This window comes from Alteromonas sp. DY56-G5 (genome assembly GCF_041414725.1).
GTDB classification, from domain to species: domain Bacteria; phylum Pseudomonadota; class Gammaproteobacteria; order Enterobacterales; family Alteromonadaceae; genus Alteromonas; species Alteromonas macleodii.
Genome location: NZ_JANHZQ010000029.1, coordinates 1 through 57,671 on the forward strand (window position 1 = coordinate 1; position 57,671 = coordinate 57,671).

At 44.8% G+C, this 57,671-nt stretch carries 51 protein-coding genes and 1 other RNA gene (1 of these 52 running past the window's edge); 25 read left to right on the forward strand and 27 right to left on the reverse strand.

Going from position 1 to position 57,671, the window contains the following annotated elements:
- Nucleotides 1-101 precede the first annotated feature (101 nt).
- The 6 genes from NO989_RS14225 to NO989_RS14250 form a co-directional block, all read right to left on the reverse strand.
- Nucleotides 102-1,580: a TolC family protein gene (locus NO989_RS14225; protein WP_156085977.1), complete on the reverse strand. Its 1,479-nt coding sequence runs from the start codon at nucleotides 1,578-1,580 to the stop codon at nucleotides 102-104.
- Entirely contained in the window at nucleotides 1,570-4,755 is a 3,186-nt protein-coding gene (locus tag NO989_RS14230) for an efflux RND transporter permease subunit (RefSeq protein ID WP_371342769.1), read from the reverse strand. The genes NO989_RS14225 and NO989_RS14230 overlap by 11 nt, the downstream gene beginning before the upstream one ends.
- Nucleotides 4,756-4,764: 9 nt before the next feature.
- Nucleotides 4,765-5,850 (reverse strand): efflux RND transporter periplasmic adaptor subunit, encoded by a 1,086-nt coding sequence (locus tag NO989_RS14235; RefSeq protein WP_014948392.1) that lies wholly within the window; start codon nucleotides 5,848-5,850, stop codon nucleotides 4,765-4,767.
- 195 nt (nucleotides 5,851-6,045) lie between these two features.
- The gene (locus NO989_RS14240; RefSeq protein WP_371342770.1) at nucleotides 6,046-6,342 is read right to left on the reverse strand and encodes a hypothetical protein; all 297 of its coding nucleotides are present in this window, start codon (nucleotides 6,340-6,342) and stop codon (nucleotides 6,046-6,048) included.
- Nucleotides 6,343-6,573: 231 nt separating this feature from the next.
- Nucleotides 6,574-7,998: a sensor histidine kinase gene (locus NO989_RS14245; protein WP_371342771.1), complete on the reverse strand. Its 1,425-nt coding sequence runs from the start codon at nucleotides 7,996-7,998 to the stop codon at nucleotides 6,574-6,576.
- Entirely contained in the window at nucleotides 7,982-8,671 is a 690-nt protein-coding gene (locus NO989_RS14250; protein WP_371342772.1) for a response regulator transcription factor, read from the reverse strand. The genes NO989_RS14245 and NO989_RS14250 overlap by 17 nt, the downstream gene beginning before the upstream one ends.
- 293 nt (nucleotides 8,672-8,964) lie before the next feature.
- Here NO989_RS14250 and NO989_RS14255 point away from each other — a divergent pair, with 293 nt between their 5' ends.
- Complete coding sequence (locus NO989_RS14255; RefSeq protein ID WP_371342773.1) at nucleotides 8,965-10,572, forward strand: phosphoethanolamine transferase; 1,608 nt, start codon at nucleotides 8,965-8,967, stop codon at nucleotides 10,570-10,572.
- Nucleotides 10,560-10,979 carry a diacylglycerol kinase gene (locus NO989_RS14260; protein ID WP_371342774.1) on the forward strand — a complete coding sequence of 140 codons (420 nt, stop codon included), beginning with the start codon at nucleotides 10,560-10,562 and terminating at the stop codon, nucleotides 10,977-10,979. The genes NO989_RS14255 and NO989_RS14260 overlap by 13 nt, the downstream gene beginning before the upstream one ends.
- 156 nt (nucleotides 10,980-11,135) lie before the next feature.
- On the opposite strand, the gene NO989_RS14265 is transcribed toward NO989_RS14260, so the two are convergent.
- From NO989_RS14265 to tkt, 4 genes are all read right to left on the reverse strand, one after another.
- Nucleotides 11,136-12,035: a fructose bisphosphate aldolase gene (locus NO989_RS14265; RefSeq protein WP_371342775.1), complete on the reverse strand. Its 900-nt coding sequence runs from the start codon at nucleotides 12,033-12,035 to the stop codon at nucleotides 11,136-11,138.
- 301 nt (nucleotides 12,036-12,336) lie between these two features.
- Complete coding sequence (locus NO989_RS14270; RefSeq protein ID WP_014975742.1) at nucleotides 12,337-13,512, reverse strand: phosphoglycerate kinase; 1,176 nt, start codon at nucleotides 13,510-13,512, stop codon at nucleotides 12,337-12,339.
- A 117-nt stretch (nucleotides 13,513-13,629) separates the two neighbouring features.
- Nucleotides 13,630-14,640, reverse strand: a complete 1,011-nt coding sequence (epd, locus tag NO989_RS14275) for an erythrose-4-phosphate dehydrogenase (RefSeq protein WP_014948384.1) — start codon at nucleotides 14,638-14,640, stop codon at nucleotides 13,630-13,632.
- Nucleotides 14,641-14,658: 18 nt separating this feature from the next.
- Nucleotides 14,659-16,650 carry a transketolase gene (gene tkt / locus NO989_RS14280; protein ID WP_014948383.1) on the reverse strand — a complete coding sequence of 664 codons (1,992 nt, stop codon included), beginning with the start codon at nucleotides 16,648-16,650 and terminating at the stop codon, nucleotides 14,659-14,661.
- Between the two features lie 427 nt (nucleotides 16,651-17,077).
- Between tkt and metK the strand changes: the two genes are divergently transcribed.
- Together metK and NO989_RS14290 are read left to right on the forward strand one after the other, a co-directional pair.
- Entirely contained in the window at nucleotides 17,078-18,223 is a 1,146-nt protein-coding gene (gene metK / locus NO989_RS14285) for a methionine adenosyltransferase (RefSeq protein WP_014948382.1), read from the forward strand.
- Between the two features lie 239 nt (nucleotides 18,224-18,462).
- Nucleotides 18,463-18,933 (forward strand): hypothetical protein, encoded by a 471-nt coding sequence (locus NO989_RS14290; protein WP_014948381.1) that lies wholly within the window; start codon nucleotides 18,463-18,465, stop codon nucleotides 18,931-18,933.
- 88 nt (nucleotides 18,934-19,021) lie between these two features.
- Here the strand turns inward: NO989_RS14290 and NO989_RS14295 are convergent, their stop codons facing one another.
- Nucleotides 19,022-19,519 (reverse strand): exonuclease domain-containing protein, encoded by a 498-nt coding sequence (locus NO989_RS14295; RefSeq protein WP_014948380.1) that lies wholly within the window; start codon nucleotides 19,517-19,519, stop codon nucleotides 19,022-19,024.
- Nucleotides 19,520-19,855: 336 nt separating this feature from the next.
- On the opposite strand from NO989_RS14295, the gene NO989_RS14300 reads away from it, so the two are divergent.
- The 3 genes from NO989_RS14300 to NO989_RS14310 are packed head-to-tail and all read left to right on the forward strand — an operon-like array spanning nucleotide 19,856 to nucleotide 24,698.
- On the forward strand, nucleotides 19,856-21,034 hold the full coding sequence (locus tag NO989_RS14300) for an ABC transporter substrate-binding protein (protein ID WP_014948379.1): 1,179 nt from the start codon (nucleotides 19,856-19,858) through the stop codon (nucleotides 21,032-21,034).
- The gene (locus tag NO989_RS14305) at nucleotides 21,031-23,910 is read left to right on the forward strand and encodes an ATP-binding protein (protein WP_170826495.1); all 2,880 of its coding nucleotides are present in this window, start codon (nucleotides 21,031-21,033) and stop codon (nucleotides 23,908-23,910) included. Before NO989_RS14300 ends, NO989_RS14305 begins: the two co-directional genes overlap by 4 nt.
- 23 nt (nucleotides 23,911-23,933) lie before the next feature.
- Nucleotides 23,934-24,698 carry a substrate-binding periplasmic protein gene (locus tag NO989_RS14310; RefSeq protein WP_371342776.1) on the forward strand — a complete coding sequence of 255 codons (765 nt, stop codon included), beginning with the start codon at nucleotides 23,934-23,936 and terminating at the stop codon, nucleotides 24,696-24,698.
- 19 nt (nucleotides 24,699-24,717) lie between these two features.
- Here NO989_RS14310 and NO989_RS14315 read toward each other — a convergent pair whose 3' ends face one another.
- On the reverse strand, nucleotides 24,718-25,662 hold the full coding sequence (locus NO989_RS14315; RefSeq protein ID WP_371342777.1) for a DMT family transporter: 945 nt from the start codon (nucleotides 25,660-25,662) through the stop codon (nucleotides 24,718-24,720).
- Nucleotides 25,663-26,062: 400 nt separating this feature from the next.
- On the opposite strand from NO989_RS14315, the gene NO989_RS14320 reads away from it, so the two are divergent.
- Nucleotides 26,063-28,459 (forward strand): TonB-dependent receptor, encoded by a 2,397-nt coding sequence (locus NO989_RS14320; RefSeq protein ID WP_371342778.1) that lies wholly within the window; start codon nucleotides 26,063-26,065, stop codon nucleotides 28,457-28,459.
- A 68-nt stretch (nucleotides 28,460-28,527) separates the two neighbouring features.
- On the opposite strand, the gene rnpB is transcribed toward NO989_RS14320, so the two are convergent.
- The 4 genes from rnpB to NO989_RS14340 all read right to left on the reverse strand — a co-directional run bounded on the left by rnpB (nucleotide 28,528) and on the right by NO989_RS14340 (nucleotide 33,507).
- Nucleotides 28,528-28,878: RNase P RNA component class A (rnpB, locus tag NO989_RS14325), an RNA gene on the reverse strand.
- A 37-nt stretch (nucleotides 28,879-28,915) separates the two neighbouring features.
- Entirely contained in the window at nucleotides 28,916-30,379 is a 1,464-nt protein-coding gene (locus NO989_RS14330) for a potassium/proton antiporter (protein WP_371342779.1), read from the reverse strand.
- A 161-nt stretch (nucleotides 30,380-30,540) separates the two neighbouring features.
- Nucleotides 30,541-33,108: a protein translocase subunit SecD gene (secD, locus tag NO989_RS14335; protein ID WP_371342780.1), complete on the reverse strand. Its 2,568-nt coding sequence runs from the start codon at nucleotides 33,106-33,108 to the stop codon at nucleotides 30,541-30,543.
- 84 nt (nucleotides 33,109-33,192) lie between these two features.
- Nucleotides 33,193-33,507: a hypothetical protein gene (locus NO989_RS14340; protein ID WP_371342781.1), complete on the reverse strand. Its 315-nt coding sequence runs from the start codon at nucleotides 33,505-33,507 to the stop codon at nucleotides 33,193-33,195.
- Between the two features lie 252 nt (nucleotides 33,508-33,759).
- On the opposite strand from NO989_RS14340, the gene NO989_RS14345 reads away from it, so the two are divergent.
- Nucleotides 33,760-34,035: an alpha-E domain-containing protein gene (locus tag NO989_RS14345; protein WP_371342782.1), complete on the forward strand. Its 276-nt coding sequence runs from the start codon at nucleotides 33,760-33,762 to the stop codon at nucleotides 34,033-34,035.
- Nucleotides 34,036-34,077: 42 nt separating this feature from the next.
- On the opposite strand, the gene NO989_RS14350 is transcribed toward NO989_RS14345, so the two are convergent.
- Nucleotides 34,078-34,734 (reverse strand): NAD(P)H-dependent oxidoreductase, encoded by a 657-nt coding sequence (locus NO989_RS14350; RefSeq protein ID WP_371342783.1) that lies wholly within the window; start codon nucleotides 34,732-34,734, stop codon nucleotides 34,078-34,080.
- 274 nt (nucleotides 34,735-35,008) lie between these two features.
- Between NO989_RS14350 and NO989_RS14355 the strand changes: the two genes are divergently transcribed.
- Both NO989_RS14355 and NO989_RS14360 read left to right on the forward strand, forming a co-directional pair.
- Nucleotides 35,009-35,956, forward strand: coding sequence for a DUF3034 family protein (locus NO989_RS14355; protein ID WP_269350210.1), 948 nt, complete (start codon nucleotides 35,009-35,011; stop codon nucleotides 35,954-35,956).
- Between the two features lie 12 nt (nucleotides 35,957-35,968).
- Nucleotides 35,969-36,400 (forward strand): group 1 truncated hemoglobin, encoded by a 432-nt coding sequence (locus NO989_RS14360; protein ID WP_269350208.1) that lies wholly within the window; start codon nucleotides 35,969-35,971, stop codon nucleotides 36,398-36,400.
- Between the two features lie 148 nt (nucleotides 36,401-36,548).
- On the opposite strand, the gene NO989_RS14365 is transcribed toward NO989_RS14360, so the two are convergent.
- The 3 genes from NO989_RS14365 to zapE form a co-directional block, all read right to left on the reverse strand.
- Nucleotides 36,549-37,490: a hypothetical protein gene (locus NO989_RS14365; RefSeq protein WP_014978402.1), complete on the reverse strand. Its 942-nt coding sequence runs from the start codon at nucleotides 37,488-37,490 to the stop codon at nucleotides 36,549-36,551.
- A 1,020-nt stretch (nucleotides 37,491-38,510) separates the two neighbouring features.
- Nucleotides 38,511-39,233 carry a YebC/PmpR family DNA-binding transcriptional regulator gene (locus tag NO989_RS14370; protein WP_014948360.1) on the reverse strand — a complete coding sequence of 241 codons (723 nt, stop codon included), beginning with the start codon at nucleotides 39,231-39,233 and terminating at the stop codon, nucleotides 38,511-38,513.
- Between the two features lie 330 nt (nucleotides 39,234-39,563).
- Nucleotides 39,564-40,661: a cell division protein ZapE gene (zapE, locus tag NO989_RS14375; protein ID WP_334036631.1), complete on the reverse strand. Its 1,098-nt coding sequence runs from the start codon at nucleotides 40,659-40,661 to the stop codon at nucleotides 39,564-39,566.
- A gap of 255 nt (nucleotides 40,662-40,916) precedes the next feature.
- Between zapE and NO989_RS14380 the strand changes: the two genes are divergently transcribed.
- From NO989_RS14380 to NO989_RS14390, 3 genes are all read left to right on the forward strand, one after another.
- Complete coding sequence (locus NO989_RS14380; protein ID WP_014948358.1) at nucleotides 40,917-41,351, forward strand: ZapG family protein; 435 nt, start codon at nucleotides 40,917-40,919, stop codon at nucleotides 41,349-41,351.
- 88 nt (nucleotides 41,352-41,439) lie between these two features.
- Complete coding sequence (locus tag NO989_RS14385) at nucleotides 41,440-42,801, forward strand: DegQ family serine endoprotease (RefSeq protein WP_014948357.1); 1,362 nt, start codon at nucleotides 41,440-41,442, stop codon at nucleotides 42,799-42,801.
- 419 nt (nucleotides 42,802-43,220) lie between these two features.
- Nucleotides 43,221-44,291, forward strand: coding sequence for a trypsin-like peptidase domain-containing protein (locus NO989_RS14390; RefSeq protein WP_014948356.1), 1,071 nt, complete (start codon nucleotides 43,221-43,223; stop codon nucleotides 44,289-44,291).
- A 145-nt stretch (nucleotides 44,292-44,436) separates the two neighbouring features.
- Here the strand turns inward: NO989_RS14390 and murA are convergent, their stop codons facing one another.
- The 7 genes from murA to mlaF form a co-directional block, all read right to left on the reverse strand.
- Nucleotides 44,437-45,699, reverse strand: a complete 1,263-nt coding sequence (gene murA / locus NO989_RS14395) for a UDP-N-acetylglucosamine 1-carboxyvinyltransferase (RefSeq protein WP_014948355.1) — start codon at nucleotides 45,697-45,699, stop codon at nucleotides 44,437-44,439.
- Nucleotides 45,700-45,711: 12 nt separating this feature from the next.
- Nucleotides 45,712-45,969 (reverse strand): BolA family protein, encoded by a 258-nt coding sequence (locus NO989_RS14400; protein WP_012517351.1) that lies wholly within the window; start codon nucleotides 45,967-45,969, stop codon nucleotides 45,712-45,714.
- A gap of 29 nt (nucleotides 45,970-45,998) precedes the next feature.
- Nucleotides 45,999-46,307 carry an STAS domain-containing protein gene (locus NO989_RS14405; RefSeq protein ID WP_321825170.1) on the reverse strand — a complete coding sequence of 103 codons (309 nt, stop codon included), beginning with the start codon at nucleotides 46,305-46,307 and terminating at the stop codon, nucleotides 45,999-46,001.
- A complete protein-coding gene (locus NO989_RS14410) occupies nucleotides 46,304-46,969 on the reverse strand; it encodes a phospholipid-binding protein MlaC (protein WP_014948352.1) in 666 nt (221 codons plus the stop codon). The genes NO989_RS14405 and NO989_RS14410 overlap by 4 nt, the downstream gene beginning before the upstream one ends.
- Nucleotides 46,970-47,087: 118 nt before the next feature.
- Complete coding sequence (mlaD, locus tag NO989_RS14415; protein ID WP_014948351.1) at nucleotides 47,088-47,561, reverse strand: outer membrane lipid asymmetry maintenance protein MlaD; 474 nt, start codon at nucleotides 47,559-47,561, stop codon at nucleotides 47,088-47,090.
- A gap of 9 nt (nucleotides 47,562-47,570) precedes the next feature.
- Complete coding sequence (gene mlaE, locus NO989_RS14420) at nucleotides 47,571-48,347, reverse strand: lipid asymmetry maintenance ABC transporter permease subunit MlaE (protein WP_014948350.1); 777 nt, start codon at nucleotides 48,345-48,347, stop codon at nucleotides 47,571-47,573.
- Entirely contained in the window at nucleotides 48,344-49,144 is an 801-nt protein-coding gene (mlaF, locus tag NO989_RS14425; protein WP_014948349.1) for a phospholipid ABC transporter ATP-binding protein MlaF, read from the reverse strand. The genes mlaE and mlaF overlap by 4 nt, the downstream gene beginning before the upstream one ends.
- Nucleotides 49,145-49,992: 848 nt before the next feature.
- Between mlaF and NO989_RS14430 the strand changes: the two genes are divergently transcribed.
- The 11 genes from NO989_RS14430 to NO989_RS14480 form a co-directional block, all read left to right on the forward strand.
- Complete coding sequence (locus NO989_RS14430; protein ID WP_014948348.1) at nucleotides 49,993-50,949, forward strand: calcium/sodium antiporter; 957 nt, start codon at nucleotides 49,993-49,995, stop codon at nucleotides 50,947-50,949.
- A 2-nt stretch (nucleotides 50,950-50,951) separates the two neighbouring features.
- Entirely contained in the window at nucleotides 50,952-51,932 is a 981-nt protein-coding gene (locus NO989_RS14435; protein ID WP_061094262.1) for a KpsF/GutQ family sugar-phosphate isomerase, read from the forward strand.
- Nucleotides 51,933-52,481, forward strand: a complete 549-nt coding sequence (gene kdsC, locus NO989_RS14440) for a 3-deoxy-manno-octulosonate-8-phosphatase KdsC (RefSeq protein ID WP_014948346.1) — start codon at nucleotides 51,933-51,935, stop codon at nucleotides 52,479-52,481. It abuts the gene before it with no gap.
- Complete coding sequence (gene lptC, locus NO989_RS14445; RefSeq protein WP_014948345.1) at nucleotides 52,478-53,056, forward strand: LPS export ABC transporter periplasmic protein LptC; 579 nt, start codon at nucleotides 52,478-52,480, stop codon at nucleotides 53,054-53,056. Before kdsC ends, lptC begins: the two co-directional genes overlap by 4 nt.
- Nucleotides 53,025-53,579, forward strand: a complete 555-nt coding sequence (lptA, locus tag NO989_RS14450; protein WP_014948344.1) for a lipopolysaccharide transport periplasmic protein LptA — start codon at nucleotides 53,025-53,027, stop codon at nucleotides 53,577-53,579. The genes lptC and lptA overlap by 32 nt, the downstream gene beginning before the upstream one ends.
- A 2-nt stretch (nucleotides 53,580-53,581) precedes the next feature.
- Nucleotides 53,582-54,307 (forward strand): LPS export ABC transporter ATP-binding protein, encoded by a 726-nt coding sequence (gene lptB / locus NO989_RS14455; RefSeq protein WP_014948343.1) that lies wholly within the window; start codon nucleotides 53,582-53,584, stop codon nucleotides 54,305-54,307.
- A 73-nt stretch (nucleotides 54,308-54,380) separates the two neighbouring features.
- The gene (locus tag NO989_RS14460; RefSeq protein WP_014948342.1) at nucleotides 54,381-55,862 is read left to right on the forward strand and encodes an RNA polymerase factor sigma-54; all 1,482 of its coding nucleotides are present in this window, start codon (nucleotides 54,381-54,383) and stop codon (nucleotides 55,860-55,862) included.
- 30 nt (nucleotides 55,863-55,892) lie between these two features.
- Nucleotides 55,893-56,180, forward strand: coding sequence for a ribosome hibernation promoting factor (hpf, locus tag NO989_RS14465; RefSeq protein WP_012517338.1), 288 nt, complete (start codon nucleotides 55,893-55,895; stop codon nucleotides 56,178-56,180).
- Between the two features lie 13 nt (nucleotides 56,181-56,193).
- A complete protein-coding gene (ptsN, locus tag NO989_RS14470) occupies nucleotides 56,194-56,637 on the forward strand; it encodes a PTS IIA-like nitrogen regulatory protein PtsN (protein WP_014975727.1) in 444 nt (147 codons plus the stop codon).
- Nucleotides 56,638-56,721: 84 nt separating this feature from the next.
- A complete protein-coding gene (gene rapZ / locus NO989_RS14475) occupies nucleotides 56,722-57,567 on the forward strand; it encodes an RNase adapter RapZ (protein ID WP_014948340.1) in 846 nt (281 codons plus the stop codon).
- Nucleotides 57,567-57,671: the 5' end (the start) of an HPr family phosphocarrier protein gene (locus NO989_RS14480; protein WP_014948339.1), read on the forward strand. It continues 168 nt past the right edge of the window; only the first 105 of its 273 coding nucleotides appear in the window; the start codon lies at nucleotides 57,567-57,569; the stop codon falls past the right edge of the window. The genes rapZ and NO989_RS14480 overlap by 1 nt, the downstream gene beginning before the upstream one ends.

Below are 57,671 nucleotides of genomic sequence, written 5' to 3' on the forward strand. Positions count from 1 at the left end.
TGAACACTCCGAATTTCACTATGCCTATTAGATCAAAGCCCCAGACTTTCGTCTAGGGCTTTTTCAACAGTCTGAGGAGAGCGAGCGCTCTCCTTTTGATTTTAAGATTGCCATCCGCCTCCGAGTGCCTGATACAAATCGACCAGTGCGGCCATTTGCTGCTGACGGGTTTCTATAAACTCGCTACGCGCTTCCAGTGCTTCTCGCTGTGCAAGCAGCACCTCTAAATATTCACCATGAGCTGACGAGAAAAGCCTATTGGCAATATCAATCGACTGTTCCAGTGAAGCAATTTGATGTCGCCTTGCTTCAGCACTTTTCTCCAAATTATCGAGCTTCGATAAACTGTTAGTTACTTCAGCTACCGCCGTTAAAACGGTCAGTTCATATTCGTAAGCCGCTTCAATTTGTTCGGCGCTGGCATTTTGGTAAACCGCTTCAATCGCCCTGCGGTTTATTAATGGCGCAAAAACATCACCAGATAATGAATATGCCAATGACTCAGGCACATTAAACAAGTAGCGACTATCAAACGCCGATAAACCTAACCCTGCTTTTAGCTCAAAAGAAGGGTAGAAGTTGGCTTTAGCCACATCGATATTTAACTCTGCTGCCTGGAGCGTGAGTGCAGCTTGTTTTATATCCGGGCGATTGTCTAATAGCGCAGAGGGTACACCCACCTGCGGGCTTATTATCTCGGCGCTGAGTAACACGTTACTGTCCCTTTGAATGGGCTGTGGAGTGCGTCCTAATAACAGATTGAGCGTGTTCTCTTTCTCTAGGATTTCCTGCTCAATCAAGTAACGCTCGCTCTCGTTTTTCTTCACTTCCGCGTTAAAGCGCGCAACGGGTAGCGATGACGCCCGCCCGTATTCTTTCAACGCATTAATAGTGTGAATAACATTACGCTGTAGCGAAATGGTTGAGTCAAGATTCTCTAGCTTGTTATCTAGCGCCAGCAGTTCATAGTAAGTACGCGCAACTTCAGATACTAACTGGGTAACGAAAAAGTTCTTACTTTCAACCGACGCCAAGTATTCAAGCGAGGCCACTTTAGACGCATCTCTCAGCTTATGCCAAACGTCAATTTCCCACGACGCATTAAGGCCTAGCTTTAAGTTTGCCAGCGGGTCGGGAAATTCTTTATCCTCCTTGATATTTAACTGTTCTTCTACTGCGCCTTCCCGGGTATATTCGCCTACCTTTTCGGTTTCAGCGGCTACCCCCGCAGAGAGTCGAGGCAAATATTCCCCTTCTCGTGCATACACTTCATTCGACGCCATATTAATGCGTTGAATTAATATAGACACCTCTTGGTTGTTCTTAACCGCCGTTTCCACCAGCGCAGAAAGCGTAGGGTCGTTAAACCACTCTCTCCATTGAATATTTGCTTGTGTACTCTGGTTAATCCCTTGACCAGCCTGAGTATCCACTTGCGAAACTTTCGCGTTAAACTGCTCTGGCAAATCTAGATTAGGGTTTCGCGTTTCAATGGTAGGGATGGCACATGCCTCTACTAACAACGCACTACTAAGCGCTAACCACAGCGGCTTATAAGTAAATCGCTTTTTATTTATCATCGCTTAGCACCTCATCGTTATAGTGGTAAGTTTCAGTAAGAGGGACATGATCTTCGTTTTTGATTAATGACTTACCTTCTTCAAGTTTGGCGAACAAGTAGTAAAGCCCAGGAATAACCAGCACACCAAAAACAGTGCCGAACAAAGTACCGCCTAAGGCAGAAGCACCAATAGTTCTATTTCCCACTGCGCCTGCCCCCGTTGCAATAACAAGCGGAATTAGCCCTGCTACAAACGAGAACGATGTCATTAGGATTGGACGGAAGCGCTGTTTGGCCGCTTCAACAGCTGCGTCAGCAATCGATAAGCCCTGCTGATTTTTTTGCACTGCGTATTCCACAATAAGCACGGCATTTTTGCCGAGTAACCCAACCAGCATAACTAAGCCAAGCTGCGCATAAACGTCGTTGGCCAGCCCCATTCCTTTTAGAAACAGGAATGAGCCGAGAATACCGGTAGGTAGTGAAAGAATGACTGCAAAAGGTAGAAGCAGACTTTCGTATTGTGATGCCAGCACGATATATACAAACAACAATACTACGGCAAAGATAACGATGGCTTCATTGCCTCGTTTAGCCTCGTCAAATGACAAGCCTTCCCAACCTATGTCATATCCTTTTGGCAGGGTTGCAGCCGCTACTTCCTCAACTGCTTTTATCGCTTGCGCCGAGGTATACCCTGCTGCAGGCTCTGCACGAATTGCTGCCGAGGTATAAAGGTTGTAGCGTGTAATTTCATTAGGGCCTTGGGTTTTAATCAGCTTCATAAAGGCCGAGTAAGGCACCATTTCACCCTCTTCGTTTTTCACGTAGTAATCCAATAAGTCACTGGGATAACGACGATATTCTGGCGCACTTTGTGTGTACACTTTGAAGAAGTTATTAAAACGCGTGAAACCTTGCTCGTAAGTACTACCGATAAGAATATTCAGATTCTCCATGGCAGCGCCAATAGATACCCCTTTCTGCATTGCAGCTTGGTTATCTATCTCAATTTTATATTGAGGATAATCGGCAGCGTAAAACGTGAATAAACCTTTTAGCTCATCACGTTTACCGAGTTCTTCCATGAAGGCTTTGTTGATTTGGTCGAACTCTTGATAGTCGGTAGTGTTGGTCTTATCGAGTAAACGAAATGATAACCCCGAAGACGCGCCATAACCCGGCACAACAGGCGGTTCGAAATACTCAATCACTGCTCCTAAGTGGTGTGTCTTGGCTTCCAGTTCTTCAATGATGTCACGTACCGACTGTTCGCGATTAGCCCAATCTTCAAGATTAATCAAGCAGGTACCAGCATTTGAACCTCGTCCTTCCGTGAGAATTTCATAGCCAGCAAGCGAGGATACCGAGGAGACGCCTTCAACGTCCAGCGCCAAGCTTTGCAGCTCTCGCGCTACTGTATTCGTCGCTTCAAGGGTACTGCCTGGCGGTGTTTGAATGATGGCATAGATTTGCCCTTGGTCTTCACCGGGAATAAAGCCTGTAGGTAATGCCTGATTAACGCCAAAGGTACTTACCACAAAGCCCGCAAGCAGCACTACAGTAACACTGCGGCGTGTAACGATAGCTTTAATAATGCCTGTATAACGACCGGTTAACTTATTGAAATAATGGTTAAATCCATCAATAAACTTGCTTAATGGCGTTGCCTTTCTTGTGTGTGAATGAGGGTTTTTAAGCAACATCGCACACAGCACTGGCGTTAATGAAAGCGCCACAATACACGAGATGATAATTGACGATGACATGGTAATAGAGAACTGGCGATAGAAGACACCTACCGGGCCCGTCATAAAAATAAGGGGCACAAAAACCGCCGTCATCACCAGTGTAATTGCGATAATAGCTCCCCCCATTTCACCCAGTACTTGTTGGGTCGCCATATAAGGGGTTAGGCTGCTGCTTTCTTCCATCTTCGCGTGAACGGCCTCCACGATAACAATAGCGTTATCTACCACAATCCCTATCGCTAATACGAGAGCGAACAGAGTAATAAGATTTATGTTCACCCCTGTGGCCTGCATGCAGAAAAACGTTCCAACCAGTGAAACCGGCACAGCAAGAAGCGGGATAAGTGTGGAACGCCAGTCACCCAGAAAGATGAACACCACCAAGGAAACCAAAATAAAGGCTTCAAACAGGGTATGCAGCACTTGTTCAATAGAGGCATCTAGAAACTTAGAAACATCGTAGTTGATTTCGTACTTCATGCCTTCTGGAAACGTTTTTTCTAGTTCAGCCATAGTGGCTTTCACCTGAGAAATAACCTCGTTGGCACTGCTTCCATAGTTCTGCTTTAGCACTATCGCAGCGGAAGGATACCCGTCTTTGTTTGAGTAAATATCGAAGAATTCACTACTTAACTCAACATCGGCAATATCACCTAATTTGAGCAAGCGACCGTCGGAATCGGCGCGAATAATGATATTTTTATATTCTTCAGGCTCGTCGTAACGTCCTTCGTAAATAAGCACGTATTCTTTGGACTGAGCAGTAATGCCTGAGCTTCTGCCAAGTCGTCCAGGGCGTCCAATCAAGCTTTGCTCGTCTATCGATTCCATGATCTCATCTACAGAAACATTGTAAGCACGCATGCGATCAGGCTTTAACCAAATTCGCATGGCGTACTGGCGACTTCCCAATATTTTTGCACTGGCAATACCGTTTACCCGCTGTATCTCGGGGATAAGGTTGATATTGGAATAGTTGTACAGAAACTTTTCATCAGCCGTTTCGTCCGTGCTATAAACGTTTATGTACATCAACATGCTAGGCTGAACCCGCTCTAGTACCACCCCTTCTAACTGCACGAGCTGGGGCAGCCGGTTCATGATCTGGTCAAGCCGCGTTTTCACATTAATGAGCGCCTGATTCGGATCTACATCTAAATCGAAGATAACTTGAATGGTGGCTTCACCCGCGCTGGTCGCATCAGACACGATGTACTTCATGCCCGGCACACCGTTGATTGAACGCTCAATGGTAACCAGCGATGACTTCACCAATACATCAGCGCTCGAACCGGGATATGCCAGAGAAATAAGCACTCGCGGCGGAGCAATATCTGGAAACTGTGACGTGGGTAGGCTAAACACCGACAACACGCCCAAAAATATAATCATCAGCGATAACATGATGGCCATCACTGGACGTTTAATAAAAACTCCAAACATAGCGCCCCCTTATTCTGCGTGCAATGACAGTTCAGCTAATGTGTCGCTGGCTGAAATAAGTTCAGGCTCTATCTCATCGCCGTTCGAAACTCTTCGCAGTCCTTCAATCAAAATAGTGTCGTCCGGCGCTAGTCCGTCTGAAACCAGATAGATGTTAGGGAGTTCTGCAGCGATGTTAATGTGGCGGGTTGCTAACTTGTTCTCGCTATCCAGCACATATACAAAGCTTTGATCGAGAATTTCGAATGTGGCTTTCTGAGGAATAACTAAAGCATCCGGATAGGCAATATCCACCATGACATTACCGGTTTGCCCATGTCTTAGCAGTTGGTCTGGGTTAGGGAAAGACGCACGCATTTCAATGGTACCGGTATGATTATCAAAATCAGCTTCAATGGCATCTATCACGCCTTGATGCGCGTAAATACTGCCATCGGCAAGCTTTAATCGCACTGACGTTTGATCATTTGATGCGCTGTTCTGCGCGTACTTTAAATACTCTGATTCAGGCACATTGAAATACACCCACATTGTGCTGATATCAGACAATGTGGTGAGCAGTTCGCCCTCATCAAGCAAACTTCCCGTTCGAGCTTCCAGTCGGTCCATTTTGCCTGTGAACGGCGCTTTGATATCTGTGAATGCTAAGTGAGTCTTTGCCAGTTCAACTTCAGCCTGAGCTTTTTGAAGCTGTGCTTCTATGACGGCAAGTTCGTTAGGAGAAACAATGTTTTGTTCAACAAGCGACTTTGTATTTTTGTACTCCATCTCGACCGCTTTAGCCTCGGCTTCAGCGCGGTGTAGTTCAGCTTCATATACGTTCGGCATTATTTTGAACATGGGCTGACCACGTTCTACCGTTTGTCCCTCATCAACAAAGGTCGATTGAAGATAGCCTTTTTCCATAGCTCTAACTTCAATATGTTGAATGGCACGTATCTGACTGACGTACTCTTTTACCAGCGTTGTGTCTTGTACGATAGGATGAGTAACGTTGAATTGAAGTTTTTCGTGATGCGCAGCATGTTCTTCATGTCCACAACCACCTAAAAGTGCGGAAACAATGCTTACTGCAAGAAGTGCTTTTTTGCTCATAATGTAAATTCGTAATAAAAAGGCTAATCGTGACATGCCTTATAAAAAGACAGCATGCCACTAGCGCGCTTTCAGCAAATAGGTTCACCGCTGATAATTAAGCACGCAAAAACATCCAGCAAAGCGCTGGCGCGTTGTTAGGAATATCGAATTAACGTGTTTTTTAGGTAGCCAATAACCGCTAAACCTAAAAAACTAAGCAATAGGCGGCGCTCGGGTTAACGGCGTTGCGTAGTTAAGGGATGTTTTGAAATGCCAGCGCGGACGTGGCTTTGCGGTTTCAGTGAAGGAGTCCGCAAGGTAATCCAGCACAACATCTTGTGGTGGAGCGGGCTCTTCCGGCGCACTTTCCTCTGTATCAAACTCGAAGGAATATTCGGAAATAGAAGCATCGAAATGATGCTTGAACGTGATTGGCTTGTAATCCTGTTTGAGTCCAGATAAGCAAGTAAACAACAACGCTATTAATGCGTATATAGTGTACTGCTTCATGTACTGCTGATTATGCACTGGTTAATATTCCAGAAATTCAAATATATAAGGAAAATTGCGGCGTTATGCTACACAGCCAACCACGCTTTGACAAGAACCAGTATTGCCACTAAACGCAGGCAATAACCGGTTGCACGTATTTGTTACAAACAAACTCAGAATTCCTGAGTGTGGCAGTGTACGTCATATCTTTTTACTGCAAACAAAAATGCATTTTAACAGCACGTATTTTTAAGAGGCCTTTTTGAAAGTCACAGAAAAAGAGATGTGGTTGTGATCCAACTTATAAACCGACACGTCTGCCCCAATCGCACCGCACAATGCACTCACTATTGATAGCCCTAGGCCAAAGTTGTCCTCTGATGTACGTGATGCATCCTTTTGCCACAGGGGTTCAAACATATGTCTTAAGTCACTTTCATCAATTTCAGTATGCGTTGTATTTGTCACTTCTATTTGGGCCTGCCCTGATTGCGTTTTGCCTATATACACGCTGATCGACTCACAATGCTTTCCATGCTCAATAGCGTTGTCTAACAAGTTGCTAAATATAGACTCCACCGCAATTCGGTTAGAGTGAACAACCACGTCGCTCCTTTCTTTCGCAACCACATTAATATTATCTACCGCTTTGCTTGCGACAACTTGAGCAACGAGCTCTTTAATATTAATAAGGTCGTTCAATTGAGTCTGCTTAGCACTGTGCTTTTGGATTAACATCAAACCGGAAATGATGTTTTTCATTCGCATCCCAATGCGAAGAATCTGCGGTTTAAAATCTTTTTCGAGTCGCTCCTCGCCTGGAAACTTCATGGCAACTTCCACCAGGTTGATAAGTTCAGAAACCGGCGTTTTAAGTTCGTGAGCAATGTCAGAGGTAAGTCTTTTCTCTCTAAGGTATAGGGCGTAGTTATCGTTTATAAAATGGTTCAAGCTGCTGACGATTGGCTCTAGTTCTGAAACGTTTGTAGAGAATGCTTCGTGCTTGTTTGTGGCAGTAAACCTTAGAGTTCTTATATTGTTGTTTAATGCATCAAGTGGTGCCAACGCGTAAGACACCGTGTTGCGCACGACGAATCTTACCATTAACGGAATTACAATAAGCGCCACTAAAAATGCGATATCGATAAACCAAAGCGTAAAATTCAACAGTTCAGTGGAAGTTGCGTATGCGATAACCATGGGGTCGCGCTGCTCTTCGCCTTTGACGCTATAGAATGCTTCGCGGTCTTCAGAGTCAATTTGAGGCACGTATTTGGTGTGAATAATACGCCCGGAACGACCATCTGGCAGCGTAATGTCGTTAATCACCGCCTCGTTTAAACTTAAGTTTTCAAACGGCAGCTCGTCGACAGTGTACAGTGCAAGGGATTCCGACTTTTCGAAAACCTGCCCTTTGTACCACAATTGAAAGTATTCTGGAGAAGAAGCACCCTCGAACTCAGGGAAATACTCGCCAGCAAACTCAAACTCAACGCCGTCTAAATCTTCATTGACTAAGCTTTGAAGCATGCCAACTTTGGCTTTTAAACCTTGGTTAAATTCTCTTTGAACCCAGGTATCAACTCCGATATCTGCGGCGAGTAATACGACAATCACCAGCAAAGAAATAGTGATAGAAAGGCGTCGCGTTAAGGTTTTACGTATTGACTTCATCGCCTTCCACCACGACGTAGCCAAATCCTCGCTTACTTTTGATGGGGAGTGTAGCGCCACACGCCTTTACTTTTTTTCGCGCTGAAGAGAGGTGCGCTTCAATTGCATTTTTTGAGATATGGTCATAACTACCGGAAATAAATTCACTTAATTTTTCTGATGTGACGACCTTGCCTTTGTTTAGGAACATGCACTCTACTATGCGATATTCATTCGGCGTTAAACTAATCGCCTGCTCTCCAAATAAAAAAGACTTGGCCTGAATATCCAATATCAATCCATTAATAGTAATTTGATCGTTAATACAGTTTGTTACGCCCCGTCTCATCAAACTGAGAAGTCGCGCTGACAACTCTTCAAATGAAAAAGGCTTAGATAGATAATCATCAGCGCCTGCTAACAAGCCTTCAACTTTCTCTTCAGGTTCGGCACGTGCAGACAAAATGAGCACCTTGGTCTCTATCCGTCTTTTTCTTAGCGTTTTCAAGATAGCCATCCCGTCAAGTTCTGGCAGCATGCGGTCTAATACAATAATGTCGTAGCTACCAAGAAGCGCCATACTCAAACCATCGGGCCCTGTGGCAGCTAAATCAACTGAATGGCCAAGTTTTTCTAGACCTAAGCTCAGGCTATTTCTCAAAGACAATGAATCTTCTATAAGGAGTATTCTCATGTTTCATTGGTCGATTTTTATTCCTCGCTAAGGTTATGATCTCAATCTTAAGATAAACTGAAGGCGAGAATAATATTAAATTAATTAACGATAGAAAGTGACGGCCTAGGAAGCTTTTTGTGCAACTGCACGCCGTTTCTCTATATATAACAAATGGTTGCAATGGGAAGCCACCTAGAATTGCTGGTTCTAGATAAAAATTTTCATTAACACTAATCCCAAAGTTTTGCTTAAGCTTTATTTAAGTTTTGAAAGTTATCTTGTGCTGCAAGTAGTACACAAGAGAACTGACTTTGAAATTTCCACGTTCGTTAAATTTAAACCCTTCATTAGCCAATTTTGTTTTTATAGCATCAGTCTTAATAACGCTGGTTTTCAACTTCCCTTTTATTTCAAATGTCTATCACGCTGTGTCGCCAACTACAGTAGGCCAGTGGATATTTTTTCTGTCCGTTCCATTGTTGCTTACCTTTTTCAATATCATCGCCCTTAGCCTATTAGGCGCCATTCTTTTGCCAAGATTGACCGTGGCAGTGACGCTGTTAGTCAGTTCACTTCTTTTATACGGTACGGTCGCTTACGGCGTGATATTTGATAAGAGTATGATTCAAAATGTGATGGAGACCAATTCTGGTGAAGCATTTGCCTATCTAAACTCAACGCTTTTACTCTTTTTCTTCTTGTTAGGATTGGTGCCCGTTGTTGCCGTCTTTAATCAGGAAATTAATGGAAAATTAGTTGCTAGAGTTAAGCACTTACTTAAGCTCAACGTATTAGCAGTGGTTGGAATAATCGTTATCGCTGCTGGCCTTTATAAAGACTATGCTGCGGTGGGTAGAAATAACAAAGATTTGGCCAAGTATATTATCCCTTATGCATTTTACGATTCTGGCTACAAATATCTCAGAGACACCTACTTTTATCCGCCACTTCCTTACAAGGTACTGGACAAGACACCTTCTATAATAAATAGAAAAAACGCTTTGCCTTCTACGACTGTACTGGTTGTTGGAGAAACAGCAAGGGCAGACAAGTTTGCCAGTAATGGCTATAGCAGAAACACCACGCCCTTTATGAACGACATAGGCGCGGTAAGTTTCAACGACGTGACCTCATGCGGGACCGCTACTGCGGTGTCAGTACCCTGTATGTTTTCTCGACTTTCAAGGCAAAGCTATGATGTTCGCATTGCGGAAAGTCAGGATAATGTGCTTGATATCATACATCGGGCTGGCGCTGATGTGACATGGATAGACAATAATAGTAGCTGCAAGGGGGTGTGCAAAAGAGTTGAAACTATTGCATTTGACCCATCCAAAGACCCTAGTTTATGTGACGGTGATTTTTGCTACGATGTTTTACTCAACGAGCTTTTGAAGGACGTTTTGTCATCACCTGCGACAACTAACAGGGTTATTGTTCTTCATATGATAGGCTCTCACGGCCCTACCTACTATCGAAGATACCCCGCTGAATTTGCCAAATTCTCTCCCGACTGTCCTAGAAGTGATATTCAAAACTGTAATTCGCAGGCGCTTATCAACACGTATGACAATACCATTGCGTACACTGACTATGTACTTGGAGAGATTGTTAATACATTAAAAAATGTGCCAAACGCTTCCATGCTATACCTGTCTGATCACGGTGAATCTTTGGGTGAAAAAGGACTCTATCTACATGGATTCCCTTATCAAATTGCACCGCAAGAACAGACTCACATTCCTATGCTTTTTTGGGCGTCGAAGTTTGAAGATTCAGGCTACCGAAATTGTATTAAAAACCTGGCCAACCACCCTTACTCTCAAGACAACTTGTTTGACACGTTACTTGGTTTATCAAGTGTAAAGAGTATTACTTACCAACCTACTATGGATATCTTTAAACAATGCGAAGCCTAAATGAATCAAACCGTGTGGTAAGTACTACCGCGCACTTCGACCCAAGTAACAAGCCAAAAGGACTGCTTCGAGTATTTAAGGCTCTAAAGAATTCACTTCGAGCATTTAGCTGGCTTACTAAGAACGAAGCTGCATTTAAACAAGAACTCAGTCTAGCCGCTGTGGCATTCGTGGTTCTTGTTTTTTGGTCAATTCCTTTTCTTGAACGTGCAATTTTAATGTCTTCCATTTTTTTCATTTTATTTGCGGAAATCATCAATACGGCAATTGAAGTCACCGTCGACAGAATAGGTACAGAGTTTCATGCTCTATCAGGGTTAGCAAAAGACTTGGCATCAGCAGGCGTTTTTCTATCCATCGTTATTGCCTGTGTGTTGTGGGCGGGCGTATTTTATAGCCACATATAAAAGTATTAGTGAAGACCTTAATTCCCCAGAGGCATCCCATTAGCAAGGTTATAAAGATGAGCTTATTAAAATGAAGGTGTCACAATACTTCAAAAGAACTCGTAACGAAAAAGAGCGCCATTAGGCGCTCTTTAGAAGTGCTGACAAGAGGGAAGATTACGCCTTAGAGGCCTGGTAAATATCTTCAATCGCTTTATCTAGCGTTTCCTCGAATTCTTCTTGAGACTGCTTTGCAGAAACGCCTTCAGTCAATGCTCGAGAGAAACTTGCAATCATACCTTGGTTTTCTGCCAGTTTCGCATTTGCTTCTTCACGGCTATAGCCGCCAGAAAGCGCTACAACTTTAAGCACGCGAGGGTGATCAACAAGCTCTTTGTAGAAATTAGCTTCTGTTGGAAGCGTTAGCTTAAGCATAACTTCCTGGCCTTCGTTTAAAAGGTTTAGCTGCGTTAGGATCTCTAATTTAAGAAGTGCTTCAGCTTCCGCTTTTTGTGGGCTGTGGATGTCTACTTCTGGCTCGATAATCGGAACAAGGCCTGCGGCTAAGATTTGCTTACCCACTTCAAATTGCTGAGCAACAACATCTTTAATACCTTGGTGATTCGCAAGCTTAACAACACTACGCATCTTAGTGCCAAACACGTCTTGCGCTACCGCTTTAGCTAGCAGTGCATCAAGACCAGGCATTGGCTTCATTACTTGAACGCCATTGCTTTCTTCAGCTAGTCCTTTATCTACCTTTAAGAAAGGAATAACACGCTTTTTCTGCCACAGGTAGTGTGCAGAAGACATGCCTTCAATTTCTCTATCAAGGGTGTTTTCAAACAAGATTGCGCCAAGAACGCGCTCGCCGCTAAAAGGGGTGCTGGTGATAATGCGTGTACGCATTTCGTGAACAAGATTAAACATCTCTTCGTCTGAGCTATACTCTGACTCTTCGATGCCGTATAAGCGCAACGCTTTAGGGGTACTACCGCCGCTTTGATCTAACGCTGCAATAAAACCGGTTTGCGTCTTCAGTTTATCCAACATTGCCTGCTGAGCTTGTGATGCCATTGCAACACTCCTTTTGTATATTACTGCCTTAATAGACAGGTGTAGGGTTTATTGTTATACCAATTCTATTAAAGATCTGTTTGTCTCAGACGCAGCATGCCAGCACCTTAAGTAAACACATCTGTAATAAAGTTGGTATTTATGCCTGCGTACTTCACTGTTTCGCAGGTGTAATCGTTTCCGATTAAAAGGTCACGCTCAAAAATGCTGTTACTGAGCGTGACACTTATGGGGTAGCCTTTGTACTAGGCCTTAGCTATCTAGAGCTTTAAAACGCTGCGTTTATATTCAGCGCTTAGGCTTATTTATTTTTTTCTTCTAGTACTGCTACCGCTGGTAATGTTTTACCTTCCAAGAATTCAAGGAACGCGCCACCACCTGTTGAGATATATGAAACCTTATCGGCAATTCCGTATTTATCAACCGCTGCTAGTGTATCACCACCACCTGCGATTGAGAATGCGTCGCTTGCTGCAATCGCTTCTGAAAGCGCTTTCGTACCTGCACTGAACTGCTCAAATTCAAATACGCCTACAGGGCCATTCCAAACAATGGTTCCCGCGTTCTTGATAATGTCCTCTAACGCCTTTGAAGAGTCTGGACCAATATCAAAAATCATATCGTCGTCGGCAACGTCACTGACTACTTTTAGCGTCGCTTCGGTATTCTCATCAAACGCTTTGCCCACGACAACATCTGTAGGCACTGGAATATTACCGCCATTCGCCTGCGCTTCATTCATAAGCTGCGTGGCTTGCTCGGTAAGGTCCATCTCTACTAGTGACTTACCCACATTATGGCCTTGAGCCGCGATAAACGTATTAGCGATACCACCGCCAACAATCAGCTGGTCAACTTTTTCAGCCAATGTTTTTAACACGGTCAACTTGGTAGATACTTTAGAGCCACCCACAATAGCAACCATTGGACGCTTAGGGTTGTCTAGCGCTTTACCCAGCGCATCTAATTCAGCAGCAAGTAATGGGCCAGCGCAGGCTTTTGGTGCGAATTTAGCAACGCCGTGTGTAGACGCTTGTGCTCGGTGAGCTGTACCGAACGCATCCATTACGAAGATATCGCAAAGTGCTGCGTACTGTTTTGCTAACGTTTCGTCGTCTTTCTTTTCGCCGTTGTTAAAACGTACGTTTTCAAGAATAACCAATTCACCGTCTGCAAGCTCAACGCCGTCTAGGTAGTCCTTAACTAGCTTTACAGGAACGTCTAGGGCGTCATTAAGATAATCAACAACAGGTTGAAGAGAGAATTCGTCTGCAGGCTCGCCTTCAGTAGGACGACCAAGGTGAGACATCACCATAACTGCTGCACCAGCATCTAGGGCTGCTTTAATCGTAGGGATTGATGCTTTGATACGCGCATCAGAAGTTACTTTGCCGTCTTTTACCGGCACGTTTAAATCTTGTCTAATTAATACGCGCTGACCTTTTAGGGCCATATCGCTCATGCTTGGAATTGCCATCGTCTTTCCTATGTTAATTCAAATTTAGTAGAGCGTGTTTAAACAAATGAAACACACTCAAATTAACTGTGAAAGCTGCGCGGGCTGGTGCTACCAACCCTTGGCAGCATCAATGCTTTATTTTGCGTCGAACATCACTTTTGCGGTATCGAGCATACGGTTTGCAAAACCCCATTCGTTGTCACACCACACCAGTGTTTTAACCAGTTGTTTGTGACTGACTCTTGTTTGTGTGCCATCTACAATACACGAGTGAGGGTCGTGATTGAAATCTACCGACACCAAAGGCTCTTCGGTGTAGTCCAAAATACCCTGTAAACGCCCCGCTTTTGCATTGCGAAGGGCTTGGTTCACTTGCTCAATCGTTACCTTAGATTGAAGCGTTACACTTAAATCCATGGCAGTAACATTGATAGTTGGCACTCGAACCGCAATGGCTTCGAATTTTCCCGCAAACTTAGGCAGAATGCGCTCTATACCGGCAGCAAGTCGGGTATCAACGGGAATAATCGACTGACTTGCAGCACGGGTTCTGCGCAAATCTTCGTGATAGGCGTCGATAACTTGCTGGTCGTGCATAGACGCGTGAATGGTTGTGATCGTACCACTTTCAACACCGAACGCAGCGTCTAGCGCTTGGATAACAGGAACAATGCAGTTTGTGGTGCAAGAGCCATTGGAGACTAATTTTTGTTCACTGGTCAACGTGTCTTCATTGGTTCCGAAAATGACCGTATTGTCTAAATCTGGTGACCCGGGTGACGAGAAAAGCACTTTGCCAGCGCCGGCATCTAAATGTGCTTGCCCCGATGCTCTGTCATCAAACTTGCCCGTACACTCAAGCACAATATCAACGCCCAAGTCTTTCCAGGGTAGGTCTTTAATATCGCTTATCGCGAGCAGTGTAATATCGTCGCCTGCGACATTTAGCGTGTTATTTTCTAAGGCCACATCAAAACGGAACCGCCCGTGGGCGGTATCGTATTTAAGTAAATGTGCTATGCCTTCGGGTTTAGCAATGTCGTTAATGGCCACCACGTTAAATTCGTTGTTGCGCCCACTTTCATACAGCGCGCGCAACACGTTACGACCAATACGACCAAACCCATTTATGGCAATATTTACCATAGGCTTATCTATTACCTCTTACAGAGACAGTGCAGCCTCTACTACAGCGTCAGTGGTAATGTTGAAGTGATTAAACAGGTCGCCAGCAGGTGCAGATTCACCAAAGGTGTCCATGCCTACGATAGCGCCATTAAAGCCAACGTACTTGTACCAGCTGTCTTTAGACAAGGCTTCAACCGCTACGCGTTTAACTACGCTAGAAGGCAGTACGCTTTCACGGTAATCAGCAGACTGACGGTCGAATACGTCAGTTGATGGCATAGACACTACGCGAACGGCTTTGCCTTGCTCGGTTAGTTTCGCTGCGGCTTCAACGGCTAGCTGAACCTCAGAACCGGTACCGATAAGAATAAGCTCTGGCGTACCTTCACAGTCTTTAAGTACGTAACCGCCTTTGGCAATGTTAGCCACTTGGTCAGCCGTTCGCTCTTGCTGCGCTAAGCCTTGACGTGTGAAGATCAGCGTTGTTGGGCCGTCAGTGCGCTCAATAGCAGACTTCCACGACACAGCAGACTCAACCTGATCACAAGGACGCCAGTTATCAAGGTTAGGCGTTGCTCGTAGCGCTACCACCTGCTCTACTGGCTGGTGAGTTGGGCCGTCTTCACCTAGACCAATTGAATCGTGGGTGTAAACGAAAATTGCAGGCTGCTTCATTAGCGCTGCCATACGTACCGCGTTGCGTGCATATTCCATAAACATTAGGAAGGTTGCACCGTATGCCTTAAAGCCACCGTGAAGGGCAATACCATTCATCATGGCAGACATACCAAATTCACGTACACCGTAATAAATGTAGTTACCTGACGCATCGTTCGCTTCAACGCCTTTGCTGCCTTCCCAAATAGTAAGGTTAGAACCTGCAAGGTCAGCAGAGCCGCCTAATAGTTCAGGAAGTAGCGGACCAAACGCATTCAGTGCATTTTGTGACGCTTTACGTGACGCGATATTTTGTGGGTTAGCTTGAAGTTCAGCAATGATAGCGTCTGCTTTGTCGCTGAAATCTGCTGGCAGTTCGCCATTTACACGGCGTTTGAATTCTGCTGCAAGCTCTGGGTAGGCGGCTTCGTATGCTGCGAAAGCGTCATTCCACGCGCTTTCCGCTTTTGAGCCTTTCTCTTTTCCATCCCAACCCGCGTAAATATCGTCAGGAATTTCGAACGCGCCATGGCTCCAGCCAAGCTTCTCGCGAGTAGCGACAATTTCATCTTCACCTAGTGGTGCACCGTGACAAGACTCGGTACCTTCTTTATTAGGCGAACCGAAACCAATGGTGGTTTTACAACAAATAAGCGTAGGCTGCGCAGTATTCGCCTGTGCCTTTTCAATGGCGGCTTTCACTTGCTCTGCATCGTGACCGTCAACGCCATCGATCACTTCCCAACCGTAGCTCTTAAAGCGTGCAGGTGTATCGTCGGTGAACCAACCTTCCACTTCACCATCAATTGAAATGCCGTTGTCATCCCAAAACGCGATAAGCTTACCAAGGCCTAGTGTACCGGCTAATGAACATGTCTCGTGTGAGATACCTTCCATTAAGCAGCCGTCGCCTAGGAATGCGTAGGTGTGGTGGTCAACAATAGTGTGACCATCTTTGTTGAATTGTGCCGCTAGCACTTTCTCGGCAAGCGCCATACCCACAGCATTACTGATACCTTGGCCTAATGGGCCAGTAGTCGTTTCAACACCTGGCGCATAACCGTACTCTGGGTGACCTGGCGTCTTTGAATGCAATTGGCGGAAGTTCTTTAACTCTTCAATTGGCAGTTCGTAGCCTGAAAGGTGAAGAAGAGAGTACAACAGCATCGAGCCGTGACCATTTGAAAGCACAAAGCGATCGCGGTTAGCCCAAGATGGGTTTGCAGGGTTGTGTGATAAGAAATCACCCCATAGTACCTGTGCGATATCAGCCATCCCCATTGGGGCACCTGGGTGACCAGATTTAGCTTGTTGAACGGCATCCATGCTTAATGCACGGATTGCATTGGCGAGTTCACGACGAGAGGGCATGTTGTCTCCTGATTTATTTTGTATCTTTTGTTTCGTATCTTAGCGGGCTAGGCAAGCTAGACGAGCGTAGAGGTAAGGCGTTCGCTCTACTTCTTTATACGAATGAATGTGGCGTTATTCTTACCTATGCCACCTTTCAGTTCAATGGGTTTTCATTGCCAATAGCGAAAGTCATAGTAAAAAATGGTCTATACCCTGACCATCACGTATTCCCATTACAGCAAAAACAGTTATATCTGACGCCTAGTTTTACAAATACATCATTAACTTCGACAATTACGACCTGAATAACCCTATAAGTGATCGGGTTGTGTCAACTATTCGTAACGAAGAGACTTTTAGACGTCTAGAAGTAAAGACTGGTATTTATAACTTGTTTTAGTACAATATACGACTATTTTGATAATTTAACGCTTACGGAGCATTTATGGCCACGCATTTATTCACATCCGAGTCAGTGTCTGAAGGACATCCGGACAAAATTGCTGATCAGATCTCAGATGCGGTTCTTGACGCTATTTTAGAACAAGATCCTCGCGCTCGGGTGGCCTGCGAAACGTATGTAAAAACCGGTATGGTTTTAGTGGGTGGTGAAGTAACTACCTCTGCATGGGTAGATATTGAAGAGCTTACCCGAAAAACAGTTAAAGAAATTGGCTACACGCACTCAGATATGGGCTTCGACGCTGATTCATGTGCGGTATTAAATGCTATTGGCAAACAGTCACCTGACATCAATCAAGGTGTTGATCGCGCAAGCCTTGAAGAACAAGGTGCGGGTGACCAAGGTCTAATGTTTGGCTACGCTAGCGACGAAACTGACGTACTAATGCCTGCGCCAATCACGTACTCTCACCGCCTTGTTCAAAAACAAGCCGAAGTGCGTAAATCTGGTAAGCTAGACTGGTTACGCCCAGATGCGAAAAGCCAAATTACTTTCAAATATGAAAACGACAAGCCTGTTGGCATCGACGCGGTTGTGCTTTCAACCCAGCACTGCGATTCAGTAAGCACTGAAACAGTTCGCGAAGCGGTAATGGAAGAAATTATTAAGCCAGTGCTGCCTAGTGAATGGATTGATGGAAATACACGCTTTCACATTAACCCAACGGGACGATTCGTTATCGGTGGTCCAATGGGCGACTGTGGCTTAACAGGTCGTAAAATCATTGTTGATACTTACGGTGGTATGGCCCGTCACGGTGGTGGCGCGTTCTCTGGTAAAGATCCATCAAAAGTAGACCGCAGTGCAGCATACGCGGGTCGTTACGTTGCTAAGAACATTGTTGCAGCAGGACTTGCTAAGCGTTGCGAAATCCAAGTGTCTTATGCAATCGGTGTGGCAGAGCCAACGTCTATCAGCATCGATACCTTCGGTACAGGTGTGGTAGATGAGAAAACATTAGTGGCACTGGTCCGTGAACATTTCGACCTACGCCCGTATGGACTTATTCAAATGCTAGACCTTGAGCGCCCTATTTATCGCCCAACGGCTGCGTACGGTCACTTTGGTCGTGACGAATTCCCATGGGAAGCAACAGATAAAGCAGAAGCGTTAAAAGCATCGATTTAATTCGATAACCAAATAACGCTTTTAAATACGCCGCTCAGTTTTTATAACGCTTTGCAAAAAAGTGTTGGTATAAACTAGCGGCGTTTTTATTTGGCTCGCAAAATCAACGAAACAAATAAAAAACAGCAAAGAATATTTTCATCATCTATTTTTTGCAGCTATGCTTAAATAACGAACACACTATCGCTTGTAGTTTCTGGTTGTTTACAAGCCATGATAACAACAACTTGGGCTCTTCCATGAATGTGGTTACTGGAATTCTTCTGGCACTTACTTTGGCTGCGTCTATGGCGGCTTCCCCCGTGCTCGCGGAAATAAATGCTCCCCACTACAGTCCTATCCAATTCAAAAGCAAAAAAATAGCGCGGTGGCAGCTAAATAGTATGTACCGCATTCAATCTACAACCGAAACTTATCTATACGACAACAGTTATACCTACCCAGCGGGGTCACAAGGTATGTTTAGCGCCAGCCGGCGGTTTAACACTTGGGTTCCGCAAAAGGTCTATGCAACGTACAAAACCAACAATACCGCCTTTCAGCATTACGCAGAGTGGCTTTATTTACCTCATGATGTAGGTACTTTTACTCGGTTGGGCTGGCTGCTTGGCAAAAGCGAGGGTTTAAACATGGCGGTAGAACTTGAACATAGGCAAGTTGGGGAAGAAGAGAATATGGCTCTCTCATTGGGCGTCAATTACTTGTTTTAAGTCATCCTTGTTTTAGGTCACCGCTACATTGCATTCACAGTGCGCTTTTAGTATTACACCCCATCATAAAGACGAAACGTAGTTGCCGTTATGCCAATGATAAGGTTTTTGCGTAAGTCTGTTGAATTACCATCGCGTCGGAACTCGCTCTATGACGCTTAACATCAAGTTGGCTCGCAAGGCGGCTTTTCACCTCATGCCATTGATTCATTTGTGCTTCAGACAAAATATATTCCAATGCTCTACACGTGAAAGACATTTCTACCTGCGCTGCGGCGTAGAGCTTAATTAGCCACGGGTTATCAACGACCCAACCGTCACTGTAAACAACCGTATTGCCAAGGAAGTTATTTAACTCAACACAGACTTTTCGAGGCTCTTCTCCTCGAGTTTGCAGCATCTGCTGCGTTATGCCGTGCAGTGACTCCGCTTTTCGATCCCAGTGAACCCACGAGTCAAAAGGCCGAAGTAGCTTACACCACTTTGCACCATCATAGCGCACGATACCTATCTCAATAGGGTAACTCGCTGCGCCAAATCCACTTGCTTCAATGTCTATTATTGTTGGCAGGGTATTCTTTCGCACTCACGCTCCAAACCGCTGTTTATCCTTGCTTGCAACATACGCAAACCATTTTTATCAGGCGGTTTTACTGCTACCTCGTCACCAGAGGAACAACTAAACAACGTCGAGCACTGTTTAGCAAATGTACAACCACTCTTCTCGAAATATAAGCTAATAGTAGAATCGTGCCACAATTAATGCGCACTCGTTTAGTACACCAACCCGTCGCCAGCGCTCAAAAATCTCGTAAAAGCTCTCAAAAAAGCATCAAACTTATACTAAAGGATAAGACGTTTACGCTAAAAGACTGAGCACATTGCTATACACTTTTAAGGTTAACATTTAGGTAGCCTATTCATGCGTGCACTTTCTATCTTTCTCTCGCTGGCTTGCGTCTTTTCAATTTTTACTGCAAGTAAAGCATTAAGTTCAACGGAACCTCTGGTGATTGGTATTGATGCCGATCTTTCAGCGGTAGCTGTTGAAGGTGGCATCGCTATTACAAGAGGGGTCGAGCTTGCCGTCGACGAAATAAATGCCGCTGGTGGGATTCTAGGTCGTCAAATAAAAGTTATTGCGAAAGACCATCGCGGCAACCCAGCTCGAGGTGTATATAACATTGAGCAATTTTCCCAAACTCCCAATTTACTTGCGGTAGTAGGCGGCGTTCATACACCTGTAGTTCTCGCTGAAGTCGACCCAATACACGAAAAAAACATTTTGATGTTGGTTCCTTGGGCAGCGGGGACGCCTATTATCGACAACGGGCACTCACCGAATAACATATTTCGCGTGTCGGTACGCGACGCTGAAGCAGCGTCAGTCCTAATTAATCACGTCAAATATATGGGGCTTTCAAATATTGCGTTAGTACTGGAAAGAACAGGATGGGGACGCTCAAACCTTGAATCATTAACACAAGCTGCAAGTAATAATGATATTGATATAACAGCAACCCATTGGATAAATTGGCAGCAGAAAGACTTTTCTGAGGATATCGCGGCAATAAAAAGCGCGAAAGCGGAAGCGATCATTCTTGTCACTAACGTTCCTGAAGGTGTTGTGGTACTCGATGAGATGGCAAAACAAGGCATCGCCTCTCTCCCAGTTGTGTCGCATTGGGGAGTCGCGTCGGGTCAGTTCGCCTCTTTACTTGCAAAGCCCATCGCTAACTACAATGTGTCAGTACTTCAAACCTTCCACTTCAACCACCAGAAAAATACCAAGGCAAAAAGCTTGTTAGAAGCCTATTATAATAAGTATGGCTTGGTGGATGCGACTGCGATTGGTGGTGTGACAGGTTTGGCTCATGCTTATGATTTAACTCATTTAATCGCGGCAGCTGCCGCGAAAGCTGGTAGTATAGAAGTAGACGCATTACGCGGTGCGCTAGAGTCTCTTCAAAATGTGCAAGGTGCAGTGAAGCACTACACAGCTCCATTTTCAGAGGACAGACACGATGCACTCTGGGCAAAGGATTATTTTATGACTACGTTTAACGAAAAAGGTCACTTGGTAACAACGGGCGTGCAATGATGCAGCAGCCCCCAAGGTTACGCTCTCTTCTGCTTTCAAGCATGCTACCGCGACTGGTTTTACTCGTCGCGGTTTTGTCTATCATTCTATTTGCTCTCTCTTTTCACTTCATTGTTAAACAAACCGACCAGCTTCAACAACAATCTGTTGATGGTTTAGAACAAGATATCAATTACATTGTTAGCGATACCACTAGACAGCTAGCAGACTTGGCAGCTAACGATATCATCATCAATTCCTTGGTTGATTTCGAGCAAAGGGATAATTACCTTCCCATGTTTTTCCGCTCGTTAAATTTAACTCAGGCGAAAAGTGTCGAGTTTGCGCTATTTGATTTTGCCGGGAACCGGGTGATTGATAAAAACTGGAATGCTGTTATCCCCGAGTCGCTCAGTAGTGCATGGCGCCAGCAAACCCTTGGTTCATCGAATGCATACTCCTCGGTATCAAAGTACGGCGTATTAATAAGCGTTCCAGTGTTACTTAGAGGCGTAGCGGAAGGCGCACTTGTCATGTATGTGGATAGCTTGCAGTCTTTGCTCGCGCCCTATCCCAGACTGACTAACCAGCTTGTTACCGACTCTAGTGGGCATGTCCTGTTTAGCAGTGAGCCCTCACTCATTGCTCCCAACTCAAGCTTTTCCGATTTTGATGACAGCGGCTACGCTATAAAAAAGGCTGATTGGCAAAATCTAACCTTGTACAGCGTTAAACCCACCATCACCGCATACAGAGAAGCCGCATGGACTGGGATTGTATTGCTGGCAATGATCGTAGGCTTCGTATTTATCATTTTGCATATGGTGAGTATGACGGGAACGCTTGCCGAGCGAACACTTTCGACTTTGTACAATGACATTAAGAATCGACTAAACAGTGATGATAAGACCTCACTACGCCTTGATAGTGACGTTGAGGCCCAAGAACTTGCGGATATTCGCGAAGCGTTTGACAAACTGATTTGGGATTTGACAGAGGTTTCGCTGTCTAACGAACAGTTTTCCAACGTGTTGGAATCAATGGGCGATATGCTTGTAGTGGTTGATCAAGACAAGCAAACTTTACTTTCTAATAAGCGCTTCGACGACTTTTGTCATGACCAGTACGGTGAAAAGAACGGTATTTTGAAGTTCATTATGCAAAAGCTTGCTTCTTCACAGAGCAATGAACTTACACACTTTTCGGTATCAACCGGCCAAGAGCGGTTTGTTCATTGGACTAAAACATCACTGGCCGATGCTAATGGTAATATTCGTGGTGATATCTATGTTGGTAGCGACGAAACTGAACAACGCTCTCTTGAAAGTCACGTTAAAGTGCTCACTCACGCTATGGATGAAGCAACGGTGTCGATCATCATTTCGGACATTAAGCGCGTCGGCCAACCAATAATATACGTAAACAGTGCCTTTGAAGAGCTTACAGGCTACAGTCGTGAAGAAATAATCGGTCATAACTGCAGGTCGATGCAGGGCGATGAAACCAGCAAGCAGACAGTTGACCAAATCCGCAAGGCTATTGCAGTGCGCGAGCCTATTGAAACGACGCTGCTCAACTATAAAAAAGACGGCAGCGCCTTTTATAATCGTTTGAATTTAACGCCGGTAAAAATAAATGGTGAAGTCACTCACTATATCGGGTTTCAACAGGACGTTACTCAACAACGACAAACCGAACAGTATCTTCAGGATGCGCGAGAAAAAGCGGAAGAGTCTGCCCGTCTTAAATCGAGCTTCCTCGCTAGTATGAGCCATGAAATACGCACGCCAATACACGGTATTTCTGGTGTTTTGCAGTTAATGGCTAGCTCTGAACTCACTGAGGAGCAAAAGCACTACCTGTCTCTTGCTAAGTTTAGTATCCAGGGCCTTTTACATATCGTAAATGATATTTTGGACTTCTCTAAAATTGAGGCAGGCCAACTGCAAATTGAAGAAAACCCATTCGACATTTTAGAGTCGCTTGAAAACCTTCAAAGTCAGTACGCGATTATGTGCCAAGAAAAAGGGTTAGCGCTACATTTTCACTTTGATTTACAAGGCTTTCACGTTGTACAAGGCGATGATGTACGCTTTAGACAAATACTCTCGAACTTGTTAGGTAATGCCGTGAAGTTCACCGACAGTGGATGTATTGAAGTCACCACCAGCATTCAGCAAAATGCAGATAACAGCCTTAAGCTTTTATGTAGCGTAAAAGACACCGGCATTGGCATCGCACAAGACAAGCAAAGTACAATCTTTGATGTCTTTACCCAAGAAGACCTTTCTACAACTCGCAAATTCGGCGGAACAGGCCTTGGCCTTTCTATTAGCAAACAATTATGCGAACTCATGGGCGGCGATATAAAACTTGAGAGCGTTAAAGGTCACGGAAGCACGTTCTCTTTCACTATTATGCTTGAACAAGCCGACGAAGCCCTGCTTAAGCCAGTTCACCACTCCTCAGGAGTGAAACGGGAAAAAGGGAAAAAACGCAAAGTATTAATTGTCGAAGACAACGACATTAATCAGGTTATTGTTAAACAGCACCTAAACAACCACACTACATTGAGTGCCAAATCAGGCCTAGAGGCACTTGAAGCGTTGAACAAAATGAAAGTGACCTTTGATGTTGTCTTGATGGACTGTCAAATGCCAGAAATGGACGGCTTTGAAGCAACTAAACGCATAAGAAATGGTGAGGCCGGAGAACGCTATTTGAATGTGCCGATCATCGCACTAACCGCCAATGCCATGAAAGGTGACAAAGAGCGCTGCGTTAACGCCGGAATGGACGATTACCTAAGTAAACCTTTTGATGCTATTGACCTCATCGACAAAGTTGAGCATTGGGCAAGCATTGAAAGAAATAGTGAAGAAAGCGCCGTTCATTAACCTATTGTAGTGGAACATCTTGAGTGAACGCCTTAGCGAGATTAGCCCCTCACATCAAAAAAGTTATTTCGTTTATCTTATTGATTAACGTTTCGCTTTTAGGCGGTGGCGCGACTGCCGATGAAGTACTGCGATATAATCTTGGAACGTCAGGCAGCTCTATCCCGTACGAAAATGCTGTCGACGAAGATAGGGCCGGTATTCTAGTTGAAATCCTTCCCCTTATTATGAATAGAGCAGGTATTAAGACAGAAAAAGTCATGCTCTCTACCAAACGTGCCATGCTTGCATTTAAAACAGGCGCTCTTGATTTCGACTTTTTCAGTCCAAGCTGGCTGTCTAAAGATGAGCCCGCGGGCGACTTCACTTTCTCAGATCCCATTATAGACATCACAGAATACTTTATTACTCTGCCTGAAAACCATAGCCGATACCAAACCGTCGCCTCTATCTACGGTGAAACCGTAGGGATGATCTCCGGCTATGTCTATTTTGATTCTGATAAGTTCGTCAGAATGGACTTTCAAGCCGAGAGTAACCTTATCTTAGCCCTTGGCATGAAACGGATAGATGTCATCATAATGGAGGAAGCAGCGGCGCGTTACTGGTCTTCAATGCACAACATAAAAATAGCGCTGGGCCCCATCCATACCGCAGGCCAAATGGCGTTGCGTGTTCACAATCGACATAAAGATAGGCTCCCCGCCATTAACCGCGCCATTGCTGAATTAAAACAAACGGGTCAAATTGATAGAATACTCAACAAGTATTCTGACTTTTCATTATAAGCCACACGCGGTTTCAACATTACGCCGTTGCTTTTTTGCCATAGCGCTTTAAAGCAAATGGAAATTTTATCGATTGGATTAAAAGGCAAAGACACACCAGCGTCATGCCAACCCACCCCACCGGCTTGAATACTTCACCAATCAGAAAAATAGCGAAAAGTGTCGCAACCAGTGGCTCAATTAACGTAATAAGCGTAGCTTTACTCGCTTCGGTGGTGCGAAGACCATAGCCAAATAGCAAATAACCAAGAAACATTGGCACCACAGCCATATAGAGTGAAACGCTAATGTGGATAGTGTTATCAAACAAGTTTTGATCGGTAAACCAGAGGGAAGGCAACAGAGCAACGGCAGCGCAACCGAAAAGTCCGGCCATGGCAGATTTTGAATTTGCGCCAGCGTCAATGTGTTGCTTCGCAGCCCATGAGTACCCAGCGTAAGTTAAACCTGCAATTAAACCCAATAGAACGCCGAACACCTGATCATCTTTAGATGCTGACAACGCCATTGCGTCGTGTGCCTTACCCATGGCTAACATGCCAATCCCAAACGCACCAAACACAAAACTAATAAACCATTTTAAAGACACGGGCTTTTTACTTAAAAAGTACTCTAAAAGCGCAGCGAATAGTGGTGCACTGGCGATAGAAACCACGGTGCCAATGGCAACGCCTGACAAACGCATTGAGCTGTAAAAGGCCAGCGGATAAATTGCAACACATGCACTGCCAAACAGAAAGGTCAGTGGTGTAGAAAAAAGAATAGGTACATCCTTTACCAGTGATTTTCGGGCACTAACACAAAGCAATACACCACCTATACCCATTGCAAAGGCACCGATTGCCAGAGGACTGATTTCTGGAGCGAACTGAGCGGCAGTGCCTGTTGTCCCCCACAGAAAGCTTGCGATAACAATTGCTAATATCCCTTTTACTACATCGCTTGTATTCACTGCTTTCTCCACTCTATTACTCACCTTCTTAGCGTTAACTGTTGAACAATGCTTTCATGTTGTACTTTCTAATTAACCCATCAGCTTTTATTGTGACGCTGATATAAACCGCTTGCTGCCGCTTGCTTTTATCGCCCAGTCATTTTTGCTCTTAGGGTCAACACCTCTCTCATAAAGATGATACTTAGATTATTGCTTTTGTAATTAGCCAGATAGACGCTTCTTTTGACCTTTTAGACGCACATTCCCCACACATTTACAATTAACACTAAATTAACAAGAAAAACGTACCGCATTAGATACAACAAAAAATGAAATATTTGTTTCGCAAGTTATGGAAATAACCCAACTTTTTTGCCACATTACGCCCTTGCCTGATAACAAAATAGAAACAACCAACCTGGATGGACTTATGTTTAAAATAGAAAAATCGTCGTTTAGACGAAGCACACTTAGCGTTGCGGTAATGGGGCTGCTTAGCTCCGGTGCAATGGCGCAGGACACACAACAAAAGGATGACGATGACTTTGAGCAGATCATAGTAACTGCAACAAAGCGTGCAGAATCCATTGAAGACATTCCTTTTTCAATCAACGCACAAACGCAGCGAGACTTTGAACGCAGCGGTGCAGGAAACTTAGAAGACGTCGCTAGAAACGTGGCGAGCGTATCAATTCAAAACTTAGGACCAGGCCAAAGCCAAGTATCTATGCGTGGCGTTTCAGCGGGTCAAATTGTACGAGACCAACCAGGCGTTAAGGAGCAGGTCGGCGTATACCTCGATGAAAGCGTGATCTCGCTGTCTTTATTTACTCCAGATCTCGACCTTTTCGACCTTAACCGCATTGAAACCCTGCGCGGTCCGCAAGGTACGCTTTTTGGATCTGGCTCTATCGGCGGAACCCTTCGCTACATCACCAATCAGCCCGAGTTAGATACCTTTGAAGGTAAGTTTGAAGCTAATCTTAATAGTGTGACAGACGGTGGCGTGGGCGGTCACGTTAAGGGCATGGTAAATGTACCTATTTCCGACACCATTGCCATGCGCGCGGTGGTATACCGCACTGATTACGCAGGCTTTATAGATGCGTTAGGTGAAAACGGCGCGTTTAGCGAAGACGTTAACGACGGCGATAGAACTGGCGGACGCGTAGCTTTCATTATCGCACCCAACGATAAGCTCACGATTACACCACGACTTATCTTCCAAGAATTAGAAATGAACGGGTTTAACAGACAGGAAGTGTATAACGTGTTTGCTAACCCTTACACAACGACCCGCCCAGCTATTCAATTGGGTGAACGAGAACAGTACCTGCTGCTTGAAGAAGGCTTCTCTAACGATACCTTGATTGCTGACGTAACTGCTGAATATCAAGCCGACGTTGCTGATTTTACCTTTGTTTATAGCTATACCGACCGCGATATTCTTGTAAGTCGTGATGCCAGCGCGCTTTCGGGCTCAGTAAGTATCGACTTAGGTTTTCCTGATGAAGCCGTACTATTACCGTCGAACTTATTAGACAGAACGGAAGTAGAGCAAGATACCTTTGAGCTTCGCGCCGCATCCAATGGCGATGGCGCGCTAGACTGGCTAGTTGGCGCTTTCTACTCTTCTACAGAGCGTGTTTACGACCAATCACTCCCTACCCCTGGGTACGACGCATTTACCGACGCCACCTTAGGTGAAGGCACGTCAGCAGCGGTTGCCAATGGTTTTGAAGCTGATTCTCCCTACAACGCCTATTTACCGTACGACTTGAAGCAGCTTGCTGTGTTTGGTGAAGTGAACTATCAAGTGAACGATGACTTTAAAATGACCGTGGGCTCTCGTTTTTACGATTATGAAGAAGAGCGTCAGTTTATCTCTGGGGGCTTATTTGCCAACGGCGACAACCAGACCGATTCTACAGAATCAGATGGCTTTACTTCTCGCGTTATCGGCCAGTATAGCGTAAGCGAAAACGTGAACTTAAATGCTCAGGTGTCTCAAGGATTTAGACTTGGCGGTGTAAATGACCCGCTAAATAGAAGCCTGTGTACCGACCAAGATGAAGCCATCTTTGGTTCGTTCCAAGACTATGACGATGAAAAGCTCACCAACTATGAGATCGGTATGAAATCATCAGGTCGTGGATGGTCAGCTAACATCTCGGCTTTCTATAACGATATTGAAGATCTTCAGGTTACATTGGATGCTGGTTCTTGCTCGTCACGTGTATCATTTAACGTGCCTGACGCCCACACCCAAGGTATTGAATTTGAGCTTACGCGTCAGTTTACTGACCAGCTCTTTTTCTCATTAACGGGTAGCATCATTGAAGCCGAGTTCGATTCAACCGTTGTTGATGGTGATGGTGCGGTACTAGGTGGCGTAGAAGACGGTAACCGCCTAGCTTCAGTACCTGAAGAGAGCTTTGCCATCGCATTTACCTACGATTTAGCGCAGCCTTTATTCTCTTCAAACAGCACCTATTTCCAAGGCTCTTACCAGTACGTGGGAGACCGTATAACCCAGCCTAGTGACCAAGTTGCAGGCGCAGGTATATTCACTTCAGGCCTTGCCTTTGGCGGTGCCACTGGCGCAGAAACAACGGAATTAGACTTGTTGTTAGACGACTACGGCACGCTTAATATGAGCTTCGGTCTTACCTACGATGACTATGAAATATTACTGTATGCAAACAACCTGTTCGACGAAAACGCGCAGCTATCCTTTGATAGAGAACGTGGTGGACGAGCTCGACTTGGATTTACGGTGAACCAGCCACGCACCATTGGTGCGACGTTCCGCTATTTCTTTCAGTAAAGAGTGATAAATGTCTCTGCCTGAGGAAATATCCCTTCAGGTAGAGGCTTCACTTTCTTTTGGGAAAAGAGTGGAGTTGGCCGTAAGCCGGGTTCTGTCGTGGGCAACCATTCCTCTAGATCAGCAATCGCTCACTGATTCAAGCAACCTACCCGATCCCCATGCGGGCCACACGTTGAGGGATCCTATTTGGTCTTGCTCCGGGTGGAGTTTACCTTGCCACACTCTGTTACCAGAGGTGCGGTGCGCTCTTACCGCACCCTTTCACCCTTACCGGCATGTAAACATGCTTAGGCGGTCTTCTCTCTGCTGCACTTGTCGTCGGCTCACGCCGCCCAGACGTTATCTGGCACCCTGCCCTTTGGAGCCCGGACTTTCCTCCCCTTTCTTACGAAAGCGGCGATTGCCTGGCCAACTCCGCGGCGCATTCTACATGAAGTCCCCTACAATAGCACCCTATTCCTGCTCGCTGTAAAAGCAGTGCTCAACGGCGCTTTTATCGAGCAGTTTGGTGATAATGAAAATTTGATCGCCCATTTCTATTTTGGTACTTCCTTTAGGTATAAGGGTTTCTTCACCGCGGGCAATCATCGCCACTACCGTATTATCGGGAAGGGCTAATTCGCTAATGGTTTTATGTAGTGCTGGCGATAACTTCGAAACCTCTATTTCTATAAGCTCGCGCTTGCTCTTAGCGACTTTTACAATCTCCAGCGTGCTCGATTCCTTTACTTCATCGTCCAATACTAAGCCTAACTTACGCGCCGCATAAGGTAAGGTGGAACCTTGCAACAAGGCAGAAATAAGCACGATAAAGAACACCACATTAAAAATGAGCTCGGCGTATGGCATGCCGAATATTAGCGGAAATATAGCGAGTATAATTGGCACCGAACCACGTAAGCCTACCCATGAGATTAGCATTGATGCTTTGAACGAAAATTTCGAAAGCAACAAAATAGGCATAACCACCAGCGGACGTGCAATAAAAATAAGCACAAACGCAATTAAAAGGCCTTCTTTCCAATTAACAAACAGCTCGGTGGGCGTTACCAACAAACCTAAGATAACGAACATGGCAATTTGCCCAAGCCACGCCAGCCCATCCAGAAACACAAACGTATTACGCTGATAAGCAAAGCGGCTGTTACCCACGATAACACCCGTAATAAAGGTAGCGAGAAAGCCGCTGCCATTTAAGTTCGCAGCAAGGCCAAAAGACAATACACCAAACAACATCACAAATACCGGGTACAAACCGATGGCCATTAAGGTGACGCGTCTGAAAAGCCATACTGCAATACCGCCGATGGCAAGGCCCACTATCGCTCCCGCTCCCATTTGACTGGCAAACAGCGAAAGTAAGTCAACTGGCTTAGTGGTGCTGTCTTGAATAAGCGTTATAAGGCCAATTGTGAGGAATATGGCCATTGGATCATTCGACGCACTTTCTAGTTCTAGTGTGGATTTTATTTTTGAAGGAATGCGTATACCAGCGTTGCGCAAAACAGAAAACACTGCTGCGGCATCTGTCGACCCGACAATAGCACCAAGCAATAAGCCCTTATAAAGCGGTAAATCGAGAATAACCATAGCAGCGATACCGGTGACCACTGCCGTACCAATTACGCCAAAAGTGGCGAGTAACGCGGCGGGTTTCCACGCCTGCGCTATGGACTTTTTTGACGTTTGTAGACCGCCATCAAATAGGATGAGAATAAGCGCAAATGTACCAATGGCATGCGCAGCATCAGCATTATCGAAGAAGATTCGGCCGATACCATCTTCTCCAGCCAACATACCTACACCAAGGAATAAAACTAAAACAGGTACGCCAAAGCGCGGGGACAATTTACTGGCCAGCACGCCCAAAATGGCAAGCACTGCACTGAGTAAAATAATGTGATCAACTGCAAACATTATACGTTCCTTATTGCCCTTGATGCTCTCACGCAAATTATTCGGGTATGCGTGAGAGCATCAAGGGTTCCTGTTAATACTGCTACCTTACCGCGTTTTTGCACCAATGTATTGAGGTACAAGAGCCCGCTGAGGTATTGGGGTTAAGGAACTTGTGCCGCCTAAGGGATGTGCGACAACGAAGCCTTAATCTCTTCTGCAGTAGGCTTTAACTGCGCTTTACCTTGTTTCTCTCTTCTGCTGCCCAACAAATACAGCAGCGTAGAGGTGATAAACAAGGTCGATGACGTGCCAATCACGACAGCAAAAACCATAGGGACTGCAAAACTTTCTACTGCATCACCGCCAAAAATAGCCATTGGTAACAACGCCAACAGCGTGGTAACGGAAGTGAACACCGTGCGGCTTAGCGTGCTGTTCACGGCCTCATTAATAGTATCTGCCAATGGCTTGTTTGGGTCTAAACGCAATAATTCACGGATGCGATCAAGCACCACCACCTTATCGTTTATAGAGTAACCAATGAGCGCCAACAGTGCTGCGACAGCCGTTAAGTTAAATTCGATGCCCGTAAGCGCGAAAAAGCCTATGGTTTTGGTTAAATCGAGTATCACGGTTAGCAGCGCTGCGCTCGCAAAATGCGCTTCAAAGCGTGCCCACAGATACACCAACATGCCGCCACCTGCGATAAGCAATGCTAGAATGGATAGCTCGGCAAAGCCTCCGCTGACTTTGGGTCCAACCATATCAATTTTATCAAAACTTACCTCACTGTCGGCTTGCGAAATCGCACGCTTTAGTGCGTCAGTCTGCTTTGCGTTACTATTTTCAAGCTCGCCACTGCTATCTAGAACAGGGGCTCGCAATAAATAGTGATGTTCACTGCCATATTCTTGAATTGCTATTTGATCAAAGCCATTGCTTTCAATCACATTCCTTAGCTCATCGGTACTAAGGTTTGGTGCGGTCAACTCAATCATGGTGCCACCGGTAAAGTCGACGCCATAATGTAAGCCAGGCTTAGCAAACAAGCCGATTGAAAGCACTGTTAGCACTACCGAAACAGCGAGTGCAATTTTACGCTTTGCCAGAAAATTAATACCGCTTAGCTTATCGCTTAACCGCAAAAGCGGTGATGAAAAGCGCAAAGGAACGCGCTGCTGCGCGCGATCTTGCGTATTCTTGTGCTTCGACTTAACCACTCTTAGCATTAACATTTTAGTTAGAGCTACAGCAGTAAATACCGAAGACACCAGACCAAGGGCAATTGTAATTGCAAACCCTTTAATAGGGCCGCTTCCAAACATAAACAACAAACTTACCGCTATTAGTGTGGTGAAGTTTGAATCCACAATAGTCGCGAACGCTTTATCAAAACCCACTTCTATTGCACTGGCTGCCGGACGACCTTTTTTACTTTCTTCACGAATACGTTCATTAATCAAAATGTTCGCATCGACCGCCATGCCCATGGTTAGGATCAAACCTGCTATGCCCGGTAACGTCAGGGTTGCGCCAAACAGGGTTAATGCGCCAAACACCAATGCCATATTGATACAAAGAGCAAAACTTGCGATAGCGCCCCACCTGCCGTAAATCGCTACCATAAATGCCAATACCAGTAATGCACCTGCCACGCCGCTTTCCACTCCGGTTTGAATTGCATCGCTGCCTAAATCTGGCCCTACCGTGCGTTCTTCTATAATGGTAAGTGGCACAGGTAGCGCACCTGTGCGAAGCATTAATGCGGTGTTGCCCGCCTCCGGCAATGTAAAGTTACCGGTTATTTCACCACGACCACCTGGGATCACGCTATTTATGACGGGGGCTGTAACCACTTTGTTGTCAAGGACGATAGCAAGCACACGGCCGATGTTGTCACGTGTCATAGTGGCAAACTGCTTGGCACCTGCGCTGTCTAATCGGAACGTCACTACTGGCTGGCCATTTTCACTACTTAAGACACCTGCCGCATCAGTAATATGTTCACCTTCTAGCGCCACTTTTTGCTCTAAGCGATAGGTATTACCCGCCGCATCTTGCTTATTCATAACCTGCTCAGACTGGCTATTCGCGGCCCAGTGAAAAGTCATTTGTGCGGTAGTGCCCAATAATTTTTTAACTTGAGTGGGGTCAGACATACCCGGCATCTGAACTAAAATGGCGTCTTTACCTTGTAGCGTAACGCTAGGCTCAGTAAGCCCCGTTTCGTTCAAACGCTTTCGAACTACTTCAACACTTCGGCTTAACGTGTCTTTAACCAGTTGTTCGGTGTATAGCTCGTTAAGCCTAAGGGTAACGGTGCTTTGCTTTATCTCTACATCAAGTGCGCTTGAACCATTTGGCTGAGCGGAAATTTGATATGCGGTGTCTTTTACCTTTCTCGCATCATCTGCACTACGCAATGTAAAGACGACACTTCCAGAACGACTATCTTTATGAGTGAGTGAATGAGACGTTTTTGTATAGCGCACGTTTTGACTGCGCAATTCGCTAAGTAAGTCGCTCGAAAAGCTGTTGAGTTGCTTTTCAAACAAGGCGTTGGTGTCTGCGGCTAATAGCAGATGCGAACCACCTTGCAAATCTAAGCCTAAAGATAGTGTGGAAGTGGTGTACCACGTAGGTAACTGCTGTTTAATTGATTGTGGCAATATGTTGGGCGCAGCGCTCAGTAAACCGAGCATAACGATGAGCACATACACAAAGCCACGAAATGAAAATCGTGCCATTTTAGAATCCTGAATAATTAAGTTTTTAAAGCGCCTTAATATGCAGCTAAGCGAACGTGCTAGCGCATTAAGACAAAAAGAGAATTAGCTCAGAGATAAAGGTGGGCCGCGAGAAGGTTGGCGGTAGTGTTTGCGAGCACGGGGTACAACATTTGCCATACCCAAACACGACACAATAGCCAGAGCAATAAACCCCAAGGTCAATTCAACAATTGCCTCAAGTCCATCGCCTTGATCGTCACTGTTTTCTAGCTTAGTGCCGGTAAACCGTAACGAATAGCTTTTGCCCGCGTAGTTAAATTGGGCAAGTGGTGACTGCTGACTTACTTCAACTTCATTATTAATTTGACCACTTTGGAAGCTTGCACTAAGGATGAGACACGAGAGTACCCATGCCATGAATAGCGGCATGTAGGACGAAAACCCGTGGCGAAAGTTTAGTGCTCTCAAAGTAGTGAATTGTCTATCTGTGAAGGAAAAGTCGCGCTATAAAACACGCGCTGTTTTATAGCGCACATATTGGGATGAGTATACATTATTCAATATCGTGAGTAACGAGATTACCGTTGAAGCACATAATTTTTGGGTTTTACATTTCTGCCCATCGCTTCTTCTTGTAAGTTTACTCACTTGGATACAAGGTGATTTTATGTGCTTTTTGTATATCAATTGGCAATGAAGCCATTGCTAGACATAACAGGAAATCGCGAGCCATTTGAGGCCATTTATAATGAATACACCCAGGAGAATGTCGTTAAGTTCCTTACGGTAGACACACGCAATCCGTCTTCCATATTGAATTCCCTTCAATACGCAAGAGATAATGCGCGCACAATCACAGACGTTATTCCAACAGAAGTTATAAGTAAACGCTGGAAATGGAAGCCAGAACACAAAAGTAAGAAGACAAAACAAAGCCCGCGCTAAGCGGGCTTTGTTATATACATAGCAACCTTGTGTAGTCAGGTATTACACAACCGCGATCACATCTTCTTTTGCAAGGCGTGCTTTAGGTAGACCATGGTTCCAATCTTGCGCTGTATCTGGGTAGCCCATGGCAAGTGCCACTTCGCAAACGTGCCCGTCTAGCTCATCTTTAAACTGTTCGCCAAGCAGTTCGGCGTCAACACCTTCCATCGGCGTAGACGCTATGCCTAAACGCGCCAGCGTGTGAAGAACATTGCCTAGCGCTAGATAAACTTGCGCTTTGGTCCAAGCCGCGTTGTTACCGTTCTCATCGGTGTTCGCTTCAGCAAATGCGTAAGCGCCCATGAAGTTTTCACGCATATCTTCGGGTAGATGACCAGACGATACTTCTGCATCGACACGCTTTACAAATTTCTCTTTTGTAAATTTAGGGTCATAGGCAAACAGAATGGTATGCGATGCTTCTTTAGCGTGATGCTGATTGAACTGATGCTTGTTGGCAAAGCTATCGTGTAAACGCTGCTTGGCTTCATCACTTTCAACAACCACAAATTTCCATGGCTGAGAGTTGATTGAAGACGCAGATAGTCTCAACGCCTCAAGAATTGTCGCCAGATCATCAGCTGAAATGCGTTTACTCGCATCGTACTGTTTAACCGTGTAACGCTTATTTAAATCTTCAATAATTGGATGAGACACAACTAACTCCTCAATACGTCTGCTATTTGTTGTTCACGCACGAATGCAGCGAACAGAAAATTAAAGTACTCAATGAATATGGCGTGTATGGTATAGATTCAGCTTTTCAATGATTAGCCCCATAAAAAACGAATCAGTTTCAAATATTTTTTGATAATAAAAAATTCGATAATAGTTAATACCGCCAGCAGCGTGCATTTCACAATTTATGGGTTAAGCGCTATGCTGATCAATAGAATTACAAAAAACCATTTAAAAACATTAGGTTTACCTTATGATTAGGCATTTACTCCTCCCTCTTTTTCTCGCATCGTCTCCCGTACTCGCAGACAGTGGATCTCGCTTAATTGCATCTGGTGGTATTACAGGTTTCGAGGGCACTGCGGGTGGCGGCATTACGCCTTGGGCATTTATTGGCGGATACGCGAGTAAAGAAGAGGTCAGTTATTCGGCAAATATTCAGTACTTAAGCCTAAGCGATTATTCCCTTACAACAGCAGGGGCAAGTGTTAGTTTGTTTGACCGTATAGAGCTTAGCGTGCAGCTACAGCGCCTCGATATTGCTTCAGGGTTAACAAGCAACGTTTTCGCGTTACTCACAGAAGGTGCTATTACAAACGCCAACAGCACCACCATTGAGCAAGATATAATCGGTGCAAAAGTTAAGGTTCTTGGCGATGGCGTCTTTACTCAAAACTCATGGATACCCCAAATATCCATCGGCGCACAATACAAGAAAAACAGAGACTACGACAGCTCTCTTTCGCTACCCGACGGTACGACCCCCTTGCCCGGCGTAGGCGTACCAATGCTGCTAGGAGCGACAGACGACAGTGGTACCGACGTTTACCTTTCAGCCACGAAACTGTGGTTGGGCACCCCATCAGGTTATAATTTACTCACCAATCTTACCGCGCGATATACGAAGGCGAATGTGTTTGGCTTACTTGGATTTGGTTCTGGAAACAACGATAGCGCTAAGCTCGAATGGGAGGGCTCTGTAGCGGTATTAATTAGCCCTACCACAGCAATTGGCACAGAGTTTAGAACGCAAACCAATCGATTAGGAGGCTTAGCTGAAGAAGACACCGTTGTTGATGCGTTTATTGCCTACTTCCCAAATAAATCTATTTCAATTACCGCTGCCTATGTGGATTTGGGCAATTTACCTTTGCAAGAAAGTTCTTCAGGATTTTATCTAACGGTAAACAGCACTTTTTGATAGGGGAACGAAATGATCAGACACTGCTTCCGGTTAATGGTAATTGCTGCGTTAAGCGTATTGATAACCGCATGCGCCAGCGCTCCTGAACAAAACCTTTATGAAGAAATTGGCGGCCATAAAACGCTCAATACCATATACGGCGTAGCGATTACACGAATTTACACTGACCCCGTAATTGGTCATTATTTCAAAGGTGTTCCCAAAAAACATTTAAGAGATCAACTTGTATTGCAAACATGCGAGCTTATTGGCGGGCCTTGCGAATATGATGGAAAAACAATGTTGGAGTCTCACACGGGTCTCAATATTAAGGAGCGTGAATTTTACATATTGGTGGAGTATGTCCAAGGTGCGATGCGCGATGTGGGACTAACCTATCAACAAGAAAACCGCATTCTTAAGCTGCTAGCGCCCATTAAGTACGAGACGGTTGGCTTGTAAAACTCTTTAGTGCCTTGAGTAAATACTACTAAATTTTAAAATAATAAATTTTGGAATCCGTACTTTTAAACAACTAAATTATTGAGTGTTTCTTTTGGCAATTGATGCCTAGAAACACTCGATAATTGATTGCTATCGCAAAATTTATTCAAGAAAGTTGATTGCATCGTGTACAAAAAATCAACCCAGCAAGAACTAAAATAAAATAAGCCGATATAGAAGGTGCTGAGACTGCAACTACATCATCAGGCTGATCTGGTGCAGCGCCAGCGGGTAATATTACCTGATAGTGAATAGCACTCAAAGCGTCACTTCCGCCAGAGTAACTTATATTGAGCGAATTGAGCCCAACTGTTAGGTAAGAGGTAACATCAAACTCGAATAGATCCCATAAAGCACCATTCGTGACCGATGAGCCAGCCGTTGCGGGGACGCTCAAACCATCAAAGTCAACGTTGACAACCGAGCCGTTAATGCTAAAAAGGCCATCCGCAAAACTCTGACCATCGGAGACTCCTAGTAACAGTCTTGCAGACCCTGAATTATAATTTATTCCTGACAATGAAGTGTCCCATCCTAAGGGATCATAAATATTATCGAAATTTGCGTCATTGCCTTCGAAAGTAACAACATCAGTATTGTTGCTATCATCCCCATCATCATAATAAACAACTAGTGATGCGCCATTGCTGTTATTCGGGCTTAGGCCAGATAGGCTGTAGATACCGTCTCCGGTGATAATATTCGTAACATCGGCTCTGTAGGCTTGGCTATTATCTTGACCCCAGAAGTTGTCATCGGAAAAGCCTATATTAGTACCAACTATGCTCGTACCATTAAATAATGCACTAGCGTTGAACGATGGGTCGCTCGAATTAGTAGGTCCGTGCCAATAGAGATAAGCCTGCTCGATGGACCCTGAGGTACCTGAAAGCGTTATGTCTCCACTTCCATTTCCTCTTAATCCACCAACTCCAGCATAAGCAATATCTGTATCAAAAAATGTACCCGCACTAGTGATAACACTTGCATGAGTCTGTAGCGAACCAAAAATAAATAGTAAAAGCGAAAATGTCTTTATGTTCTTCATAAACAAATCCTTTATGTGTAGTCAAATTCGACATTACCGCTTAATATGTCAGGTTGAATGCAGCATAATTGGTGCCAATGAATAAGTTGTTGATAATATCGATTAAACTAAAAGATAGATGTTGTAAATGTAAAATTATTCGACACAATGACTTTTACTGACCTAGCATTTCTACTTAGCACCTTTCCTTGCCAATTAGCAGCGTTACAGATGAGCTGATAAAGCGCGACATATCTGCTACACAAAAATTCCATTAATAATTAAAGTGTATATCGATTGCTCTTATTGATACGGATAAATTGCGGCAGTCGTAAACGACAAAAGAGAAATTTTGGCTGTTTACCTTTTACAAGATTTAGCAAGTTCCTCGGACAACTTTTTTATTTAAAACTATTAATTTAATCAAATCACTCTTTTTAAGTGATTTCGCGGTAAATTGTGCGAAAAACGTGTTCGCTTTCTACGAAAAAGCCATTGGTCGGTAATAATAAAACGGGAGGATAAAACCCCAAAGATATAGACCAGCGAACCTGTAAGATAGGGGCCTGGTACAAAACTACCCGCTAATGCTAAACGAAGCTTAAATTAATAACGTTTCGCGCGGCAAAAATGTTGTTCGCGTGATTAAAAATAGGAATTTTGCTTAACAACATGACTCTATCAACGCTGCTTCAACAGCTCATAAACCAACATTTTATCAATAAATTGAAAAATTAAATTATTGGTTTCAGTTATGTGATTAAGTGCAAGGTGATGTTAAAAGAAATTAGAGGCTTACCTACAGCTAACTCAGTGTCAACATCACCATTTTGTGAGCAAAAGGCAAAAGCGCCCACATTCAGTTTACGAACCTCAAATTAAGAGCAAGGGTCAAGTGAATTTCAGTTTTTTGAGCGAATGCGCATGAAACATTAAAAATTGTGATTATCAATAAGGCTTTTCTTATATTGAAAAAGCTAACTGTGCCTCTCAATTCAACAATTGCCACTAGGCACAGTTTCAACTAGTTTCTACGAATAATTAGTTAGGCGTAATTGCGTTGTGGTAAACGTCTTGCACGTCATCACAGTCGTTAAGCATGTCCATGAATTTTTCAAACATCGGCATGTCTTCTTCGCTTATCTCAGTTTCGGTCTGAGGCATCCAGCTCATTTCTTCTGCAATAAAGCTAATGTCTGGGTAGGCTTCCGTTAGCGCTGTTTTCACTTGATAGAATTCAGTGTGTGGCGCGTAAACTGTAACTTTACCGTCTTCAACTTCAACATCAGTTACGTCTACGTCGGCTTCCATTAGCACTTCTAGGATAGCGTCTTCGTCGTCACCTTCAAACTGGAATACCGCTTGGTGGTCGAACATATGCGATACCGCACCCTGTGCACCAAGTTTCGCGTTGGTTTTAGTAAAGCAGTTACGTACTTCAGTGATGGTGCGGTTTGCATTGTCAGACAAGCAGTCAACAATGACCATGCAGTTACCTGGGCCAAAACCTTCATAACGCATAGGCTGAAAGTCTTCGCCAGCGCCACCAGCGGCTTTATCAATCGCTTTTTCAATAACGTGGCTTGGTACTTGGTCTTTCTTCGCCTTTTCCATTAGGCGGCGAAGTGAAAGGTTGGTGTCTGGATCGGCACCACCATTTTTCGCACATACGTAAATTTCTTTACCGTATTTAGAATAAACTTTAGTTTTTTGGCCGGCAGTTTTTGCCATGGCGTTTTTACGAACTTCGAATGCTCTTCCCATCTTAAAATTCTCTTTCTCGCAATTTGAAATGCTGCGTTGGGTTTTATCGGGCTACCTGTTGCCTGACCGTTCATCAGGCGCATCGCTCTGCCTTACTTTGTAGCATTGCCGAACTCGACGTTTCAATAAATGGTCGAACGCGACGGTGCTAAAAATTGCCAAGCGAAACACTGCCCAAAATAACGGTAGGCTAAGCGACACAAAAAATTTGGGCGAAATTCTACCTTAATTTTCGTGTAATACCAATGTGAACGCCCCTAGAAAGGGTGTAGGTTGGTAGCTTTCACATTTTCAATGAGGTCAAAATGTACTCTGACCCCATATTTATGCTTACGGCAAATGCTCGGTTGCCAGGTAGTCGTGTGACTGCATTTCCTTTAAGCGGCTAAGACAGCGCCTGAACTCAAAATTAAGTAGCCCCTCGGTGTACAAGCTTTCCAGCGCGACTTCTGCAGATATGATCAGCTTTACATTTCGCTCGTAAAATTCGTCCACCATCGCAATAAAACGACGCGCCACATCGTCATTATGCTGGCCCATTTCCTTAACATTGGCTAATAGCACGGAGTGATAACAACGGCTTAACTCAATATAGTCGCTCTGGCTTCTGGGCCCGCCACACAGGGCTTTAAAATCAATCATCAATACCCCGTCAGCGTTTCTAAGCGTCGGTATTTTTCGGTTGTTTACCTCAATATCTTCGCCTTTAGAGCCTTCTTCCGGAGCTAATTGGGAAAAGTAGCTATGCAAGTTTTCGGTGGCTTCGCCATCAAGTGGGTAGTGATAAATTTCGGCTTGCTCTAACGTTCTAAGACGATAATCAATACCGCTATCAACATTTACCACGCGGGTATTCTGATTGAGTAGATCGATAGCAGGTAAGAACCGCGTACGCTGCAATCCGTTTTTATACAAATCGTCAGGGACTATGTTCGACGTCGCCACCAGCACAATACCGTGACCAAACAGCTCTTCCATTAACGTGCCTAAAATCATGGCATCGGTTATATCAGACACGAAAAACTCGTCAAAGCATATTACCCGCGCTTCTTTTGCTAACTTAGCCGCTACCAGCTTTAGCGGGTCTTGTGCGTTTTTAAGCTGCTTTAGTTCATCGTGCACACGGTACATAAAGCGGTGAAAATGCACGCGCATTTTCTTTTCGAAAGGCAAACAGTCGTAGAATGTATCTACTAAATAGGTTTTGCCTCGCCCTACACCACCGTAAAAGTAGATGCCCTGGATACCAGGCTTCGCATGGCCTTTCCCAAACGCTGCTTTTAACTTTACCCGCCACGTCGTTTTCTTTTCAGGTTGGGTAAGTTCATCAAACAAACGCTGAAGTTCTTTTACTGCATTTTCTTGCGCCGCGTCGTAATGAAAGTCAGACGACTGAAGATCTAGCTGATATTTTTCCCATGGCGTCATCGCCGAAACCACTCCGTACAAAAGTCAATAGCGGCGCTTGCTGCACCGACCTGCTTGAATTTCTCAATTATGACCTTAATTTTAATGGAAATCACGGTAGAATCTCACATTGAAATTCGACATACACCGAATAAATGTCACGATGTATGCGCTTTTCGGGTTCGACCTTGCTATATTCAGCGTATGGTCGAAAGCAGCTTTTAGATCGTAGAAGTAAAGGTCGGCTGCAAGATGTAGATTGATTCGGAGAATATAATGGAATTGTTAGTATCTCTTGCTTTGTTAGTAGTTGGGTTAATTATTGGCTTTTTCGCAGGTCGCTTTTTTCAACAAAAGCAGGGCGCAGGCAATACTGCACAGACTGAGAAGCAAGTTAAAGAGATCCTCGCGCAGCAGGCGCAACACCACATTCATCAAACTCGTCAAAGCTTAGAGAGCATTGAAAGCCAGTGCGAAACCTTAAAGCAACAAATTGAAGAGTATGAATTGCTGCTTGAGCAAGGCAGCGATGATGACAGCAAAGTTCCTTTTTATGGGGAACAAGCAACTACGTATTTACGTAACAACCTAAAAGGGTCTGACAAATCGAGAGTTCAGCGTGTATCTGACACACAGCCAAGAGACTTCGCTAACTCGGGTTCTGGGCTGTTCGTCGGCGGATCTGATAAGAATACCGCAGAAAAACAGTAACATCGGGAACTTTATCACGACCTCGGACTCTTTTAGTGAAACCATGCTATGTCGCATATAACATGAAGGAGTGTAAGCGAACATGAAAATGTCTTTCCGCCATTGTCTATTGGCGTCTGCCGTTGTTGTAAGTTCATTGGGCTTTACTGCTAGCACACAGGCGGCGTTACCGTTCTTTTCTGATAAGAAAGATGAAGTTCCCTCTTTAGCCCCTATGCTAGAAGAAGCTACCCCAGCGGTAGTAAGCATTGCGGTAGAAGGAACACAAACCTCTACGCAGCGTGTACCCGAGATGTTTCGCTACTTCTTCGGTGCTCCGCAAGAACAGGTTCAAGAGCGCCCTTTCCGAGGTCTTGGTTCTGGTGTCATCATAGATGCCGATAAAGGTTATGTCGTTACCAACAACCACGTTGTTGATAATGCAGATGAAATCACTGTTAAGTTAACTGACGGTCGCGAGTTTAAGGCGAAAAAGCTAGGCTCTGACGAGCAAAGCGATATCGCGTTACTTAAAATAGAACCTGATGATTTAAAAGCGTTACCGCTTGCCGATTCTGACGCGCTGCGCGTAGGCGACTTTGTAGTAGCTATTGGTAATCCGTTTGGTCTTTCTCAAACGGTTACCTCTGGTATTGTAAGTGCTCTGGGCCGCTCTGGCTTGAACATTGGTGGTTATGAAGACTTTATTCAAACCGACGCAGCAATTAACCGCGGTAACTCAGGCGGTGCGTTAGTTAACCTTCACGGTGAGCTGGTTGGTATCAACACCGCTATTTTTGGTCCTAACGGCGGCAACGTCGGTATTGGTTTTGCTATTCCTGCCAATATGATGAAAAGCCTAATTGATCAAATTGCAGAATTTGGTGAAGTTCGCCGTGGCCTTCTAGGCATTTTAGGTAGCGATATTGACGCGGGCCTTGCCGAAGCCATGAATGCGGAAGTGAACATTGGTGCGTTCGTGAGCGAAGTGCAGCCAGACTCTGCCGCTGAAAAAGGTGGTCTGCAAGCCGGTGATATTATTACTGCCATTAATGGTCGTAAACTTCATAGCTTCCAAGAACTGCGCGCAAAAATTGCGAGTATGGGCGCGGGCGCTGAAGTTGAACTCACTGTTATGCGCAAAGGTAAGAAAATGAATGTAGACGTTGTATTAGATGACGCTACAGACACGACAGTGACGGCTGCTCAAATTCACCCAGCCCTAGAAGGTGCAACCCTGTCTAACGGCACTGACGATGCTGGTAATGCTGGTGTAGTGGTTTCTGATATTGAGCGTGGTGCGCCTGCGGCGAGAATTGGCCTTCAATCTGATGATGTGATAATTGGCGTTAACCGCGTACGTACGTCCACGGTTGCAGAGTTTAGAAATGCACTAGACGAAGCCAAAGGCGTTATCGCACTCAATGTAAAACGTGGAAACTCTACGCTTTACTTGGTAATCAGACAGTAGCAATTTAACTGTTCAATAACGTTCCCCGCTCAGACGCGTTGGTGTCCAAGCTGGGAATCAGCATAAAAACGGCGCTTTATTAGCGCCGTTTTTGTTTTCAAATGATGACCGTTGAAAACAGTGTGCTCCTAGCTTCCTAACGGGGCTTCTTTACGGACTTCTCTAATAAGCCGCATTCTCGAGCTACACCTATATCCACGTGAATAAGGCTATATGAACAGCATGAAAGGTTTTGAAGTACATACTAGTGCAAATTGAGTTGCACAAAATTTGCGTTTCATTACGGTAGTTTATTAAATAAAGTGATATCCTTTGCCGTAAGATGATAATTTAAGAATGTTGCGCTTTAAGATTGTGAAGTAGTGCTGAGTTAACGGCACGTATTAATTAAGTGCGACAGATAACAAAAAGTGTGATTTGTGACTGGCCGCTCAATTTTTAACTTCTTACTAAAATCTGTATTTCTTGGCGTAGCTGTTGCTGCATTACTGTTAGTTTTTCTACCCGATCTACGTCAAGGCAAAGGCCTTGCTCAAGGGTTCTTTAACTCTCCCTCGGTAAGCGCTAGTCGCGAAAGCTATTTTACTGCCCTAAGCCGCTCTGCGCCTGCAGTAGTCAATATCTACAGCGTCAGTATTGAGAACGGTTCAGGCCTATTCAGAAATCAATCTCGTGGGCGCACCAATTTGGGTTCTGGCGTTATCATGACAGAAAATGGCTATTTGCTTACCTGTCACCACGTAGTTGCAGATGCAGATAGCATTTACGTGGCGGTTCAAGATGGACGTATTTTGGAAGCGCAAATTGTGGGCACCGACCCACTGACAGACCTTGCCGTGTTAAAAGTCACCGCTGATAACCTGCACATTATTCCTCAGGTATCAGAACCTGACACCCATGTGGGTGATGTGGTGATGGCGATTGGTAATCCTTTCGATCTGGGACAAACCATTACTCAAGGCATAGTAAGCAGAGCCGGACGAAATGGTCTATCTAATTATGTTGATTTCATTCAAACCGACGCAGTTTTGAACCAAGGTAACTCTGGTGGCGCGCTGGTAGATAGCAATGGTATTTTGCTGGGTATCACTAACGCCAACTTCCAGGTGCTAGATTCAAATAATCGCGCTCGCAATGTAGACGGCATTAACTTTGCCGTGCCTTACGAATTAGCTAAGCGAGTCATGGATGAAATTATTAGCAATGGACGTGTTGTTCGCGGGCAGCTTGGCTTTGTTGGCGGTGAAAACCGCAACCGACCAGGCATAGACGTTTCAGCAGTAGCTAAAGGCAGCCCTGCCGACATCGCGGGTATCCGCCCTGGCGACATCATAGTAGCCATAGACGGCGTACGTTTAGAAAGCGCATCAAAAACGTTAGATATGATTGCCGAAACCGAGCCCGGTACTGAACTTGAAATTGAGCTCAGCCGCGACGGGCGTTCAATTACTCTTACGGCAACGGTCGCAGAGCTTCGCGCTGGTCAATAAGTATTGTTGGAGCTGGCAGATTAGTTCGGCTTCCCAAGTTTAGAACGTGAAGATTTAATACCAGTCTGCATAGATAATAGACACAAAAAAAGCGCCAGATAGATATGCTATCTGGCGCTTTTTCGTAGAAGTGCAAAACCTTGAGTTATTCTTTCACTCTTTCAATGATGGCACCCAAGCCACCCAGCTTCTCTTCAATGGCTTCATAACCACGGTCTAAGTGATAAATGCGATTCACGTGAGTCTCACCTTCTGCGATGAGCCCAGCTATCACCAAGCTTGCCGACGCGCGCAGGTCAGTAGCCATTACCGGAGCTCCTTTAAGACTTGAGCTGCCTTTAGACACTGCTGAGTTCGCTTCTAACGCGATTTCTGCGCCCATACGTTGTAACTCTGGCACGTGCATGAAGCGGTTTTCAAAAATGGTTTCTGTAATTACGCCCGTGCCTTCGGCAACACAGTTCAAAGTAACAAACTGCGCCTGCATATCCGTAGGGAATGCTGGATGTGGTGCGGTTTTAACTCGCACAGCCTGCGGTTTGCGCCCTTCCATGTCTAGCTCTATCCAGTCATCACCAGTGGTGATTTTAGCTCCGGCCTGCTCTAACTTATCTAGCACCGCATCTAATGTATCTGGCGCCGCATGAGTACAGCGTATTTTCCCACCTGTCACAGCGGCCGCTACCAAGAAAGTACCGGTTTCTATACGGTCAGGCAGCACTGCATAATCACAACCGTTTAAGGTTTCCACGCCCTCAATGGTTATTTTATCGCTTCCTGCACCGCTAATTTTCGCGCCCATCTGAATAAGACAGTTTGCTAAATCAACGATTTCGGGCTCGCGTGCCGCGTTTTCAAGAATGGTTGTTCCGTCAGCCAGCGCCGCTGCCATCAGTAGGTTTTCAGTGGCACCCACGCTTACCATATCCATGAAAATACGCGCACCTTTCAGACGACCATCGACTTCGGCTCGAATGTAGCCTTCGTCTACTTCAATCTTCGCGCCCATCTTTTCAAGGCCAGTTAAATGAAGATTTACCGGGCGCGCACCTATAGCACAGCCACCGGGCAAAGAGACATTCGCTTTACCTTGCTTAGCTAGCAATGGGCCAAGTACCAAGATAGACGCACGCATAGTACGTACTAACTCATAGGACGCTGTAACGCTTTGTAGCGTACTCGCATCGATAACGATATCGTTAGGTGCGGGTAGTGCGACTTCAACACCTAATTCACGCAAAAGTGCCGTCGTAGTATTGATGTCACGAAGACGAGGAACGTTGGTGTAACGACAAGGAGAGTCGGTCAGCAAGCTTGTCATCAACAATGGTAAGGCCGCGTTTTTAGCGCCAGAGATGCGCACGGTACCGTTGAGCGCAGGGCCCTTTTTAATTACGAGTTTATCCACGTGCTACGCCTATTATTGAGGAATATTAAACTGGCGCTCACGCTCCCAGTCTTTTACTGAAAACGTCTTGATGGTAATTGCATGCATGCTGCCGTCTGCAATTTTATCAGCCAAAGGCGCATATACCGCTTGCTGGCGCTTCACACGGCTCATTTCGTTAAAAGCATCGCTTACCGCAATAATATTAAAATGCGAACCTTCGCCCTTTACATGGACTTCGTGAAGGTCTAACGCATCTTTCAAGATTTTTTCAATTTCAGACAATTCCATAACTTACTTCTTAATTCGCTAACGGGTGTTTATTCTACGGGTAAAAAGCTATCTGCGTCGCTTATTTTAGCAAGCTTACGTAGCTTCTCAGGCATTTTATATAGGCTCATGCTAACACCATTTTGCTTTGCATCCCTAACGGCATTAATAAGCCAAGCCAAACCTGCACTGTCTGCGCGCTCAACATCACTTAAATCAACAAGACATCTTTTATTGTTAATCAAGGTGCTACGGTCATTTCCGTTCAAACTATCCCAGAAATTCTTCGACAGCGTTTCACGGTCAAGATGACCGTGAACCACTACATTGCCTTTGTCGTTTACCTCGAATAGGCTCACTCAGCCTCTCCTTCGATTTCGATTGGCTCGCCTTGCTTAAGCTCAACTGGCTTACCAATTTTGTCGCGCATTAGTGCGATAACTGCATCGATACCGTCTTGACGAAGGATTGATTCAAATTCGCTACGCTTGCTGTTTAGCATGCTGATGCCTTCAGCAACCATATCGTAGGCTTTCCACTCGTTCGTTTTACTGTCTTTACGAACTTTAAAAGCAATTTTGATTTCAGGGCGGTTTGGATCTTGAACCACTGCGCGCACTGTTACTGATTTTTTATCATCAAAAGAGGATTCAGGCTCAAAGATAACTTCTTGGTTGTCGTAGTAGCCCATTGCCACAGCGTAGGTTGTTACCAAATATTGACGAAATACGCTGATGTACTCGCCCATCTTCTCTTGAGGTACTGACTTAAAGTGTTTACCTAGTACCATAAAAGCAGCGAATTTGTAGTCGATATGAGGTACTAATTCTTCTTCCATAATAGTGCGTAGCATTTCAGGATCAGCTTTGATCGCTGCTTGGTTCGCTTTGATGCGCTCAAACGTACGGTTTGCTACGTCTTGAACCAATTCATACGGGTTTTGTTCATTAACTTCTTGTGCATTCGCTATGCCCGCTACAGACATCATGAAGATGCCAAGTGCTACCATAAACTTTTTCAAAATTACTCTCCTAACTTAAAACTCTATTTAGCAGACCTGATGGCAATCCAATAAGTTTCATCACGCCGCTGGAATAATTTAACGACCTGGTAATATACGTCTGGCCGTAATACTGCGATTAGTCTTCGTCGCTTCCGCGATTAAATAAGAACTGACCAATGAGATCTTCAAGAACCAAAGCTGACTTAGTATCCTGAAGGTAATCGCCATTCTGTAAATTAGCGACACCGTCGAAAGAGAAGCCAGGTTGGAAGCCAACATACTGTTCGCCTAGCAAACCCGAGGTCAAAATAGACACAGAGCTGGTTTCTGGAAAGCCGTTGTATTCATTTAAAATTGACAGCTCAACCACTGGCGTAAAATCTTCTTGGTCTAGCGTAATCGATGACACACGGCCAACCGTTACCCCACCAACCTTTACTGCCGATCTCGGCTTTAAGCCGCCAATATTGTCGAATTTTGCGTATAACGTGTAGGTATCGCCTTCGGTGGCTACCGTTTGGTTTGCTACTTTCAGTGCCAATAACAACAACGCACCGATTGTAAGCATGACAAACACACCAACCATTACTTCCGTTTTATACTTACTCATTCCAATCCCCTACTCGATACCAAACATAAGGGCGGTTAGCACGAAGTCCAGCCCTAATACTGCTAATGATGAATAGACCACCGTTTCGGTAGTCGCTTTGCTGATCCCTTCCGATGTTGGAATAGAATCGTAACCTTTAAATATGGCAATCCACGTTACAACCAAGGCAAACACGAGGCTTTTTATTACGCCGTTTATGACATCCTGGTTCCAATCTACTGTCGATTGCATAATTGACCAGTAGCTGCCTGCATCAACGCCTAGCCAATCAACACCCACTAAGTGGCCGCCTAAAATACCAATGGCACTGAAAATAATGGCAAGCATAGGCATCGCTAACATTCCCGCCCAAAAACGCGGAGCGACGATACGTCGTAGCGGGTCTACCGCCATCATCTCTAAACTACTCAGTTGCTCCGTGGCTTTCATTAAGCCTATTTCAGCTGTTAAGGCTGAGCCAGCTCGCCCAGCAAAAAGCAATGCGGTCACAACCGGACCAAGCTCTCTTAACAATGAAAGTGCGACCATGGGGCCTAAGCTACCTTCTGCGCCATAATCAACCAAAATGGTGTAGCCTTGTAGCGCCATTACCATGCCGATGAATAACCCCGACACCATAATAATTAGCAGCGACTGAACGCCCACTACATACAATTGCTTAATCACCAACGGTACATTTTTAAGCCTAGGGACAGCGATTAATGCACCAAACAACATAAGAGCTGCTCGACCAACCGCAGTGACCTTCCCTATCGTTTTAGCGCCTATTGATTGGAAGAACTTCATTTATCTGCCCCCAAGAAGCTTGCTTTCAAATCAGGTGCAGGATAATGAAATGGTACCGGACCATCTGCTTTTCCTTTCAAGAACTGCTGGACTAATTCAGAGTCACTTTCTTTGATTTGCTGCGCCGTTCCTTCACCGATAACCCGCTTGTCAGCTAAGATATAAATATAATCGGCAATGGTCAGTACTTCAGTGACATCGTGAGTCACCACAATACTGGTTAGATTAAGTGCGTCGTTTAATTCACGAATAAGCTTAACCAGCACACCCATTGATATAGGATCTTGTCCTGCAAAGGGTTCGTCGTACATGATTAAATCTGGATCTAGTGCAATCGCCCTAGCCAAAGCAGCCCTGCGCGCCATACCACCAGATAATTCACTAGGCATTAACTGAGCTGCACCGCGCAATCCTACTGCCTGTAGCTTTAAAGCGACAATTGTCGCAATAACGTCTTCAGAAAGTTTTGTATGTTCGCGAAGTGGAAACGCCACGTTATCGAACACACTCATATCGGTAAAAAGCGCACCACTTTGAAAAAGCATGCTCATTCTACGACGTGTCTCATATAGCGTTTTTCTCGACATAGAAACAATCGAATCGCCGTCGAATCTAACGTCACCTTCATCTGGCGTTAACTGCCCGCCAATAAGGCGCAGCAGCGTGGTTTTACCTATACCACTTGGCCCCATTACCGCAGTAATTTTGCCTTTGGGTACCTTTAGCGATATCCCATCATAAATGATGCGATCAGCGCGCTTAAAGGTAAGGTTATCTACTTCAACTAAATGATCCATAGTTACTTAAATGTCGACCCCTGACGTTGGATTGAGACCTTATAAAATAACGCGTTCAATCCACTTAGAAAATTTTAAAATTATAAGAGTAAGTGAGTATTCAATTTCTGTGCCTTCACTTGATCCACTCTTAAGGTTTACTGCACAGTTTACTTTATGAGCGCATAAAATCAAAAAAGTTTACTCTCCAGTGTACTTTTTTGAATTTATATCGCCAGACATTGCTTAGAACACCTTGTCTGGGCGGTGTAATTTAAGGGCATTGTACGCTTTTTCAAGCCCCTCGCCAAAGTCAAAAAGTTACAAGTTATGTTCGATTAAGACGAATATATACCAGTCCGTATAGATTATTACCCACGCAGCGAGAGTTAAAATGTTCGTAATCGCGGCGTGTTACCGCAGGTATAGTGGTTCTACATCAAGGTGACACAACAAAGAGTACGGACATTTTAAACTCGCCCTTCGGGAAGGTCTGGCAAACTTCCTAGCTTCATTCTGGGAATTTGAAAGGGAACAGCCATTCCTGCATTCCCACGCTTCGCTAGGAAACTTGCCAGCGCCTTCTGAGTGGGCAATTATCTATGCGGACTGGTATTCGGTATCTCACGCCCAAGTGCCCATCTAGTATCCTACAAGCCTCCCAAATCAATCCTAATACCATCCTATTTTGTTGTTTCTTAACTGAAACTGAATATGAAGTCTTGTGTGTGTAAGTGCGACCTAATTTGCGTATTCAGCGGAAATTTACGTCAATTGACAGTATTTGGCGAAAATAAAACGCTGCGAGCATAGGCAAATGGCACTCTTTTTGCGACAATCTAGCGAAATACTTTCTATTACAGGTTGTTGTGCTTTTAAACATTGTCATTTTTCTTGTTGGGCTGATTGTACTGAGTTGGAGCGCTGACCGGTTTGTATATGGCGCCTCAGCATTAGCAAAAAACATCGGCATTTCTCCAATGATGATCGGACTAACGATTGTCGCTATGGGATCTTCGGCACCTGAAATTGTGGTTTCCGCCATAGCCTCCGCAAATGGCAATATGAACACCGCCGTGGGTAACGCGCTAGGTTCTAACATCACGAACATCGCGCTAGTTTTAGGTATAACCGCGCTAGTGAAACCATTGCTTGTTTCATCAACAACGTTAAAGCGCGAACTTCCAGCACTCCTTATCATCTCATTGATTGCCATTGGCTTTATGTTTGACGGTGAACTTAAGTCTTATGAAGGCATTATCCTACTAGGCCTGTTCATTTTCGTACTGGCAATGATGGCGTGGTTGTCGCTACAGGTAGATAAAGAAGACCCTCTGGTTGCGGAAACCGCAGATGAAATCCCCAAAGGCGTTTCAAATACGTCAGCTCTCATTTGGATTGGTGTAGGCCTTGTAATACTTCCATTAAGTGCTCACTTTTTGGTGAACTCAGCAGTAGAAATTGCCAGATACATGGGCATTTCGGATTTGGTTATCGGACTAACGATTATTGCGTTTGGTACAAGTCTACCTGAGCTAGCAGCAAGTGTTGCGGGTGTACTTAAAGGTGAAGACGATTTAGCACTGGGTAATATCATCGGCTCAAATATCTTCAACCTGCTTGCCGTACTTGGCATGCCCGGGTTAATCGCGCCTGGTATCCTGGACCCTGACGTTTACAACCGAGATATGTACGTAATGCTTGGTTTAACATTATTATTGTTCTTGTTCAGCTTCGATTTAATCGGCAAACGTACAATATCAAGAACAAATGGATTCATACTTCTGGCTTGCTTTATCGGCTATCAATTCTGGCTATTCGGATAATCATGAATACACAAACTCAGATGAACTATATCGACTCAGCGAAGCGCGTTATTGAAATTGAAACTCAAGCTATTGCTAATCTGGCAGAGCGCTTAAACAATGAATTTATCGCTGCCTGTAATATTCTCTTTGCCTGCAAGGGTAAAGTTGTCGTGAGTGGTATGGGAAAGTCTGGGCATATCGGAAATAAAATTGCCGCTACGCTTGCCAGTACAGGTACTCCTGCATTTTTCATGCACCCTGGTGAAGCCAACCATGGCGACTTGGGCATGCTAAGCAAAGGCGATGTCTTACTCGCCATCTCTAATTCTGGCGAGACTAACGAACTCGTTAACTTATTGCCCGTAGTTAAACGCTTAGGCATACAGGTGGTCGCCATGACCAACAGTGCTTCCAGTTCATTAGGGCAACACGCAGATGTCGTGCTTGATATCAGCGTTGAAAAAGAAGCGTGTTCGCTAGGTCTTGCTCCTACGTCAAGCACAACCGCCACACTGGTTATGGGTGATGCGCTTGCGGTAGCACTGCTCGACCAAAAAGGTTTCACCTCAGATGACTTTGCGCTTTCGCACCCAGGCGGCAGTTTAGGCAGAAAACTTCTGCTTAAAGTTAGCGATATCATGCAAAGCGGCAGTGATATCCCCCTTGTCCATGCCAGTGCTTCTGTTGCTGACGCACTGCTGGAAATATCTAAAAAGGGGTTGGGTATGACAGGCGTGATAGCGGCAGACGGTACGCTGACAGGCGTCTTTACGGATGGCGACCTACGACGAATTCTCGATGCCCGCGTAGACGTACACAGTGCGACAGTAGAAGAAGTAATGACTAAAGGCGGCAAGACTACCACCGCAGGTCAGCTGGCTGTAGAAGCCCTGAATTTGATGGAAACCCATAAAATTAGTGCGTTAATGGTTACTGACGATAAGCGCAAACCTGTTGGGGCTTTTAACATGCATATGCTACTAAAAGCAGGAGTGCTTTAAATGACAACCACCTTGTACACGGAAATAAATGACTCGCTTTTCGCAAAACTAGCCAAGATAAAGTTGCTGGTATGCGACGTTGATGGTGTGTTCTCAGATGGCCGAATTTACTTAGGTAACGACGGTGAAGAACTTAAAGCATTCCATACCCGTGATGGATATGGTGTAAAAGCGCTAGTGAGCAATGGAGTGAATGTCGCGGTTATTACTGGACGTCGCTCTGCCATTGTTGAAAATAGAATGAAGGCACTGAATGTTGCACATATAATTCAAGGCGAAGAGAATAAAGCAGACGCGCTTAGCGACCTGATGAAGCACCTTGAGTTAAACACTGACGAAGTGGCTGCGGTAGGTGATGACATGCCAGATACGGGTATGTACAAGCACGTTGCGGTTAAAATTGCGGTTGCCGATGCCCATCCTTACGTAGCAAAACAAGCAAACTGGATTACGACCCTTCCCGGAGGGTTTGGCGCGGTCCGAGAAATATCGGATACCATTTTGCAGGCCAAAGGGGTAGCAAATGAGATTTTTGGAGCTAGTGTATGAGCCTGTTTGGCTTTAATCGCTTAGGATTAAGTATATCGGCGCTATTTATTCTGGCGATGCTGATGTACATCCCTACGTGGATGGAAGAGCAGCCTGAAACGCAGGGGAATCGTGAAAACGATGCGCTAAAGCCCGCCTACAAAGCAAAAAATCTAACCACTACGCTGTACAATCAAGACGGTGAGTTAAATCACAAAGTATTTGCAGAGTCGATGGAGCATTACGACCAGCTTGGCTTTGTATTGTTTCAGCAACCTAAATACACCCTTTATACAGAAAACGCGTCATCACCATGGGTGGTAACCGCTGATGAAGGTACACTATACAATAACGAGCTAATCCAGCTGGAAAACCAAGTTAATATTGAGAACCAAACTGGCGATGACTTTGTCAGAAGTATATCGACCGAGTACATTCAAATTAATTTAGAAACCAAGCAAATGACATCTGACCAACCCGTTGAAATACTGGGCACCCAATATGTCATTTTAAGTAATGGGTTTAACGCGAATTTACGCACACAAGAATACGAGCTTTTAGATCATGTACAAACCACTTATTCCCCTAGCAACTAGTTTATTGCTTGCCATCGCTAGCGGTGCGGTACACGCCAGTGAAGATGATTTTTCGCAGCCCATAAAAATAGGCTCGAACACCCAGTTTATCGACGGTAAAAATAAAACCGCGTTGTACAAAGACGACGTACTCATAACTCAAGGCTCTTTGGTTATTGAAGCTGACGAAGTGGAAGTAATTGCCACTGACGGTGGTGGTCGTGAAATATTTATTGCTAGAGGAAAGCCTGCAAGCTATTCCCAGCAATTGGAAGACGGCACGCCAGTTTCGGCAAAAGCTAATGAAATACGCTATGAAGTGGTGAACCGAACGATTTCTCTTGCTGGAAACGCAGAGTTGAAACAAGACACCAGTAAAGTACAGGGTGACAACATCACGTTCGATATGATTACCGAGCAATTGCTAGCGACTGGCGGCGCAGGTAAGGATGGTGAGGGTCGAGTGACCACAGTATTCACACCTGAGACCATTCGCAAAACTTCGTCTAAGAAAGACAAAAAAGACAACGAGGGCAATGAATAGCAATGGCAACTTTGAGCGCTAAAAATCTTGCTAAGGCTTACAAGTCAAGACAGGTTGTTCGAGATGTAAGTCTGTCTGTCTCAACGGGTCAAATTGTTGGTCTTCTTGGCCCAAATGGCGCTGGTAAGACCACCACATTCTACATGATTGTTGGTTTAGTGAATCTGGATAAAGGCAAGATTGAAATCGACGACAATGAGCTAACTCATCAGCCCATGCACGAGCGCGCACGCCGCGGAATTGGCTACCTACCGCAGGAAGCCTCTATTTTCAGAAAGCTCACAGTGCATGAAAATATCATGGCCATTTTGCAAACCCGTAAAGATTTAAATTCACAACAGCAAGAAGAAGAAGCTGATGCGCTACTTGATGAATTTAATATTAACCATATACGTAATAGTACGGGGATGAGTTTGTCAGGGGGCGAACGCCGTCGCGTTGAGATTGCCCGCGCTCTGGCAGCAAAACCGCAATTTATTTTGTTAGACGAACCATTTGCTGGTGTTGATCCAATATCAGTTAATGATATAAAGAAGATAATACAACATCTTCGCGATAGGGGTATTGGAATCCTTATCACAGACCATAACGTACGAGAGACATTGGATGTTTGTGAAAAGGCGTACATTGTGAGTCATGGCGAGCTTATTGCGCAAGGAACGGCGGAACAGGTTTTAAGTAATCAAAAAGTAAGGGATGTATACCTAGGCGAACAATTCAGGCTATAGTTAATGTAACCGAATTGCCATTTTTCAGTTTCGCTCTGGTATATTCAATTTAGAGCATTTAAATAAGACGTAGATGAAACCATCTTTACAGCTAAAATTTAGCCAACAACTTACCATGACACCACAGCTTCAGCAGGCCATTAAACTGCTGCAGCTTTCTACACTTGATCTTCAACAAGAGATCCAAGAAGCGCTCGATTCTAATCCGCTATTAGAAGTTGAAGAAGGTAACGACGAGCCGCAACTAGAAAAGAACAATATCGACAACGATGACAGCGGCTCTGAGGCCACTGCTTCTGCATCTAGTGACACACTAGAAGCCGGCGATGCACTTGAGAAAAACGATCTTCCCGATGAGCTGCCAATCGACAGCACATGGGACGAATACTACTCTGCTTCATCTTCGCCAGCTCCGGGTCCATCCAATGACGACGAGCAAATCTTCCAAGGTGAGACTACTGAAGATATTCAAGAGCACCTTCTTTGGCAAATGCGCCTTACCCACTTCTCGGATACCGATCGCGCAATCGCTACAGCAATCATCGACTCTATTGACGAGTCAGGTTATTTAACCGTTACCCTTGATGATATTTTAGAAGCGGTTAACGATGATGATATGGAAGAGCCGATTGAAATGGACGAAATAGAATGTGTGCTTAAGCGCATTCAGATGTTCGACCCTATTGGTTCTGGCTCACGCTCTCCACAAGAATGTTTGATGGTGCAATTGCGCCAGTTTTCAGAAGACACACCGTGGCTTGCTGAAGCAAAGCAACTGATTGAAGAGTACTCTGACTTACTGAGCAGCAAAGACTATCGTACGCTTATGCGTAAAAGCCGATTGAAAGAAGATCAGCTACGCGAGGCAATGCGTTTACTGCAAACCTTGAATCCTCGCCCAGGTAGTGCTTTAGTTACTAAAGAGCCTGAGTACGTTATTCCTGATGTCTCAGTAACCAAGAAAAATGGCCGTTGGGTGGTTGAGCTGAACCCCGACAGTCTGCCTAAATTAAGCGTAAATCAACAATACGCTGCAATGAGTCGCCGTGCCAAGAATAGTAGCGATTCACAATTCATCCGCTCACACATGCAAGAGGCTAAGTGGTTCATAAAGAGCCTTGAATCTCGTAACGAAACCTTAATGAAGGTTGCAAACTGCATTGTGCAGCAGCAAATGGGCTTTTTTGAGCACGGCCCGGAAATGATGAAACCAATGGTGCTAAATGATGTCGCAGAAATGGTAGATATGCACGAATCCACTATTTCGCGAGTGACAACGCAAAAGTACATGCATACGCCACGTGGAATCTTCGAATTGAAGTATTTCTTCTCAAGCCACGTTGCAACAGAGTCTGGTGGTGAATGTTCATCTACAGCGATTCGTGCATTGATCAAGAAATTAGTGGCCGCTGAAAAGCCTAGCAAGCCGCTGAGTGATAGCAAGATTGCTTCATTGTTGGCCGAACAAGGCATTAAAGTTGCCCGGCGAACAATAGCAAAGTACCGGGAATCGTTGTCGATCCCGCCGTCGAACCAACGCAAAAGCCTTATTTAATCGGGCTTAATAATATAAGGAAGACGAAATATGCAAATCAACCTTACTGGTCATCATGTCGAAATCACCGACTCTTTGCGTAATTATGTCGATACGAAGTTCAGCAAACTTGAACGTCACTTTGATCACATTTCTAATGTGCATGTCATCCTGAACGTTGAAAAATTAAATCAAAAAGCCGAAGCGACCGTTCATTTAAGTGGCGCTGAAGTATTCGCATCCTCAGAAAATACCGACATGTATGCGGCGATTGACAGCATGGTTGATAAACTCGACCGGCAGGTAATCAAGCATAAGGAAAAACTGAAAAAACATTAGTAGTTAATTAAGCATGGATATACAAGCCATCGTAAGTCTGGACCGCACCGAGTGTGCGGTTCAGTGTAATAGTAAAAAGCGAATTCTTGAGATCATCGCTGATATCGCTGCCAAGCAAAACGAGAACATTGATCAGGCAACGGTACTCAACAGTTTGATGGCTCGAGAGCGTATGGGTAGTACAGGCATTGGTAATGGTATCGCCTTACCCCACGGACGCCTGCCGGGCCTTGAAAAAGTGATCGCCATTGTTGTAACCAGCACGCCAGCAATCGACTTCGACGCCCTTGACGAGAAACCCGTAGACATCTTTTTTGCGCTACTCGTTCCTGAGGAACAGACCGAAGGACACCTTCAAACGCTGGCCACCGTGGCTGGTAAACTAAGCGACAAAGAAACGATTAAAGCAATACGTCGCGCAACGACAAGCGACGATATTCTATCTGCATTAAGTTAAACATTAAGCGCCTATTAACCGTTTAGTAGGCGCCTAATTCAACAACGCGTATGTGATAAAACCAGAGTATTAGGGAGAAAGTAGGTGAAGCTGATAATAATCAGTGGTCGTTCGGGGTCTGGTAAGTCTGTCGCACTTCGCGCATTGGAAGATTTAGGTTATTACTGTGTTGATAATATCCCGGTAAACTTACTTCCCACCTTAACCCATACAGTTGTTGACGAGTACGATCAGGTTGCGGTAAGTATCGATGTGAGAAACTTACCTAAAAATCCTGACGATTTGGTAGAAATTCTAGACTACCTGCCTTCTTCGTGGTCGATGACCATTGTTTACATTGACGCGAGCGATGATGTACTGGTTAAGCGTTTTAGCGAAACACGTCGTCTTCACCCTCTCGCCAAGCTTAATAAATCGCTTTCAGAAGCCATTAAAGCCGAGTCTGCCCTACTTGCTCCTATTGCTGAACGCGCAGATTTATATTTAGACACAGATAAGCTTACCATTCACCAACTGGCAGAGTTAATTCGAGAGCGTATCCTGGGTAAGAAAAGCTCACGCCTTGTGCTTGTGTTCGAGTCGTTTGGCTTTAAGCACGGTATTCCTAAAGATGCGGATTACGTTTTTGATGCCCGCTTTTTACCTAACCCCCACTGGGAGCCCGACCTTAAACACCTGACCGGATTAGATGCACCAGTAGAAGTATTTTTGGGGTCGCAGCCTGTAGTGACCAAGTTCATTTGGCAAATTCAGAATTTAATAACGACATGGCTGCCTCATTTAGAGCGCAATAACAGAAGTTATGTAACCGTAGCGATTGGCTGTACTGGTGGCCAACACCGTTCGGTTTATATCGCACAGACCCTGTCGAAAACCTTCAGTGAAATACACCCTGATGTACAAATTCGCCATAGAGAGCTGAATCAGTAATGACTATTCAAAAAACGCTAACTATCGTCAATAAGTTAGGGTTGCATGCAAGAGCGGCGACCCAACTGGTTAAACTGGCTAATCAATTCGACGCTAAAATCATC

Bases quoted from the DNA above. Each gene is read 5' to 3' on its own strand.
- NO989_RS14225 (WP_156085977.1), bottom strand. From the start codon at position 1,580: ATGATAAATAAAAAGCGATTTACTTATAAGCCGCTGTGGTTAGCGCTT.
- mlaF (WP_014948349.1), bottom strand. From the start codon at position 49,144: ATGGATCATTTAGTTGAAGTAGATAACCTTACCTTTAAGCGCGCTGAT.
- NO989_RS14260 (WP_371342774.1), top strand. From the start codon at position 10,560: ATGCGAAGCCTAAATGAATCAAACCGTGTGGTAAGTACTACCGCGCAC.
- NO989_RS14265 (WP_371342775.1), bottom strand. From the start codon at position 12,035: ATGGCATCACAAGCTCAGCAGGCAATGTTGGATAAACTGAAGACGCAA.
- secD (WP_371342780.1), bottom strand. From the start codon at position 33,108: ATGGCACGATTTTCATTTCGTGGCTTTGTGTATGTGCTCATCGTTATG.
- lptC (WP_014948345.1), top strand. From the start codon at position 52,478: ATGAGCCTGTTTGGCTTTAATCGCTTAGGATTAAGTATATCGGCGCTA.
- lptB (WP_014948343.1), top strand. From the start codon at position 53,582: ATGGCAACTTTGAGCGCTAAAAATCTTGCTAAGGCTTACAAGTCAAGA.
- zapE (WP_334036631.1), bottom strand. From the start codon at position 40,661: ATGACGCCATGGGAAAAATATCAGCTAGATCTTCAGTCGTCTGACTTT.
- NO989_RS14305 (WP_170826495.1), top strand. From the start codon at position 21,031: ATGATGCAGCAGCCCCCAAGGTTACGCTCTCTTCTGCTTTCAAGCATG.
- NO989_RS14330 (WP_371342779.1), bottom strand. From the start codon at position 30,379: ATGTTTGCAGTTGATCACATTATTTTACTCAGTGCAGTGCTTGCCATT.
- NO989_RS14245 (WP_371342771.1), bottom strand. From the start codon at position 7,998: ATGAAGTCAATACGTAAAACCTTAACGCGACGCCTTTCTATCACTATT.
- NO989_RS14385 (WP_014948357.1), top strand. From the start codon at position 41,440: ATGTCTTTCCGCCATTGTCTATTGGCGTCTGCCGTTGTTGTAAGTTCA.
- NO989_RS14230 (WP_371342769.1), bottom strand. From the start codon at position 4,755: ATGTTTGGAGTTTTTATTAAACGTCCAGTGATGGCCATCATGTTATCG.
- hpf (WP_012517338.1), top strand. From the start codon at position 55,893: ATGCAAATCAACCTTACTGGTCATCATGTCGAAATCACCGACTCTTTG.
- NO989_RS14460 (WP_014948342.1), top strand. From the start codon at position 54,381: ATGAAACCATCTTTACAGCTAAAATTTAGCCAACAACTTACCATGACA.
- NO989_RS14240 (WP_371342770.1), bottom strand. From the start codon at position 6,342: ATGAAGCAGTACACTATATACGCATTAATAGCGTTGTTGTTTACTTGC.
- epd (WP_014948384.1), bottom strand. From the start codon at position 14,640: ATGGTAAATATTGCCATAAATGGGTTTGGTCGTATTGGTCGTAACGTG.
- mlaE (WP_014948350.1), bottom strand. From the start codon at position 48,347: ATGAAGTTCTTCCAATCAATAGGCGCTAAAACGATAGGGAAGGTCACT.
- metK (WP_014948382.1), top strand. From the start codon at position 17,078: ATGGCCACGCATTTATTCACATCCGAGTCAGTGTCTGAAGGACATCCG.
- tkt (WP_014948383.1), bottom strand. From the start codon at position 16,650: ATGCCCTCTCGTCGTGAACTCGCCAATGCAATCCGTGCATTAAGCATG.
- NO989_RS14380 (WP_014948358.1), top strand. From the start codon at position 40,917: ATGGAATTGTTAGTATCTCTTGCTTTGTTAGTAGTTGGGTTAATTATT.
- NO989_RS14400 (WP_012517351.1), bottom strand. From the start codon at position 45,969: ATGGAATTGTCTGAAATTGAAAAAATCTTGAAAGATGCGTTAGACCTT.
- NO989_RS14320 (WP_371342778.1), top strand. From the start codon at position 26,063: ATGTTTAAAATAGAAAAATCGTCGTTTAGACGAAGCACACTTAGCGTT.
- lptA (WP_014948344.1), top strand. From the start codon at position 53,025: ATGTACAAACCACTTATTCCCCTAGCAACTAGTTTATTGCTTGCCATC.
- NO989_RS14360 (WP_269350208.1), top strand. From the start codon at position 35,969: ATGATCAGACACTGCTTCCGGTTAATGGTAATTGCTGCGTTAAGCGTA.
- mlaD (WP_014948351.1), bottom strand. From the start codon at position 47,561: ATGAGTAAGTATAAAACGGAAGTAATGGTTGGTGTGTTTGTCATGCTT.
- NO989_RS14235 (WP_014948392.1), bottom strand. From the start codon at position 5,850: ATGAGCAAAAAAGCACTTCTTGCAGTAAGCATTGTTTCCGCACTTTTA.
- NO989_RS14270 (WP_014975742.1), bottom strand. From the start codon at position 13,512: ATGGCAATTCCAAGCATGAGCGATATGGCCCTAAAAGGTCAGCGCGTA.
- NO989_RS14300 (WP_014948379.1), top strand. From the start codon at position 19,856: ATGCGTGCACTTTCTATCTTTCTCTCGCTGGCTTGCGTCTTTTCAATT.
- NO989_RS14370 (WP_014948360.1), bottom strand. From the start codon at position 39,233: ATGGGAAGAGCATTCGAAGTTCGTAAAAACGCCATGGCAAAAACTGCC.
- ptsN (WP_014975727.1), top strand. From the start codon at position 56,194: ATGGATATACAAGCCATCGTAAGTCTGGACCGCACCGAGTGTGCGGTT.
- NO989_RS14355 (WP_269350210.1), top strand. From the start codon at position 35,009: ATGATTAGGCATTTACTCCTCCCTCTTTTTCTCGCATCGTCTCCCGTA.
- kdsC (WP_014948346.1), top strand. From the start codon at position 51,933: ATGACAACCACCTTGTACACGGAAATAAATGACTCGCTTTTCGCAAAA.
- NO989_RS14340 (WP_371342781.1), bottom strand. From the start codon at position 33,507: ATGGCATGGGTACTCTCGTGTCTCATCCTTAGTGCAAGCTTCCAAAGT.
- NO989_RS14365 (WP_014978402.1), bottom strand. From the start codon at position 37,490: ATGAAGAACATAAAGACATTTTCGCTTTTACTATTTATTTTTGGTTCG.
- NO989_RS14435 (WP_061094262.1), top strand. From the start codon at position 50,952: ATGAATACACAAACTCAGATGAACTATATCGACTCAGCGAAGCGCGTT.
- NO989_RS14290 (WP_014948381.1), top strand. From the start codon at position 18,463: ATGAATGTGGTTACTGGAATTCTTCTGGCACTTACTTTGGCTGCGTCT.
- NO989_RS14250 (WP_371342772.1), bottom strand. From the start codon at position 8,671: ATGAGAATACTCCTTATAGAAGATTCATTGTCTTTGAGAAATAGCCTG.